At 49.4% G+C, this 57,671-nt stretch carries 53 protein-coding genes and 2 pseudogenes (1 of these 55 running past the window's edge); 44 read left to right on the forward strand and 11 right to left on the reverse strand.

Annotation, left to right across the window (positions count from 1 at the left end):
- Positions 1–7: 7 nt before the first annotated feature.
- Positions 8–1,027 (forward strand): DJ-1/PfpI family protein, encoded by a 1,020-nt coding sequence (locus SNR34_RS14025; RefSeq protein ID WP_486182187.1) that lies wholly within the window; start codon positions 8–10, stop codon positions 1,025–1,027.
- 53 nt (positions 1,028–1,080) lie between these two features.
- On the forward strand, positions 1,081–1,740 hold the full coding sequence (locus tag SNR34_RS14030) for a DUF2306 domain-containing protein (protein WP_486182188.1): 660 nt from the start codon (positions 1,081–1,083) through the stop codon (positions 1,738–1,740).
- A gap of 35 nt (positions 1,741–1,775) precedes the next feature.
- Here SNR34_RS14030 and SNR34_RS14035 read toward each other — a convergent pair whose 3' ends face one another.
- The 3 genes from SNR34_RS14035 to SNR34_RS14045 form a co-directional block, all read right to left on the reverse strand.
- Complete coding sequence (locus SNR34_RS14035) at positions 1,776–2,669, reverse strand: AraC family transcriptional regulator (protein WP_486182189.1); 894 nt, start codon at positions 2,667–2,669, stop codon at positions 1,776–1,778.
- 172 nt (positions 2,670–2,841) lie between these two features.
- On the reverse strand, positions 2,842–3,726 hold the full coding sequence (locus SNR34_RS14040) for a DMT family transporter (RefSeq protein WP_486182190.1): 885 nt from the start codon (positions 3,724–3,726) through the stop codon (positions 2,842–2,844).
- A gap of 233 nt (positions 3,727–3,959) precedes the next feature.
- Positions 3,960–4,832 (reverse strand): SDR family NAD(P)-dependent oxidoreductase, encoded by an 873-nt coding sequence (locus SNR34_RS14045; RefSeq protein WP_343260758.1) that lies wholly within the window; start codon positions 4,830–4,832, stop codon positions 3,960–3,962.
- 173 nt (positions 4,833–5,005) lie between these two features.
- Between SNR34_RS14045 and SNR34_RS14050 the strand changes: the two genes are divergently transcribed.
- The 4 genes from SNR34_RS14050 to SNR34_RS14065 all read left to right on the forward strand — a co-directional run bounded on the left by SNR34_RS14050 (position 5,006) and on the right by SNR34_RS14065 (position 7,387).
- On the forward strand, positions 5,006–5,497 hold the full coding sequence (locus SNR34_RS14050) for a MerR family transcriptional regulator (RefSeq protein ID WP_486182191.1): 492 nt from the start codon (positions 5,006–5,008) through the stop codon (positions 5,495–5,497).
- Positions 5,498–5,531: 34 nt separating this feature from the next.
- Positions 5,532–6,620 (forward strand): DUF1835 domain-containing protein, encoded by a 1,089-nt coding sequence (locus SNR34_RS14055; protein ID WP_486182192.1) that lies wholly within the window; start codon positions 5,532–5,534, stop codon positions 6,618–6,620.
- Between the two features lie 113 nt (positions 6,621–6,733).
- The gene (gene trxA, locus SNR34_RS14060; protein ID WP_236417031.1) at positions 6,734–7,051 is read left to right on the forward strand and encodes a thioredoxin; all 318 of its coding nucleotides are present in this window, start codon (positions 6,734–6,736) and stop codon (positions 7,049–7,051) included.
- 6 nt (positions 7,052–7,057) lie between these two features.
- The gene (locus tag SNR34_RS14065) at positions 7,058–7,387 is read left to right on the forward strand and encodes a thioredoxin family protein (RefSeq protein WP_486182193.1); all 330 of its coding nucleotides are present in this window, start codon (positions 7,058–7,060) and stop codon (positions 7,385–7,387) included.
- A 148-nt stretch (positions 7,388–7,535) separates the two neighbouring features.
- On the opposite strand, the gene SNR34_RS14070 is transcribed toward SNR34_RS14065, so the two are convergent.
- Positions 7,536–8,204 carry an ArsR/SmtB family transcription factor gene (locus SNR34_RS14070; RefSeq protein WP_486182194.1) on the reverse strand — a complete coding sequence of 223 codons (669 nt, stop codon included), beginning with the start codon at positions 8,202–8,204 and terminating at the stop codon, positions 7,536–7,538.
- A gap of 216 nt (positions 8,205–8,420) precedes the next feature.
- On the opposite strand from SNR34_RS14070, the gene SNR34_RS14075 reads away from it, so the two are divergent.
- A complete protein-coding gene (locus SNR34_RS14075) occupies positions 8,421–8,762 on the forward strand; it encodes a thioredoxin family protein (protein WP_343260752.1) in 342 nt (113 codons plus the stop codon).
- 233 nt (positions 8,763–8,995) lie between these two features.
- Here the strand turns inward: SNR34_RS14075 and SNR34_RS14080 are convergent, their stop codons facing one another.
- Positions 8,996–9,373 (reverse strand): MerR family transcriptional regulator, encoded by a 378-nt coding sequence (locus tag SNR34_RS14080; protein ID WP_339278027.1) that lies wholly within the window; start codon positions 9,371–9,373, stop codon positions 8,996–8,998.
- A 144-nt stretch (positions 9,374–9,517) separates the two neighbouring features.
- On the opposite strand from SNR34_RS14080, the gene SNR34_RS14085 reads away from it, so the two are divergent.
- Entirely contained in the window at positions 9,518–10,489 is a 972-nt protein-coding gene (locus tag SNR34_RS14085; RefSeq protein WP_486182195.1) for an aldo/keto reductase family protein, read from the forward strand.
- A gap of 388 nt (positions 10,490–10,877) precedes the next feature.
- A complete protein-coding gene (locus tag SNR34_RS14090; protein WP_486182196.1) occupies positions 10,878–11,210 on the forward strand; it encodes a hypothetical protein in 333 nt (110 codons plus the stop codon).
- Positions 11,211–11,219: 9 nt separating this feature from the next.
- Here the strand turns inward: SNR34_RS14090 and SNR34_RS14095 are convergent, their stop codons facing one another.
- The gene (locus tag SNR34_RS14095; RefSeq protein WP_486182197.1) at positions 11,220–12,572 is read right to left on the reverse strand and encodes an IS4 family transposase; all 1,353 of its coding nucleotides are present in this window, start codon (positions 12,570–12,572) and stop codon (positions 11,220–11,222) included.
- 1,574 nt (positions 12,573–14,146) lie between these two features.
- Here SNR34_RS14095 and SNR34_RS14100 point away from each other — a divergent pair.
- The 5 genes from SNR34_RS14100 (at position 14,147) to SNR34_RS14120 (ending at position 20,171) form a co-directional block, all read left to right on the forward strand.
- Positions 14,147–16,831 (forward strand): ABC transporter permease, encoded by a 2,685-nt coding sequence (locus SNR34_RS14100; protein ID WP_486182198.1) that lies wholly within the window; start codon positions 14,147–14,149, stop codon positions 16,829–16,831.
- Between the two features lie 56 nt (positions 16,832–16,887).
- Positions 16,888–17,310, forward strand: a complete 423-nt coding sequence (locus tag SNR34_RS14105) for a hypothetical protein (RefSeq protein WP_486182199.1) — start codon at positions 16,888–16,890, stop codon at positions 17,308–17,310.
- The gene (locus SNR34_RS14110; RefSeq protein ID WP_486182200.1) at positions 17,303–17,767 is read left to right on the forward strand and encodes a peroxiredoxin family protein; all 465 of its coding nucleotides are present in this window, start codon (positions 17,303–17,305) and stop codon (positions 17,765–17,767) included. Before SNR34_RS14105 ends, SNR34_RS14110 begins: the two co-directional genes overlap by 8 nt.
- Positions 17,764–18,468, forward strand: a complete 705-nt coding sequence (locus SNR34_RS14115) for an ABC transporter ATP-binding protein (protein WP_236421531.1) — start codon at positions 17,764–17,766, stop codon at positions 18,466–18,468. The genes SNR34_RS14110 and SNR34_RS14115 overlap by 4 nt, the downstream gene beginning before the upstream one ends.
- 341 nt (positions 18,469–18,809) lie before the next feature.
- A complete protein-coding gene (locus SNR34_RS14120) occupies positions 18,810–20,171 on the forward strand; it encodes an ATP-binding cassette domain-containing protein (RefSeq protein ID WP_486182201.1) in 1,362 nt (453 codons plus the stop codon).
- 523 nt (positions 20,172–20,694) lie between these two features.
- Here the strand turns inward: SNR34_RS14120 and SNR34_RS14125 are convergent.
- Positions 20,695–22,047, reverse strand: a pseudogene (locus SNR34_RS14125) (IS4 family transposase).
- A gap of 369 nt (positions 22,048–22,416) precedes the next feature.
- On the opposite strand from SNR34_RS14125, the gene SNR34_RS14130 reads away from it, so the two are divergent.
- The 6 genes from SNR34_RS14130 to SNR34_RS14155 all read left to right on the forward strand — a co-directional run bounded on the left by SNR34_RS14130 (position 22,417) and on the right by SNR34_RS14155 (position 27,517).
- Positions 22,417–23,124: a lantibiotic protection ABC transporter ATP-binding protein gene (locus tag SNR34_RS14130; RefSeq protein WP_486182202.1), complete on the forward strand. Its 708-nt coding sequence runs from the start codon at positions 22,417–22,419 to the stop codon at positions 23,122–23,124.
- A gap of 2 nt (positions 23,125–23,126) precedes the next feature.
- Positions 23,127–23,867, forward strand: a complete 741-nt coding sequence (locus SNR34_RS14135; RefSeq protein WP_486182203.1) for a lantibiotic immunity ABC transporter MutE/EpiE family permease subunit — start codon at positions 23,127–23,129, stop codon at positions 23,865–23,867.
- A 1-nt stretch (position 23,868) separates the two neighbouring features.
- On the forward strand, positions 23,869–24,627 hold the full coding sequence (locus SNR34_RS14140; RefSeq protein WP_339278031.1) for a lantibiotic immunity ABC transporter MutG family permease subunit: 759 nt from the start codon (positions 23,869–23,871) through the stop codon (positions 24,625–24,627).
- A gap of 62 nt (positions 24,628–24,689) precedes the next feature.
- Positions 24,690–25,349 carry a response regulator transcription factor gene (locus tag SNR34_RS14145; protein WP_339278032.1) on the forward strand — a complete coding sequence of 220 codons (660 nt, stop codon included), beginning with the start codon at positions 24,690–24,692 and terminating at the stop codon, positions 25,347–25,349.
- Complete coding sequence (locus tag SNR34_RS14150; protein ID WP_486182204.1) at positions 25,340–26,731, forward strand: HAMP domain-containing sensor histidine kinase; 1,392 nt, start codon at positions 25,340–25,342, stop codon at positions 26,729–26,731. The genes SNR34_RS14145 and SNR34_RS14150 overlap by 10 nt, the downstream gene beginning before the upstream one ends.
- A gap of 186 nt (positions 26,732–26,917) precedes the next feature.
- Positions 26,918–27,517 carry a sugar O-acetyltransferase gene (locus SNR34_RS14155; RefSeq protein WP_486182205.1) on the forward strand — a complete coding sequence of 200 codons (600 nt, stop codon included), beginning with the start codon at positions 26,918–26,920 and terminating at the stop codon, positions 27,515–27,517.
- A gap of 293 nt (positions 27,518–27,810) precedes the next feature.
- Here the strand turns inward: SNR34_RS14155 and dapA are convergent, their stop codons facing one another.
- A complete protein-coding gene (gene dapA, locus SNR34_RS14160) occupies positions 27,811–28,698 on the reverse strand; it encodes a 4-hydroxy-tetrahydrodipicolinate synthase (protein WP_343260745.1) in 888 nt (295 codons plus the stop codon).
- Positions 28,699–28,810: 112 nt separating this feature from the next.
- On the opposite strand from dapA, the gene SNR34_RS14165 reads away from it, so the two are divergent.
- A complete protein-coding gene (locus SNR34_RS14165) occupies positions 28,811–29,683 on the forward strand; it encodes a LysR family transcriptional regulator (protein WP_236413779.1) in 873 nt (290 codons plus the stop codon).
- A gap of 39 nt (positions 29,684–29,722) precedes the next feature.
- Here the strand turns inward: SNR34_RS14165 and SNR34_RS14170 are convergent, their stop codons facing one another.
- Positions 29,723–30,151 carry an NUDIX hydrolase gene (locus SNR34_RS14170; RefSeq protein ID WP_486182206.1) on the reverse strand — a complete coding sequence of 143 codons (429 nt, stop codon included), beginning with the start codon at positions 30,149–30,151 and terminating at the stop codon, positions 29,723–29,725.
- Between the two features lie 272 nt (positions 30,152–30,423).
- Here SNR34_RS14170 and SNR34_RS14175 point away from each other — a divergent pair, with 272 nt between their 5' ends.
- From SNR34_RS14175 to SNR34_RS14240, 14 genes and pseudogenes are all read left to right on the forward strand, one after another.
- A complete protein-coding gene (locus SNR34_RS14175) occupies positions 30,424–31,344 on the forward strand; it encodes a PadR family transcriptional regulator (RefSeq protein ID WP_339278036.1) in 921 nt (306 codons plus the stop codon).
- 287 nt (positions 31,345–31,631) lie between these two features.
- The gene (locus SNR34_RS14180) at positions 31,632–32,684 is read left to right on the forward strand and encodes an AraC family transcriptional regulator ligand-binding domain-containing protein (RefSeq protein ID WP_486182207.1); all 1,053 of its coding nucleotides are present in this window, start codon (positions 31,632–31,634) and stop codon (positions 32,682–32,684) included.
- 31 nt (positions 32,685–32,715) lie between these two features.
- On the forward strand, positions 32,716–33,510 hold the full coding sequence (locus tag SNR34_RS14185) for an SDR family NAD(P)-dependent oxidoreductase (RefSeq protein WP_339278038.1): 795 nt from the start codon (positions 32,716–32,718) through the stop codon (positions 33,508–33,510).
- A 205-nt stretch (positions 33,511–33,715) separates the two neighbouring features.
- The gene (locus tag SNR34_RS14190; RefSeq protein ID WP_486182208.1) at positions 33,716–34,726 is read left to right on the forward strand and encodes a phosphotransferase enzyme family protein; all 1,011 of its coding nucleotides are present in this window, start codon (positions 33,716–33,718) and stop codon (positions 34,724–34,726) included.
- Positions 34,727–34,867: 141 nt separating this feature from the next.
- Positions 34,868–34,959, forward strand: a pseudogene (locus SNR34_RS14195) (DNA-binding response regulator); the annotation flags it as partial.
- Positions 34,960–35,240: 281 nt separating this feature from the next.
- Positions 35,241–36,638 carry an outer membrane protein assembly factor BamB family protein gene (locus SNR34_RS14200; protein ID WP_486182209.1) on the forward strand — a complete coding sequence of 466 codons (1,398 nt, stop codon included), beginning with the start codon at positions 35,241–35,243 and terminating at the stop codon, positions 36,636–36,638.
- 164 nt (positions 36,639–36,802) lie between these two features.
- Positions 36,803–37,327, forward strand: a complete 525-nt coding sequence (locus SNR34_RS14205; RefSeq protein ID WP_339278041.1) for an HPP family protein — start codon at positions 36,803–36,805, stop codon at positions 37,325–37,327.
- A 328-nt stretch (positions 37,328–37,655) separates the two neighbouring features.
- Complete coding sequence (locus SNR34_RS14210) at positions 37,656–38,825, forward strand: MFS transporter (RefSeq protein ID WP_343260740.1); 1,170 nt, start codon at positions 37,656–37,658, stop codon at positions 38,823–38,825.
- A gap of 367 nt (positions 38,826–39,192) precedes the next feature.
- Positions 39,193–40,701, forward strand: a complete 1,509-nt coding sequence (locus SNR34_RS14215) for a right-handed parallel beta-helix repeat-containing protein (RefSeq protein WP_486182210.1) — start codon at positions 39,193–39,195, stop codon at positions 40,699–40,701.
- Between the two features lie 113 nt (positions 40,702–40,814).
- On the forward strand, positions 40,815–41,294 hold the full coding sequence (locus tag SNR34_RS14220; protein ID WP_236413792.1) for a DUF6530 family protein: 480 nt from the start codon (positions 40,815–40,817) through the stop codon (positions 41,292–41,294).
- Between the two features lie 216 nt (positions 41,295–41,510).
- On the forward strand, positions 41,511–41,990 hold the full coding sequence (locus tag SNR34_RS14225) for a DUF6530 family protein (protein ID WP_236413793.1): 480 nt from the start codon (positions 41,511–41,513) through the stop codon (positions 41,988–41,990).
- A gap of 1 nt (position 41,991) precedes the next feature.
- Entirely contained in the window at positions 41,992–43,200 is a 1,209-nt protein-coding gene (locus SNR34_RS14230; RefSeq protein WP_236413794.1) for an MFS transporter, read from the forward strand.
- Between the two features lie 18 nt (positions 43,201–43,218).
- Positions 43,219–45,426: an AAA family ATPase gene (locus SNR34_RS14235; protein WP_486182211.1), complete on the forward strand. Its 2,208-nt coding sequence runs from the start codon at positions 43,219–43,221 to the stop codon at positions 45,424–45,426.
- Positions 45,427–45,622: 196 nt separating this feature from the next.
- Entirely contained in the window at positions 45,623–46,021 is a 399-nt protein-coding gene (locus tag SNR34_RS14240) for an RDD family protein (RefSeq protein ID WP_438286815.1), read from the forward strand.
- 126 nt (positions 46,022–46,147) lie between these two features.
- Here the strand turns inward: SNR34_RS14240 and SNR34_RS14245 are convergent, their stop codons facing one another.
- Together SNR34_RS14245 and SNR34_RS14250 are read right to left on the reverse strand one after the other, a co-directional pair.
- On the reverse strand, positions 46,148–47,404 hold the full coding sequence (locus tag SNR34_RS14245; RefSeq protein WP_486182212.1) for an MFS transporter: 1,257 nt from the start codon (positions 47,402–47,404) through the stop codon (positions 46,148–46,150).
- Positions 47,405–47,454: 50 nt separating this feature from the next.
- A complete protein-coding gene (locus SNR34_RS14250; protein WP_339278046.1) occupies positions 47,455–48,363 on the reverse strand; it encodes an ArsR/SmtB family transcription factor in 909 nt (302 codons plus the stop codon).
- A gap of 315 nt (positions 48,364–48,678) precedes the next feature.
- Here SNR34_RS14250 and SNR34_RS14255 point away from each other — a divergent pair, with 315 nt between their 5' ends.
- The 9 genes from SNR34_RS14255 to cntE all read left to right on the forward strand — a co-directional run.
- The gene (locus tag SNR34_RS14255) at positions 48,679–49,563 is read left to right on the forward strand and encodes a histidine racemase CntK family protein (RefSeq protein ID WP_486182213.1); all 885 of its coding nucleotides are present in this window, start codon (positions 48,679–48,681) and stop codon (positions 49,561–49,563) included.
- Positions 49,551–50,348 carry an SAM-dependent methyltransferase gene (locus tag SNR34_RS14260; RefSeq protein WP_486182214.1) on the forward strand — a complete coding sequence of 266 codons (798 nt, stop codon included), beginning with the start codon at positions 49,551–49,553 and terminating at the stop codon, positions 50,346–50,348. Before SNR34_RS14255 ends, SNR34_RS14260 begins: the two co-directional genes overlap by 13 nt.
- 47 nt (positions 50,349–50,395) lie before the next feature.
- Positions 50,396–51,721 (forward strand): opine metallophore biosynthesis dehydrogenase, encoded by a 1,326-nt coding sequence (locus SNR34_RS14265; RefSeq protein WP_486182215.1) that lies wholly within the window; start codon positions 50,396–50,398, stop codon positions 51,719–51,721.
- 54 nt (positions 51,722–51,775) lie between these two features.
- Positions 51,776–53,416: a staphylopine-dependent metal ABC transporter substrate-binding lipoprotein gene (cntA, locus tag SNR34_RS14270; RefSeq protein WP_486182216.1), complete on the forward strand. Its 1,641-nt coding sequence runs from the start codon at positions 51,776–51,778 to the stop codon at positions 53,414–53,416.
- An 11-nt stretch (positions 53,417–53,427) separates the two neighbouring features.
- Positions 53,428–54,363: a nickel/cobalt ABC transporter permease gene (gene opp1B, locus SNR34_RS14275; RefSeq protein WP_486182217.1), complete on the forward strand. Its 936-nt coding sequence runs from the start codon at positions 53,428–53,430 to the stop codon at positions 54,361–54,363.
- A 2-nt stretch (positions 54,364–54,365) separates the two neighbouring features.
- Complete coding sequence (gene cntC / locus SNR34_RS14280) at positions 54,366–55,250, forward strand: staphylopine uptake ABC transporter permease subunit CntC (RefSeq protein WP_486182218.1); 885 nt, start codon at positions 54,366–54,368, stop codon at positions 55,248–55,250.
- Positions 55,231–56,073, forward strand: coding sequence for a staphylopine uptake ABC transporter ATP-binding protein CntD (gene cntD / locus SNR34_RS14285; RefSeq protein WP_486182219.1), 843 nt, complete (start codon positions 55,231–55,233; stop codon positions 56,071–56,073). Before cntC ends, cntD begins: the two co-directional genes overlap by 20 nt.
- On the forward strand, positions 56,039–56,794 hold the full coding sequence (locus tag SNR34_RS14290) for an ABC transporter ATP-binding protein (RefSeq protein WP_339278052.1): 756 nt from the start codon (positions 56,039–56,041) through the stop codon (positions 56,792–56,794). Before cntD ends, SNR34_RS14290 begins: the two co-directional genes overlap by 35 nt.
- 85 nt (positions 56,795–56,879) lie before the next feature.
- Positions 56,880–57,671 carry the 5' portion of a staphylopine family metallophore export MFS transporter CntE gene (gene cntE / locus SNR34_RS14295; RefSeq protein WP_486182220.1) on the forward strand. 384 nt of this gene lie beyond the right edge of the window, so the window shows 792 of its 1,176 coding nt (coding positions 1–792); it begins with the start codon at positions 56,880–56,882; its stop codon lies beyond the right edge, outside the window.

Here is a 57,671-nt window from a genome sequence, read left to right on the forward strand (position 1 = left end):
GTTACTGATGTTACATGTTCAAATCGTGCTGTTCGATGGCTTTGATCTCTTGGATGCCATTGCGCCTTATGAAGTTTTTGCAGCAGCATCCATGTATGCCGAAGATGCGCTGCAAGTCGAGTTGGTTACTGCCGAAGGGCCCAGGCACGTCGCGAGCGGCACACAAGGGTTAAAGATCGAGGCGACCGCGAAACTTGAGCCTGAACGCGGCGGCATCATCCTCGTGCCGGGTGCGTCCGGCAAAGTTTCCGGGGATGGGCCGGATTCCATTCCCGTCATTCTGCATCATGCTGCAAGCACGGATATTTCTGTCCGAATCAGACAAGCATTGGAACGAGAAGACGTCTTGGTTGCCACCGTATGCGGCGGTTCGCTTTTGCTTGCCATGTCAGGTTTGCTTGAAGGCAGACATGCAGTGACACATCATATGGGCATGAAGGTTCTGGAAGCTGCCGGAGCGGTTCCTGTTCAGGCGCGCATCGTGGATGACGGCAACCTGGTGAGTGCGGGCGGTGTGACTTCCGGGCTTGACGTTGCTTTATATTTGGTGGAACGTGCGCTCGGTCCGCGCATCGCGCATGCCGTGGAACAGTTATTTGAATTCGAACGGCGGGGAACGGTATGGAGGATGGAAGGCATGGTGCCAACGGAGGATGCGGACGCGTCCGGGAAAGAAGAGGAAGGAGCGTTCGCGCCAGTTTCTGCCGAGAGCATACTAGACACCTCATCCGCCTATGAAGGAAATTGGGATGTAACCATCGCGACCCCGATCGGGAAACTGGAATCCAGACTTGCGATTCATACGGACAACGGCCGCATTCGGGGGACGGCTGCGCAGGACGGCGAGACTGTGGAGCTCATCGATCCTCGCGCTTGGGAGGGCAAATTGGTATGGGGCCTTCGGGTAAACAAACCGATGAAGCTGCAGCTTCATTTCGAGGTAACTGTGCAAGGGGATGTTATGAGCGGAACCGCCAAGGCCGGTTTTTTGCCAGCATCCAAACTGACAGGCCATCGCTTGGTTTGAGTTGAGCTTCAATAGGGCCGTTAGACGATAACTAGAAACGGAAAGGTTCATATATGAAAAAAACAAACATGGCTTACCGCCTTTTGGCCGGTGTCAGCATCACTTTCATTTTGTATTCGTTGGCTAGGCATTATGTGTTCGATCCGGAAGCCACCGCGTTTCTCAGTCACAAAATGGGGCTGGGGCGCGAGTTGAACCTCCCGGCATGGCTAAAAGTCATGTACATTCACGTCGCCTTTGCCTGTTTGGCGATGGCGGCAGGGCTGATCAATTTTTCGCGCCGCATGCTGGAGAAACAGCGGAAGTTTCACCGGATCAACGGGTACATCTATGTCGTTTCCGTGCTGATGGTCGTGCTGACGTCCGGGTACATGGCGCCGTATTCCACTGGAGGCAGAATCAACAGCATCGCATTTAATATCATTAATCTGATTTGGCCCATCATGACGGTTACGGCCGTCGTGCAGATCAAAAAGAAACGAATCGTAAAGCACCGGAATTGGATGATCCGCAGTTATGCCTTCTGTTTTACGAACATGCTGATTCACCTGATCACGTTGCTGTTCAATGAAGGCCTCGGCATGGCTTATGCGAGCAGTTATACATACGGTGTGTATGGCAGCCTCGTTCTGTTATTGATCATTCCGGAAACGATCATCCGGATTCTGGATAAGACCGGCAGCGAAAAAACCATCGGAACCTACGAATCGTAGGCTTCGATGGTTTTTGTTGTTGAACTCTAGCTGCATCACTTGTCATTGCGATATTGCAGCGGTGATGCCCCCGTCCAGCGCTTGAATTGGCGGCTGAAGTGGGACGCGTTTTTGTAGCCCAGCCGCTTGCTGATCATCTGGATCGACATTTGCGTATCTTTGATGAGCGCCTTGGCTTCTTTCAGCTTTAATTGGGATAAATACTCGCGCGGCGAAATGCCATATACATTTTTGAACACCTCATATCCATAACCGGAACTAAGTCCAATGGAGTGCATCACCTTTTCAATGCGCAGTGTTTCGCTAAGCTCGTAGTATTCGGGTTGAAGGCTCTGTTTTTTGAACGCGGATTTGATCCGTTCGGCAATTTCCTTGGCGTAGAGCGATGCGTTTACATTGGCGCCCGATGCTGCTTCATTGGTTCGGTTCGTGATCGAGTGAAGCATGAGCAGCAGCTCCGAAAGCACGATCTGGATTTGCATTTTGGTGTAAAATCCAGTCTTGCTGCTGCCGGCATCAATGATGCCGATCCACTTCAGCACAATGTCCTGTAACCCTCGATTTTCCGGGGAACCGTTCTTGTAATGGATTTCGCAGTGCTGAATCATGTCCCTGACGAATTCGGGATCGTCAATTTTGAAGTGGGCGCAAAAGTATGTCATGCCATTCTCGTCATCACACGAAATTTCGTGGACGAAGCCTGGAGGAATGATGAGCACGTCGCCAGTCTGCACATGGTACATATCATGATCGAAGGTCGTATATTGACTGCCTGCCAAAACGTAAATGATCTCGAAAGCGGCATGGGAGTCGGGGGGCACGCGCCATCCGGGATCGACCTGTTGGGAGTGGGCGCCAAAAAAATTGAGGTTCCAGTCGAGCACCGGAAGCCGATGGGCCTGCGCCAAAAAATGCTTCGTATTTGACATGTCATCACCTTTGATTGGGGTAAATGTTCCTTTTGGCACTCATCACTTGAAAACATTATACCGTTGATAATGCACAATGTCAGCAGAGCGCTTACATGCGCATGCAGCAAAGCAGCCTCCCAGGAGGCTGCTTTGTGGCCGATGGATGCCGGAATGTTTCCCGCGCAATCGGTTATTTCGTTTTCCTGGTTTCCGTAATGACGAGCAGAGCACCGAACAGGATCAGGACAGCTCCGATCCAGAACATAACACCGATCGTTTCTCCCAATAGAAGCCACCCGAGCAGCGTTCCGACAAGAGGCTGGAAGAAGAAAAACAGGCCTCCGCCCGAAACGTTCAACAACTGTAATCCCCGATTCCAAAGCAGGAATCCGCCTGCGGTCGAAACAATCCCCAAGTACAATATGCCGCCCCATATGGTCGGATGGGCCATTTGGGATACATCCAGCTCATGCAATCGTGGAATGACAAACGGAGTCAGAATAATAATGGCCACCAGTATGGCGTAGGTAATCACCACGATCTGGGAATAATCCGTCGGAACACGTTTCACCAATACGGACATAAGCGCCCAAGTCACAGCCGCAGCGAGCAGGAAAATTCCGCCGAGTTGGCTGGAATACTCCAATGCGCCTACCCCGATAATCAGTATGACTCCAACGGTCGCAAGCAAAATGGACAACCCTTGTCGCAAAGACATGCGTTCTTTCAGGATGAGCCAAGCGAAAATAACCATAAATGCCGGCGTTGATGAGGTGATGATGGCGCCCATTTGGGCCGATGACAGCATTGTGCCGGCTTCTTGAGCCACAATCGAAATGGCATGCCCAATGACTCCAATGGCCATAATGAGCAGGAAATCACGCGGACGAATCCGCCAGTTCTGTTTGGTGGCCACGCCGGCAATGATAAGCGCAACGATTGCTACCAAGTACCGCAGCCAAACCAGTTCAAGCGGTGGCACAATGGATACAACCACTTTGACCACAACGTACATGCCGCCCCAGATGCTGGCAGCCAAAGCCAAATAAATAGAACCCCATAAGGTTTTGTTCATTTCAATTTTCCCTCCGTATGATTAAGGTCTATGAAGGCCTTAACGGAGAGGAGGATCACCTTCGCTCCATTAAGGACGGAAGGATCCTGCAGGCACGTCATTCTCGAACAAAGGAGCTAGAAACATTCGCTTTCACCTCTGGATATAAAATAGTGTGACATCTATAGTAGCAAAGATCACTGCTAATGAACAGCAGCGACGTTGGCATTGCGCGACAAGATCTCTCTGGTACCTTATGCCGTGGGCACACCGAGGTACTCCGTTTCGTAGATTTCCTGCACCCGGTCCAAAACGCTCTGTGCTTGATCTTCGAATTTTAAGTCGGCAATGCGTCCTTTAAGCAAAAATACGCCGCTCTCACCGCGATGTTGGCCCATCGCGCCGTCATAGAGCAAGCCGGCCCCATGGCTTGGCGGCGAGAAAAAGAGCTTCATCAGCGGTTTAACCAATAAAGGCAATCCGGAATCTTTATCTTTTCGGAGCGTGTTGTTGCTTCCGGGATCGACGCTGCGAATGGAAATGCCTTCTTTCGCCAGCTGCGGCGCAATATTCTTGGTCCAAAGGGAAAGAGCCAACTTGGATGCTGCGTATGGACCGAGCAATTTTTTGAACGTTTGCGGCCGCTCCAGAATGTCGACATGGATCGCCTTCACGTATTTTAAGGCGGAAGACGACGTATTGATCACCGTTTTTAAATCCCCGTTCGCCAAAAGCGCTTTGAGCTCCATCATGATGATATACGGAACGACGGTCATTAGCTCATAGTGTTTTTCCCGTCCTTGCGGAGAGTATGCCAGTTCGGGGAAGGAGCCGCCTGCATTGTTGAACAGTACATCGATTCGTTCTTCTTTGGTCTTGATCTCGTTCAACGTCGTTCTTAAGCTGCGATAATCGGACAGATCGGCGGTTTTGTAGATGCGCAGCGATCCGTTTGCGATGGCCTTGTGAAGCTCAGTTTCTTCTTGAGGGATGTTTGAACGGTTTATGGCAATGACTTGCCATTGGTCGGAAATCAGTTTGCGTGCCAACTCCAATCCAATTCCGGCACTTGCGCCGGTAATCAAGGCAATATGTTGTCGGTCTTTAGCGTTTGTCGTTTGTTTCATGTATGTTTCCTCCTAGTGTAGGGATTGCTCCCTCTGATAGCGCCGATTGTATAAGTTGGTGTCGACTCCAAGTCAAGCGTGTGGCAAATTATTTTTTAAAAGGGTTCAAAACTTGACTTGGAGTCAGCTCCAAGATATATAATGCACTCAGGTAAGGATTGGGAGGTAACGGAATGATAACGAGAGAGACATATACGATCAAACAAACGGCGGAGCTAACGGGTATCACGCAAGACACGATCCGATATTATGAAAAAATCGGGCTGCTGCCCCGCGCGGAACGCAAAGAAAACGGGCACCGCGAATACCGGCAGGAGGCCATAAGCACCATCCAGCTTATTTCCTGCCTCAAAAAAACAGGCATGCCGCTCGAAGAAATGAAGCCGTTTTTGACGGTGAACGCTGACGCCGATCCGGCGGACTATCCTGAACTCGTGGAGCGGCTGGTCCAGCACAGGGAAAATATCGTCAGCCAAATGGCGGCGCTGCAGCAGGTCGTCGATTTTATCGACATGAAGCTGGACCAGGGAAAGATGCGGAAGGACTGCACCGCGGTTCAAGGGGATGGCTTTACCGGGGAGTCGGGGGGAGAGAGCGCCGGACCCAAGGTCTCGCCCGCGGAGATGCGTTATTTTACGGGAACGGCCGGGATACCCAAGGTTTAAGCGGATGATATGATGTTTTGGATACGAGATAATTTTGCTGCAAAAAACATTCAATATCCGGGGAGGTTTTTCCGTGGACGAGCTCTACCAAAAAACAAGAAAGTTTAACGTTTCCGACTATCGTTCTCTGTTGCATCGACTGGTGGATGAGGCGCAGCAGCATATGGAACAAGGCAGTACGGAACATAAAGTATTTGGTGAGAAACTATATCGATGCATCGAAGCACAAGTGAATGCGATTGAACAAGAACGACTTCAAGCCGAACAGCTGCAAACGACGGTTCACATCATTTTCAGCCTCTCGGATGCCGGTTCTTTGAAAGTGACGCTGAGCAAGCTGGGAAAACGGCTGGAAAACCGCGTGCTCGCATTCAATGACATGTTTTCCGTGGGCCCCATCAAGGATTTGCATACCCTAAGAGGGCAGCAGGCTCGGCAAGCCTGGATCTCGGAGAATGATTCGGAGCATATTTTCTCAATACGACATAATGCGGGTAACGAAATCGGGGCGATGATGGATACGTTGCGAAATATTCCCGAAAGCAAGAAGGTAATCATTTGGTGCGCGGATAACGCCCATGATCAGACCGGACTCCGTTTTGCATTGTATGTGCTTAGGGAGCGCAAAAACGTAATCCATATCGCGAATGTGACACATGCTTGCAAGGAAATGGGAACGAATTGGGATGAGGAAGCTGCTCCCTATGCGGCGGCACATATCGAACGTGATACATATGTTGAAATGGTGAAAAATTATGGGGAGGGGTACGCTCTGAACCGTGCCGAAAGGAAAGCATTGGAAGCGGAGTGGGAAGAATTGGCCGGTCAGGATCATATCCTGCGTTTATGGAAAAATGGGTCGATCATAGGTTGCGAGGAAGAAGACCTTGATGATGTTATTGTATCTTCCATGCTTGAACTGCAGCGCCACCAGGAAAATTCGGGCGCATTTGTTGAGGCTGCTGATCTGGTCATTCATGTTTTGAATTCGATCCGGCAAAGGGTAACCCTTACGTTCATAACCCATCGAATTTGGAAATTAGTCAGCGAGGGCGTGTTTGTTTTCCGGGGAATGCCAGGACAGCTGCATCAATTTTCATTACGTTTAATGGGAGAGAAGTGAGGAGGGGATACAATAGACACAATATAAGAGGAGGTGTTGACAGAAGTTGCTCTTAATTCTATAATTCAATTAATCAATTGAATATATAATGATGGTTAAGGGGGATTTATTTTATGGGAGCAACAGCGCTGAATAAAGATACGTTTGAACCAACGATCCAGAGCGGGGTAACCCTGGTCGATTTTTGGGCACCTTGGTGCGGACCATGCCAGGTTCAACTGCCGATCGTGCATGAGCTGGCTGACGAATTGGCCGAGCAAGCGACGATGGCTACGGTGAACATTGACGAGGAATTGGATCTGGCCTCCAAATACGGCGTTCGAAGCATTCCCACCTTGCTGTTGTTCAAGGATGGCAAGCTGATGAAAACGATGGTAGGCATTACTTCCAAACAGGTGCTCAAAGACCGAATTAAAGAATTGGGAGCATAATTCAATATGGGCCATGTTCTGGAACTGGGCTCCATTGGTGAAGTGCAGGAATTCGTTCAAAACCACGGTTTGAGCATATTATATGTGACCCAGGAAGATTGCTCGGTGTGCCATGCCATTTACCCGAAACTGTTGAAATTGACCGATGAATTTCCCGAAGCCAAGCTGGGGCGGGTCGATGCTGGCAAAGTAAAGGAGGTTGCGGGGGAATTTTTGATTTTCTCGGCGCCTGCCATATTGGTATTTCTTGATGGGAAAGAGTATATTCGTGAAGGACGTTTTGTTCAATTCGATGGTTTGGCAAGCCGGCTGGAGCTGCTATCCAGCACCGAATAACACGCTTTAGCCGGATGATACACAAAAAGACTTCAAGCTATTCACTGGGATAGTCTTGAAGTCTTTTTATGCTGCGATCGATGAAATTCCCCGGTTTGTTCGTCTGCGCCGCTTGGTTGTAATCTGTTCCCGGGTTAACGTTTCATTTTCAATGTACTTCAAAATGCTCCTGCCATTCATTGAATCCTTCATCCATACGAAAAGCTCTGAAGCCTTCGGATTGCAATTTTTGCGCCGCTAACGCAGAATACACGCACAAAGGTCCGCGGCAATAGGCAACGATCTCCGTATGTTTGGGCAATTCGTTCATTAGAACGTCCAAATTCTCCATAGGCATGGAGATGGCCCCTTGAATATGTCCCATGTCGTACTCTTCTTGAGGACGCAGGTCAACCAGTACAATATCCTCGGATCGCAGTTTCTCCATGACTTCGTCCATCGTCAACGTATGAATGTCGTCGAGATTGTTCAGGAAATCCTCTTTCATCTTCCCGATATCAGGCAGCTGTTTTTCGCTGATTTTCCATAATGAACCGAGAAAATCGATAATTTCGGGATCGGCCAAAGAATAAATGGCGTAGGTTCCTTTTTTCGTGAACTTAACCAGCTTGGCATCAAGCAATATCTGAAGGTGACGGGAAACGTTCGCCATGTTCATGTCCGTGCAGCCAGCCAATTTTTCGACGGTTTTGGGTCCTTGGGACAATACGTTTAACATTTCCAGCCGCTTGTCGCTGGATAAAGCTTTTCCGATTCTGGCCAATTGTTTATAGAGGTCTTCTTTGAAAAGTCGCGCGCATTTCAGCATGTCTTCCATATGATCAGCCTCGATTCTTATCGTATCGTGAACTATGGGGGATGTCCCATAAGTTGATCAATCCATTGATTATTAGAATTTTAAACATGAAACGGAAGAGAGTCAAGCAAAGCGGGGGAGATGCGGATTGACGAATGGTCATTCACATGGTAATATTCAATTATATAATTGAATATTTGATAGATGACGATCATACGAAAACAGGGAGGTATTCCTATGAAAAAAATAAGTTCGAAATCCGAATTCGATACAGCGATCCAGTCGTCCAAACTTACGGTTGCGGTTTTTAAAGCAGACTGGTGCAGTGATTGCAAATTTATCGATCCGTTTATGCCGGAAGTGGAGCAAAAATTCGCCGATGCGCTGAATTTGATCGAGGTGGATGTGGATCAGGTTGGTTCGGTGAGCGAAGAGCAGCGCATTATGGGCATTCCCAGCTTTGTTGCCTATGCAGACGGTGCCGAGTTGAACCGGTTCGTCAACAAGTTGCGCAAATCGCGGGAGGAAATCGAGACGTTTTTGCAAAGCGCGGTGGAGGCAGGGCAAGCTCGTTCCTGAGACAAAGGGGACGGCTCGGCTCGCGGCCTAATTTAATATATCTTGACATGCTTAAACGACCGTTTCTTCGATGAAGGAAACGGTCGTTTCTATATGATGCATTCCATGTAATCCACAAAAAACATCCACACGTTAACGGAGAGATAGAGCCAATCTGTGGATAACGGCGATCGGAAGATGGTACTGCGCTCGCAGTGCCCTGATGGGATTTATTATTACGGTTTATATATGTACTAATTTGTATCGATATGAAAAATGCCAATCTCATTGTAATGCTCCAGCTTATAATCGATTGTGCCAAGACTGCAGTTCAGCATGTCCATTTGCTTCAAAATGTGCAGCCGATGCTGCTCCAGCATCTCCTTTCGCTGTTCGCTGGTGGAGGAACCCTCCAGGCATAACAGCATAAATGCTTTGATGTCCTCCAGAGACATGCCGCTGTCCTTCAGGCAGCGGACCAATTCCAGCCAGCATATATCCATCTCGGAATATTTGCGGGTGCCGTATTCCGTCTTTTTCAATAAAGGCATCAATCCTGCCCGGTCGTAGAAGCGCAATGTGGAAGGCGGCAGTTGGGTGCGTTCCGCGGCTTGTTTGATCGTATATTCCACGCAAATCTTCCTTTCGAAATAAATCGGTTGAATGGGCTTGACTTAAACATAAGTTTAACCACTATCCTAAGATTGTTCAATAGAGCGTTTTCACCAGAAAGAGGCTCTGGACTAACCAAACCATTCAATAGAGGAGTGATTCTGTTGAAATACAGAAGACTGGGCAGAAGCGGACTGAAAGTGAGCGAAATCGGATTGGGGAGCTGGCTGACCTATGGTTCGGCCACATCAGAGGAAGCGGCGCGCGCCTGTATGCATAAGGCATATGAGCTGGGCATCAACTTTTTCGACACATCCAATTCCTATCCGGGAGCCGAGGCGGTTATGGGCAGCACCCTGAAGGAGTATCCGCGCAGCAGTTACGTGTTGGCGACGAAGTTGTTTTTTTCGCAAGGTCCGGGGCCGAACGATCGCGGGTTATCCCGCAAACACATCATGGAGCAGTGCGAGGCGAGCTTAAAGCGACTGGGCACGGATTACATCGATTTGTATCAATGCCATCGTTTTGATGCGGAGACTCCCGTTGACGAGACGCTTCGGGCACTGGATGACCTGCAGGCGCAAGGCAAAATTTTGTATGCAGGCGTCAGCGAATGGACGGCAGCACAGATCGCGGAAGCTTCCGGCATCAGCAGACGCCTGAATCTGCGGCCGCTCATTTCCAATCAGCCCATTTACAACATGTTTGAGCGGTACATCGAAAGAGAGGGTGTTGTTGAACGATGCGAGCAGGAAGGGCTGGGGCTGATCGTGTTTTCTCCGCTGGCGCAAGGCGTGTTGACCGGCAAATACAAACCTGGACAGCAGATTCCCGAGGGCACGCGGGCCGCGAATGATCAAACGAATGGCGTAATCAACAGCTATTTGCGCGACGACGTGCTCCAGTGCACCGCACAGCTTTCCGAACTGGCTGAAGAAATCGGGGCGTCGTTGTCCCAATTCGCTTTGGCATGGATTCTGCGTCAGCCTGCCGTGAGTTCGGCCATCATTGGCTCCAGCAGACCCGCGCAAATCGAAGAGAACATCAAAGCGACGGAGCTGGAGCTAACGCCGGATATCATTTCGCGTACGGAGGAAATTTTGTCCCAAGTCAGTCATTTCGCACCAATGAGATAAGAGAAGTCGATCACAGGTGCCAGCGAGCTTAAGGCTGAAATGTTTCCCCTCAGAAAATTGAGAATTTTGAATTTTTCCACAAGAACCGAAGGGTTGGGCTACCAGCACTTCGGTTTTTGGCATGTAAAGAGAATATTGTTGGCAACAACATTCCCTTCCTATAACTTATAAAGGACAACATAGTGGATTAGTCGTCTTCCTTCTAATTACGGATTCAATCGTATATTTTGAAATTAGTTTTGGATATTTTCAAACAAATGGAAAGAATGAGGTATACTGAATTAAAGGGAATATCAGTAAAATGATATGGACATATCAAATTTATATTTAAGGATGTTAATTCTATGATAATGATACTAAGTGATTAAATGAATAATGGAGGAGAATGATGAAAAATAGGATTATTCTCATGGGAGAGAGCGAACATTGGAGAGGCGAGTTCGATACTACAGTAACAAGTGGAAGAGAAGAAAATGGAGAGTATACTATATTATACACAAAGGATAATTGGGGAGATATTAGAGGATATAAAATTGATATAAATGAAGGGAGAAATAAAAGACAGGAAGAAGGCGGTTTAGCTTCAAATGTTATAAAGTTCCCTATAACGCGAACAAAAGGTTCCCAAGTCAGTAGTAATGAAGACCAAACTATTGTCATCGAGTGGAAAGATCTCAATGGTAACAACTTTGAAGAAAAACTGACTTTAAAAGAAAAATAACTTATTAACTCAACTTTCGCAGCTCAAATCTCCAAACAAACCCTTGATATAGCTGGGTAAACCAGAGATCCATTCTTGTAGTTGACAAAAAATGTCCGTTTTGTTCTGTTTTGTTTTTGCTTGAGACATGTCGAGAAATAAACTCATCAGTTGCAGAAGCGCCGTCTGGAAGTCCAGATCACGAACCTCATCGGCAAAGAGAAAAAAGAGTCCTCCCAGTGTGCGGTCATCACTGGTTTCGCGTCGTTCATATTCCATCGCCAAATAACGGCTGAATACCACCGTCGTGTGGCTAATCAGTTGGTCAAAGGAGCGTCCTTGAAATTCGGTTCCCAGTTTCAAATAGCTCTTCGTAACTTTAAAAAAGGTCTCAATACTCCAACGCATCCCATAGATTCGTACAATTTCAGCGGCGTCCAGCGTAACATCTGTACTCAAAATGGTGAGCCATTCTCGTCTCTTATTTCGGTTGCGCACAAATACAAGCTTCACGGGCAGACCACACGAAGTATGCACAACCACAGAACCTTTGATGTCGTTTGTACTCGATTTGGGCAGGCTTTGAAACACGGCACTCAGTGTCATTCGCTGTCCCTGTACGAGATATCGCTGCTTCATTTCTTTGATCATTCCAATCACAGGCAGACCTCGGTCTGTGAGCTGGCGAAGAAGTGGAGCTTGCGTAAACCAACTGTCCGTGAGCACGTAATCCGCAGTGAAGCCGGCTTTTAAAGCTCGGTCTAACAAGCCTACAACCGCATCAGGCTTACGGAAAAAAGACTCCATTCGGCGTTTGTATCCATGGCTACGCCTCGAGAGATGGGATGCCGTTTCGCAAAAGCGATTGGCTAGTTTGGCGGAAGACAGCATGACAAAATCGAGCGGCGCAAAGCTAAAACCGTCCGACCAACCGAGGGTGAGCATGGTGTAGCCTTTGATGTATTTGCCTGTGGAGTGGTCAAATACACGTGCCAGCAGCTCTGCTTTTTTACTCCGGTTCCGGCTAAGTACTGAATCGTCAACGATAAATACACGTACGCGTTTGGAGGAAATGAGCGATTCAAAATAGCGTACGACCTGAAGACTTAATGTCTGCAAAAATCGCCGCCAGGCAAAGGAAGATTGATTCAAGAATCGATAGACAACATCTTTTCCTGGCAGGTCGGCTCCGCGGTCACTTTCCAGAAGGCGAAACCAATTCTTTCCTTCAAAAACCAACGAGAACACGATTCGAAAAAGGGCTAAACTGGAAAGACCAAATGATTTGGAAATGCCTGCATGCCGCAAGGCTTTCCCGATGTGAAGTGTAGCAAAAAGTTTAGAAAAACGAGACTGTTCAGACAGGGAATGTTGTTGTAACATAGGGTTACACACCTTTCTTGTTGGCATGGTTGGTCGCACTTCCATGATACCAAACAAGCGAGGTGTTTTTTTGTCAATGCGAGTAAATCTACTGAATTATCCTTACGCACTCAATGGTTTAAGCCATTTTTCTAGGTGCGAAAGTTGAGTAAGTTATTAGTGTTCTAAAACTTGAGAAATAGTATGGCTGTTTTTGAGTTTGTAGCACATCTTGGGAACGAATAAGGAAGTTAAAGTTGATTTCAAAATTAACTGTATTTCAAAATAAAATGTGGGATGAATTACTTTGGGGCTTAAATGAAATTTCAGTATTAGAAGACATGTAACAACCAAAATACTAAATTCATTGTAATTATGACTTCGGTCTTGGATGTTTGACTGGCGCTGATTAGCGTGGATCTTCAAATGGTAATTTGTTAACAAGAAATATGAATTAATTACAAAATTTATGTAATTTTGTGTCCTTGGAATTACCAAAAAATTATTTGCTATTAGAGAATTTCGGAAATAATCGGAGTAGAGAAAAGGATAAATATCCTTTATAAAATTTAATTTTTCTATATAGATATAATATAGAATATTGACCGCCGATAATTTTACATTTAAGCTATAGATTGAAATGGGAATGATTACTAAAGTATGGAAATACGTGGTTGAATTGAAACGTGAGAATGCGAACGGCTTCAAGAACTCGATTCCTTCATACGAAAGAGACGTCACGTGGAGCTCGAAGTCGCTACCTCATCCTCAGGCTGGTAGATAAAAGCATTACCAATCTGATGGAGTAGCCCAACGAGTTGGTGTTAGTGACATCGCGATTCATCATACCGAAAAAAGTTAATGTACCTGTGGGTTAGAGACTGCATTACAGGATAAATAACAATTGGAGACCATTATTTACATAAGGAGGGGGAAAATGATTCCTTTACATACAATTTCAACTTTAAAAACAGACGGCGAAAGAGAATTTATATCCAAATTATATACTCAATATTACTCGATAATGAAAAAAAGGGCTTATGAGATTACCTACGATTAAATGGCAAGTTGTCCTTCCGGTTATTATGCACAAGGAAATAGAACTGACCCAGGTTTTTGTAATGGAGAATGGTGTAGTCCAACAAATCCATTTTCTCCTCGTCAATTTGTTAAGCATGTATGGATTCATTGTGTTCGTCCAGATGGTGCTTCCACAGACGTATACGCTTATTCCGAGATTGAATGTTCATGCTAATGATTAATCCATGTTTTGGATGGTCGATGCTTAGGAATGCTCCTTATGTCATTCTTTCTTGAACGATTGTGGTTTGAAAATATTTCAAATCCTGATGATTGCACGCCTATCAAGTAAGTGGTACGTCAGAGTATCGGAATTGCAGCAAAGTCGAATGACCGACTTGCGCTTGAAGCCCTGCCCCCCAATGTTCCTTTCGGTGACGTGTTCGTGTAAATGCAAGCGCCGTCACCGAGTAGGGTGGGGATAAACCATTCAATCCTAACTCGTAAATTTACAATTTGTGTCTGTATTAAGGGGCAAAGGTTATAAGCGCCCGTAAGAGAAAGCTGGTGCTACAATGGGCATATTTTGGAAAATGGGAGCCAGAAATTTCACAGCCCAGATGCGGCAAACGCTACTCACCGTATGCATAGGCTCTATCGGGGTCATCCTGATTTTTTCTTGTTATTTTGTCATCTCTTCTATTACATATAGTAAATCAAATTGGGAAGAAAAACACTTTGGTGTTATTGGTACAGAAATTTATCCGCGTCTTGGACTTGAGTTAACCGAGGCTCAGATTAAAAATATTAAGACGAAACTTCAAACCAAAAATATTGCCAGTCTTCCCTACGTGTCTCAGGTGGTTTCCGTGCACAGCGGGAATAATCATAAAACTGAGGAAGCTAACATCATTGCATTAGGATTTGATTTTCATAATGCCCGGGAACTGGAACCGAAGCAGCCCTTGTGGTTTACTGATTCTCTGACTACAGAAGAAGCGATTGTATCTGCTCCGCTGGCGCGGCAGATGGGACTTAGTGTCGGTGAAACAATGACAATCTCGTTTGATGGACAAGAAGTGCCTGTAACGATTCGCGATATAGCTGAGGAAAGCGGATTAACAGGTTTTCGCGGAACAATGCGTGCACAAGGGACAGTTATTCTCTCAGATAAGCTTGCACATCAGATATTCGGTGTTCCAGAAGCAAACGCGCACAGTATGTTACTGGCGACGGAAAGGATGTATTCATCACTACCAGGCAGTTCCTTCCTTACTGATTTCATTGAGAGACCAATCAAAGAAGAAGCGCTATCTCATATGTCGATGGTGCAAAGTATTTTCACGCCACCATTTTTGTTCTTTGTTGCTGTTTCTTTGTTCGCTGGATTTTTGCTGTTGGCGCAGTTGTTTAATATTTTGAAAGAAAGGCGCAAATATTATCTCGGCGTACTCCGATCGCTTGGACTCAGTAACCGTAAATGCTTTGCTATCTACGTAAGTGAGTGCATGTTACTGTGTGCGGTTATTACCATTTCAGGAGTTGTCCTTGGAAATGTACTGGGTTATGGATTGCTTTCTGTTAATGTATTTTATATCGAACAATTATTGGAACGGTATTCTGCTTACGCCTATCCAATTCATCCCCACGTGGATGTGACATCGACATTGTGGATTGCATTGGCCATGTTTATCGCTTTTGTACTGCTCGCTTGTTTTGTTGGGCGTTTCATTAAGCGCACATCCATTCTGCACCTGATGGGCAAGGAGGATAATCGTGTTACTCCGGCAAAGAATCGTCTGCTCAAAATTTTAGGTTGTCTCCTTGTCGCAGTGGCATTCATTTATTTCAATTATTTCGCCACAGAGGGGCTTTCAGATGCTGATAGGATTAATTCAAGAGTATTCGGTTCAATTATAAGCTGGCTTTTAGGCATTATAGCAACAGCTTATCTTATGTTTCTCACTGTACCTTGGATGAAATCAGTATTATTCATTATTCCACATCGTTGGTTGGATCGTTTGGCTGTTACATTAGGCACGCAGTACCCGAATATGCGATTTAACCGTTCATTTGGCATTATTTTATTATTCACGATATTATCCTGCTGTTTAATCGTGATGACTAGTTTCACTTCCAATGTTGATGATTATTCCGCCAAAAACAAGAGAGATTCTTTTTTGGCTGCCGACGCTTATATGTCTTATGCTGATGAGCGAGAAAAAAGTAAGCTCACAGTTAATATGAATGAAGTGCAAGAAATCGTCCAAAGTGTTGCCTACGTGGATGCATACAGAATATTTGTTTCATCACCCGACAAAGCACTTGATCTAACAGAAGTAATCCCGCCTACAAATGGTAACAAATGGGCATATTCGCAAGTCGTGTGGGGAAAGTGGCTGGGGGAAAGTTACCACTTACCGCTCACCAGCCGTGCGCCGCAATTTCAGAGCGATGCAGAAGTATTTCAGGCTTTGAGGGATCAAGAGTCAATAGTTCTCGTGGATGATAAATTGGAAGGTACGTACCGAGTAGGCGATCAGATTCCGCTTCGCTTGCTGAAAGGTGGGGGCAAAGAAGAGAATCTGATTGGAGAGGAAATGGTCACGATAGCAGGAACGTTCGCTATTGGCGATGATAACCGATTCCATTTCAGGACATTTATAGTGGCTGATGAACTCTACAACAAATATAGTACAAACGGTGCTTATAAGTGGCCTGGGGATCCGAAAGGCTTTGCGCTGTTGCAGTTGGCTGATAGTGATGGGGCGGCAGCAAATTCTATTAAGACACTGAAATATCATTTTACAAAAACAACTGGTGTTACTGTGAGTACGCCTGGTGAGGACCAAGCTATCATTACGATGATTGTTAAAGCTGAATTGACGCTGTTCTCTTACATTATGTCATTTATGATGCTTATGGCTTTACTCGGTATGTATGTGATTCAGACTCGATCCGTACAGGAGCGTATTCCCCATATGGTTATGTTGTGGCAGATGGGGGTAAGTCGAAAGTCGTTGAAACAGGTGTTTATTGTAGAGGGTTGTCTGATGGGTATCATTGGGTTGATTAGCGGTATTATAGTCGGAAGGCTTGGTTCAGAGATGATGCTGCGCTTGGCGTGGATGGGTGTTCAGTTTTCGTTCCCTTATCTTAAAGTGACAGGTCTCATCATCGGATTACTGATTTTTATCTGGTTGTTCAACCTGTTTAGCACTGCCGGGTTAAAACGTATACAGATCAGTCGGAAAGAGTAACAGGGTAGGAGGATGACTTATGGAACATGTAGATTACAGGAAAATTCTTAAAAAAGGTGCAGAAACGTGTTGTTCCCGAGATTGGGGAGTTGCTACCTAATTTTACGGTAGGGACGGGAAAGTTGTATGATTTTTTAAGAAATGGATTGTTAGTGATTGTCGTCTCAACTCGGTGTGCGCCTTGCCAGGATGCACTTGCTGTGTTATACGATTACTTTCAAATGCATGCGGTTAATACGGTCATCCTAGTAGACACACTGGAGGACAATATGCCCTTATTCTATGAAGCGTTTTCTGTGCATGCAGAAGTGTTTTATATGGAGACGGAGGATTGGAAAAAACACTTTGCTGGCGTTCCTTGGGCGACAGCACTAGATAGAAGCGGGGTCATATTGCAATCAGCACCATTCAACTCTTTGTCGACACTAATGCCGGTATTAGACTCTATTGAAAAGGAGATGATTCGCTATGATGTCTAAGATCAACCAGTTGTTCGATTCAGTGCGAGAACTGGAAGGTGATGTGCCTGAAAAATATCATTTGGGTGAAGTGCCGATGTTTGCTGGGCGAGTACACGAACGCGATTCAACTTTGATTGTTATTCTCTCTCTGTATTGTGCAGGATGCATTGAGTTGTTGCCAAAACTCGAAGGAGTTGCCGAAGTGTTTGATGGGGAGATTGTTCTTGTAATTGATGGCGACGTGGAAGAAGCTCAGGTAATTCGGCAGCATTTTGACTTTTCCTTCGACGTTCTATCTGCTTCCGCTGAGGAATTATATTACGTGTATCGCCCGGAATTCACCCCATATGCCTATGTGCTTAACGCTGACCGTACAATTGCCTATATGGGGGATATTGGAGAGGTAGCGACGACGAGAGGAACGATTACCCAATTAGGTCTTATTCCCGTGGTAGAGGTGGCTTCAAGATCATGATTGCAGCCAAAGCTGTTCGCAAGAATTACGGCATGGCAGCTACTCCACAAGCGGTCGCATTATCAGGGGTCGATTTACAGATTCAAAGGGGCGAGATGGTAAGCATTATGGGGCCATCTGGTTGTGGCAAATCTACTTTGCTTTACACGTTGTCAGGTATTGAGTCAGCAGACAGTGGCGAAATTTGGTTCGACAAGCAAGCAATACACGAAATGAGTGAAAAAGATGTCTCCGCGCTCAGGTTGACGTCGATGGGTTTTGTCTATCAACAATACAATCTGATTCCTGTGTTAAATGTTGTCGATAACGTTGCATTGCCGCTTATCAGTCAGGGCGCTAAGACGTCAGTTGCACACAAAGCTGCAAAGGCGGCACTTGAAGATGTCATGCTATCGGATAAGTTGAAAGCTATGCCGCATGAACTGTCTGGAGGACAAGCCCAACGGGTTGCCATTGCCCGCGCTATCGTCCATAATCCTCGTGTCATCTGGGCTGATGAGCCTACTGGGGCTTTAGATACTGTGACATCGGAGGCGATAGTAACCTTGCTGCGCAAAATAAATACAGATAAACAAGTGACCGTAGTTATTGTCACGCATGATCCGTTAGTTGCATCAGCAACAGATCGTGTAATTCGTATGGAAGACGGAAAACTAACTGATTCTGTTGAGCACAGGGAGGGACAAGGAAAAGGTGGGTGATAAGCAATCAGACGAAATACAGGAAGGATTTATCCATTCTTTCTTGGAGTTATTCTGAGCGGGTAGTCTGTTTAATGGTGACCGAAATAGATGGCTTTGTGGATTGGTGGGGAAAGCAAGATGACAAGTCAAGTGAAATGGCGTAGAGTCATTCATACAACCTGTAAAATTATACCGTTATTATGGAAGGTATCACCTAGAGCATTGCTAGTTAGTCATATCATTATGCTTGTTCAGGCGTGTTTACCGCTTGTCCAAATCTATCTGGTTGCTAAAATTGTTGGGACGACTGAGCGGGTGATTACGGGAGAGTTGCCGTATGTAATGCCGTTTTTTGGCTTTTGGGACAAGTTGCCTTAAACTCTGTTACAAGTGTTCTCCTTCTCATAGAGCAACTCAATGAGCGGCGGATGAGTTATCGCGCGGCTAACTTTTTTGAGCATTTAATCATTGATAAAACGTTGCGTCTGTCATTTTTGGAATTTGAAAAGCACGCCTCTTATGACCTGTTACAGTTGACAAGCGGAAGCGGCGAGCGTGGAATACAAATGATTATGACTTTGCGGCAGATTGTTATGAACTCCATTACGATTTCCGGGTACTTGCTTACGTTGTGGTACTTCAGCCCATGGCTTTCCCTTTTTCTTGTTGTTGTCACAATACCTTCGTTTTTAGCTAACGCGAAACTAAGCGGACATCGCTTTCGTTTAACGGTCACTCAATCGCCGCTAATGAGGAAAGCGTCGTATTTACAACAGTTGTTCCGTAACCGAGACACGATAAAAGAAATTCAATTGTTTCGCATGGGTGCGTATTTTAAGAAAAAATGGAATGACGCATATTGGGAACAAGCGGAAGAGAAAATGGCACTAGAGCGAAAAGCCGGCATTGTGAACTATATAATAGAGAACATCGGGCAATTATCAATTGCTGGCACGACGGTTATACTTGTGTTCATTGCTTCTAAGGGTCGTATGACGATTGGAGAGTATGTAGCGCTAACCATCGCAGTGAGTTCCGCATACGCTTTGATGAAAGGTTTGGTTAATTATATTGTACGTTTCGGAGAAGAGGGGATGTACAGCGAGCGTTTATTTAACTATCTGCAATGTCCAGAGAATAAACAACAAGACGCAAAGATGTTGTTCCCTGAAAATCTGATGCCCGGGATTACGGTCAGAGACTTATCCTTTACCTATCCCAATCGACAAGAGCCCTCTCTCAAAAATGTAAATTTGCACATCAAACAGGGAGAGAGAATTGCCATTGTTGGCGACAATGGAGCTGGAAAATCAACATTCATTAAATGTTTGTTGGGGATTTATCCTGTGCAAAATGGGACGATTTATTATGGCGAGACAGACATTTGTGACATTCGTGATGATAGTCTTAAGGAAAGTTGTATCGCCGTATTTCAGGATTCCGTCCGTTATCAGCTAACGGTACGAGAAAACCTTATGGTGGGAAATATGGATCGGGTTACGGATGATAAACGACTGTATGAGGCATTGAAAGTGGTCGGTCTTTCCAGCGAGAATAATTCGTTAAATCTGGATACTGTATTAGGTCATCTGTTTCATGAATCCCAAGACTTATCTGGAGGCCAGTGGCAAAGATTGGCACTGGCAAGGGTGTTCATTCGTGACGCATCGTTTATCGTGTTCGATGAACCGACAGGAGCACACGAGACTGTTTACCTCTGAGATTTCCGTTGTAAGCACGATCGAGGCCAGCTTTCCACCCAGTTCGTTATCCGTAACTTTTGTCGATTCCACAGTTACACCGTTTGCCTTCAGTTCACTATATATAGCGTTCTGGACTGATTCAGAATCGAGCTTTCCTACAATTTTAGATGAGAAGTCTGGTATTCGGGTAATGTCATGAGAAACACCATTGTATATATTTTGGCCATTTTCGCCTGTAATCGTGAGATCAACATTGTTGATTTGTGAGGTTCCATTAGCACCACTTCGTACTTCATTCCGGATTTTTCGGATAGCTTTAATATCCTCTATGGTTGCTTCTTCAGAAGTAGAAGTTGATTTTGTTTCCAATTTTAAATTCCTCTCTTGGGTGGTGATTTTAGAAACAGCCACTCCTTCTTTAACAAGCTGATCTTGGATTAGTTGGGTAGGACTTTCAGCAGAAATAGAGTTCATGTAAAACGCTCCGCTCAGGACGATAACTGCTGCTGCGACAAGAAACCACTTGTTATTTCTCATTATCTCAACTTTCGCAGCTCAAATCTCCAAACAAACCCTTGATATAGCTGGGTAAACCAGAGATCCATTCTTGTCGTTGACAAAAAATGTCCGTTTTGTTCTGTTTTGTTTTTGCTTGAGACATGTCGAGAAATAAACTCATCAGTTGCAGAAGCGCCGTCTGGAAGTCCAGATCACGAAGCCTCATCGGCAAAGAGAAAAAAGAGTCCTCCCAGTGTGCGGTCATCACTGGTTTCGCGCCGTTCATATTCCATCGCCAAATAACGGCTGAATACCACCGTCGTGTGGCTAATCAGTTGGTCAAAGAGCGTCCTTGAAATTCGGTTCCCAGTTTCAAATAGCTCTTCGTAACTTTAAAAAAGGTCTCAATACTCCAACGCATCCCATAGATTCGTACAATTTCAGCGGCATCCAGCGTGACATCTGTACTCAAAATGGTGAGCCATTCTCGTCTCTTATTTCGGTTGCGCACAAATACAAGCTTCACGGGCAGACCACACGAAGTATGCACAACCACAGAACCTTTGATGTCGTTTGTACTCGATTTGGACAGGCTTTGAAACACGGCACTCAGTGTCATTCGCTGTCCCTGTACGAGATATCGCTGCTTCATTTCTTTGATCATTCCAATCACAGGCAGACCTCGGTCTGTGAGCTTGCGAAGAAGTGGAGCTTGCGTAAACCAACTGTCCGTGAGCACGTAATCCGCAGTGAAGCCGGCTTTTAAAGCTCGGTCTAACAAGCCTACAACCGCATCAGGCTTACGGAAAAAAGAGTCCATTCGGCGTTTGTATCCATGGCTACGCCTCGAGAGATGGGAGGCCATTTCGCAAAAACGATTGGCTAGTTTGGCGGAAGACAGCATGACAAAATCAAGCGGCGCAAAGCTAAAACCGTCCGACCAACCGAGGGTGAGCATGGTGTAGCCTTTGATGTATTTGCCTGTGGAGTGGTCAAATACACGTGCCAGCAGCTCTGCTTTTTTACTCCGGTTCCGGCTAAGTACTGAATCGTCAACGATAAATACACGTACGCGTTTGGAGGAAATGAGCGATTCAAAATAGCGTACGACCTGAAGACTTAATGTCTGCAAAAATCGCCGCCAGGCAAAGGAAGATTGATTCAAGAATCGATAGACAACATCTTTTCCTGGCAGGTCGGCTCCGCGGTCACTTTCCAGAAGGCGAAACCAATTCTTTCCTTCAAAAACCAACGAGAACACGATTCGAAAAAGGGCTAAACTGGAAAGACCAAATGATTTGGAAATGCCTGCATGCCGCAAGGCTTTCCCGATGTGAAGTGTAGCAAAAAGTTTAGAAAAACGAGACTGTTCAGACAGGGAATGTTGTTGTAACATAGGGTTACACACCTTTCTTGTTGGCATGGTTGGTCGCACTTCCATGATACCAAACAAGCGAGGTGTTTTTTTGTCAATGCGAGTAAATCTACTGAATTATCCTTACGCACTCAATGGTTTAAGCCATTTTTCTAGGTGCGAAAGTTGAGTTATTAATAAACATCGAAAGCAAGGAAGGAATTCGGCTGTAAAACATGGCATACAATTGAACAGACGTTTTGCATGATGGGGTTAGCCAGTTATTGCTGGCTGGCCTTTTTTGCATGTTTTTGTTTGAAATTTCGATTTCTAATGGGATCCTTATAAAATCCTTAGAATTGTTTTATAACATTCTTTTCAAGGACACATACGAAAAGGATGAAGACGAGAATGGAACCATTTATTTTGCAAACCGAGCATTTAAGCAAGACGTTTAAATCACAAATCGCGGTCAACGATGTATCGCTTGCGATCCGGCGCAACACCGTTTACGGGCTGCTCGGACCGAACGGCGCAGGGAAGTCGACGATGCTCAAAATGTTGACCGGCATGCTGAAACCGACCTCCGGGGAGATCCGTTTCGAAGGCCGGCCCTGGACGCGGGCAGACCTCCATCAGATCGGCGCGTTGATCGAAACGCCGCCCCTGTACGACAATTTGACGGCACGCGAAAACTTGAAGGTCCGGTGCACGCTCTACGGATTGCCTGATTCCCGGATTGACGAAGTGCTTCAACAGGTCGATCTGACAGGAACGGGACGCAAACGTGCAGGCCAATTCTCCCTCGGCATGAAGCAGCGCCTCGGCATTGCGATTGCGTTATTGAATCATCCCAAGCTGCTCATTCTGGACGAACCGACCAATGGCCTCGATCCGATCGGCATTCAGGAGCAGCGCGCATTGATCCGCTCTTTTGCCGAACAAGGCATTACCGTCATCGTTTCCAGCCACATCCTCTCGGAAGTGGAGCAGGTTGCCGACGATATCGGCATTATGGCCGGAGGGGTTCTCGCTTATCAAGAAGCCGTGAAACCCGGACAACAACTGGAGCCGTTGTTCATGCAGATCGCCAGCAAACATCGCAAGGAGGGAGCGTGAGCATGAGCCAATATATTCGTATTCTTCGGGCCGAACATCTCAAGCTCAAACGAACGTTTACGCGCAAATTGATGTTGACGGCCCCGCTGCTTACGTTATTTCTATGTTTCATGTTAATGGGAGGGCGTTTCTTTCAAAGCGGAAGCTTGAACTGGTGGTATACCATGATCTTGCCCGGTGCGCTGACGCTGATGTGCAGCGGCGTGCTTCGCAAGGATGGAGGAAAGCTCCGATATCGTCCGATCCTTTCGCTGCCGATACCTGCATCGCTGAGTTGGCTGGGCAAAATCGGCGAAGTGGTCATTCTGTTTTTCGGAGCGTCGATGTGTTTGTGGGTCGCTTTACTCGCTGTAGGATTGCTCTTGCCTGGTACCATCTCAGCCATGGACAGTCTGCTGGGGACGCTGGCCATTTTCGTCACGTTCCTCTGGCAAATTCCATTTTGCCTCTTTCTGGCAGACCGTGTCGGCACCTTCGTTACGCTGATCATAAGCATGATCGGCAACTTCGGAGCAGGCGTTATTTTTCTCCCGACGTCGGATCTATGGTGGATTCCTTACGGCATTCCCAGCCGGTTGATGTGCGCCATCATTCAAGTGCTGCCGAACGGGCTTCCGGTGCCTGCCGGCGATCCGCTTCTGGATCAATCGGTCATTCTGCCGGGATTGCTTATCAACATCGGATGGTTCGTGCTGCTGTCCTTCATAACGGCCAAAGCATTCCAGGGCAAGGAGTCGAAGTAAAATGAGCATGTTCATTCGTTATATGCGTGCCGACGTGATCAAGCTGCGCAGACAATCGCTGCCATGGATTCACCTGGCGATCCCGTTCATCGGCATCGTGCTGTTTCTTTCGTATTATGCATTCACACCGTATTCCGATGCCTCCAAAATCGATGGATACCTGCAGGCCGTTGCCATTGCACTGCCTGCAATCATCGGCATCGTATGTGCAATTGCCGCGGAACAGGAGTATAATGCAGGAGGCTTTCAACATTTGCTGACATCACCGGTCAAGGTGATTCCTTTTCTTAGCAAGCTCAGCCTTCTCCTGGTGTTTGGTTTGGCAAGCATCCTAACGGCGGCCGTAGGATTCGGCGTTGGAAATGTATTCATTTTGCAAAATGAAATGCAGGATATATCTTTTTACATACTGGCGGGACTGATCTTGTTCGGCAGCAGCATATTCCTTTACGTATTTCATTTTATCGTTAGTTTGAGATGGGGAAGAGGTGCTTCCATGGGACTGGGCATCGCGGGGAGTCTGGTGTCTGCGCTGCTGTTGACCGGACTGGGGGACGCCAATTGGGTTTACGTTCCGTTTGCCTGGCCATCCCGATTGATCACCTTGTGGTCAAGGTTTGCAGGCGAGGCTGCAAGCTCCGTACCTGCGCATTCGATGTTGGGCATGGGAATCGCCTGTCTGGCGGCGGGGACCCTCTTGATGATTGCAATATCAGTTGCATGGGTATGGCGTTGGGAAGGAAAGCATGCGCTTGAATAGGATCAGCGGGTTGGATTGCCCATGGATATCATGAAGTGAAAAAGAAGGAGGGTGGTCCGAACATGGCACGACTATTGGCCGTTGACGACGAACCTGCCGTGCTCGCGCTGCTATCGAACATTCTGCAAAAGGACGGTCATCTGGTGACGGCCGTTTCCGACCCGTCCACCGTGCAGGATCAACAGCTTGGAACCTTCGATTTGATCATGCTCGATGTGATGATGCCCGGGATCGACGGTTTCCAATTATGCCGGCAAATTCGGGACAAGGTCGATTGTCCCATTCTGTTCCTTACCGCCAAATCGATGGAAGGGGATATCATGTCCGGCCTTGCCGAAGGAGCGGACGATTACATCGTCAAGCCGTTTGGCGCCGGAGAGCTGAGAGCAAGAATCCAGGCCCATTTAAGGCGCGAAAATCGCGAAAAGCGTAACGTGCTGTGCATCGGCGACATGCATTTCAATTTGTCCGGAAAGGAAATACGGGTTCGGGGTCAGGACGTTCCTTTAACCAAAAGCGAATACGCCATCTGTGAATTTCTCGCGATGAAGCGGGGACAGGTGTTTTCCCGGGAACAAATCTATGAATCGGTGTTCGGGTATGAAGGGGAAAGCGATTCTTCCACGATCGTGGAGCACGTCAAAAACATTCGCGCCAAGCTGAATCGGGTTGGCGAAGCGCCGATCGAGACCGTGTGGGGGATCGGTTACCGATGGAAATGACGACACGACCGAAGAATCGGAAACCGACCAGGCTGCGTTCCTTGTTTATGAAATACCTCATGTTTTTCTGCTCAGGGATCATCGTGCTCGGATTGCTGTTGGGAGGCCTCTTCATTGCCATGCTGTCCTGGGGAGCCATTCTTCCTGCCAATTACGCGGAAAAGCAAGCGGCGGCTGCCGCCGCTTCATTCGAGCAGGAAGGAACCGTCCCTTCTTCTGATGACGCGTTGTTCCGATATGCTTTGTTGTCATCCGATGGGGAATGGGCAGCGGGAACGTTATCCCCAAGGGATGCTTCACAAGCTTGGACCGAGCTTAAGGAACGGATGGTCAACACAAGCCTTACCCATGTTTACGTGAAAGCCGTTCATCATGATCAGGTGATGCTGTTCCGTTACTCCGTCTCGGCGCAATTCGAGCCTTTATGGCTGCGAAACGTTATACCGAGCGCAGAAATTGCTTTCTTTGCTGCCTTTCTCGGCCTGCTGATCGCCGGCGTTCTGTGGCTTGCATCGGCTTTTGGGCGGACGTTGTCGCTCAAGCTGAGGGGGCTCAGGCAGGCGGCAGAGCATGTGCAGAACCAGGACTTGGACTTTGAGATTCGAATGAGCGGCGTAAGCGAGATCGATCAGATTCTGGACTCGATGCATCAGATGAAGGAAGCGCTTCGCAGCTCACTTCAGCAGCAGTGGAAGCTGGAACAGAGCCGCCGCGAGCAAATTTCCGCCTTGGCCCATGACGTCAAAACGCCGCTGACCATTGTACGGGGAAACGTCGAACTGTTGTCGGAAACCGGGCAATCGGCAGAGCAGCAGGAATATACCGCTTATATCACCGATAGCGTCCGCCAGATGGAGCAATACATTCGAACCTTGATCGATATAGCGAATACCGAAACATCCATGTCTTTGAACAGGAGAGAGGTAGATGCGCATCAATTCGTTGAACGGGTAAAAGGACAGATCCACGCCTTGGTTGCAGTCAAAAAACAGCATGCGGTTTGGGCGGCTTCTTCGTTCCCTCCAAGGTTTTATGCCGATGAAGACTTGCTGGAGCGAGCGTTGATGAACGTGGTCCATAACGCTTCAGACCATATGGCAGAACATCAACAAATGACGATTCGAATGGAGGCGGCGGGACAAGGCGTGCGATGGACGATCATCGACGAAGGCCCTGGTTTTTCGGCCGAGGCGCTCAAATATGCCACCGATCAATTCTATATGGGAGATGCCTCCAGAAGCTCCACCGGCCACTATGGAATGGGGCTTTACATCTCGCAGCACATCATGCAAATGCACGGGGGAATGCTTCGTCTCGGCAATTCGGATGAAACCGGAGGGGCCCAAGTGACGCTGGAAATCCCCGTCGGTGCCAAACGATAACTGAATAGCGGCAGCTCTTGGTTTGGCCCTGAACCATGGCTGCCGCTATTTGGTATGCATGGATTGGATTTATGACGATTTTCGCGTCAGAGAAATGAAGGATTTTTTAGGGTAGACAACCCGTTTAAATTCATATATGTTAATACTTATTAAAAGTATAATATGAAGTGAAGGCGGGTAAGCGGAATGAAGACAGAGAAACAAAAAATGCTGGATGGAGAACTTTATAAAGCCTGGGACCCGGAATTGACGCGTGATCGGACCCATGCCAGAAAACTGACCCGAATGTACAATCAGACCACCGAAGCGGATGAGGAGAAGCGTATGCAGATTCTGAAAGAACTGTTTGGTTCGACTGGCGAGAACCTGAGCATGGAACCGAATGTGCGGGTGGATTATGGATACAATGTGCACGTCGGCGATCATTTTTACGCGAATTTCGATTGCACTATTCTGGATGTATGTGAAGTACGGATCGGGCATCACTGCTTGTTCGGACCGGGCGTTCACGTGTACACTGCGACTCATCCCGTTGACCCGTACGAAAGAAGCCAAGGACCGGAATACGGTAAACCGGTAACGATCGGTAACCATGTCTGGGTCGGCGGGCGCTCTGTTATCAATCCGGGCGTGACCATTGGCAACAATGTCGTCATCGCTTCGGGCTCGGTGGTCACCAAGGATGTACCCGACAACGTGATCGTCGGTGGAAATCCTGCAAGAGTGATTCGAAAGATCGAGGAAACCTCGATGAATCGGAATGACAACGAAATGGATAAAGGCTAAGCTGGGCGTTAACCCGAATTCATTTTGATGGGGCACGATCCCATACAAGACACTTTATGATGTACAAGCTTTTGCGTGTGCCACTCCTTCGCTGCGGACATTCAGTTTATGGAAACGGCGAACCGATGCCGTCTTATCCCGAGATCGTGCTGACGCAAACATTTCAGCAGGATTTCGAGACGGGACTGCGTTTGCTGGCAATGGACGCATTACACCCTTCAATGCAAGATAGTATACACATTAAAAAACGAGCGCCTCCGCCAGGAGACGCTCGTTTGCGTTAAAAGAACAACTTATGCATAAGAAACGATGGTATTCATGAGGTTTTGCTTGAGCTGATCCGATGCGGGCATGAGCGGCAGCCGCAATTGTCCGGTCGCGATGATCTCTTGCTGGGACAGCCACCATTTGATGGCTGCGGGAGCAGGTTCCGAGAAGACCTGGCGAATCAACGATTCCACCTCTTTGAAGCTGTCTCGGGCGCCTGTAACGTCGCCGCTTGCAAAGCGCTGGTAGATGTCCACGTATTTCGGCAAGTTCAGGTGCGCGGATGCAAGCATGCCGCCGGCTGCCCCTTGGCAGAGCATCGCGTGGAAATAGGAATCCTCCCCGCACAGAATCGGTTTCGTATCATGCTTCGTCAACTGGAGGAGCAGGTCCAGTCCGCCGGAGCTGTCTTTCAGGCCGATCACGCCATCCAGGTCAAGCACGGTGCGAATCGTGTCGAGCGTCATCCGACTGCCGGTACGTGCCGGAATTTCGTATACCAGAACAGGTAAGCCGGTGCCGGATGCGGCGCGAAAATGCTCTACAATGCCTTCTTGCGTAGGACGGTTGTAATATGGAGTGACCACCATGGCTGCGTCCGCGCCGATTTCAGCAGCCATTTCCGTGCGGCGTACCGTAGAGTACGTATCATTGGTTCCCGTGCCGACGACGATTGGAATGGTTTTGTTCAGCTCTTTGAGCACATCCTGCGTCGTTTGTACCAGTTGCGCAACTTCGTCCCAGGATACGGTCGGCGATTCGCCCGTCGTGCCGTTTACGACAAGGCCTTGAATGTCGTGCTCTGCCAAATAAGTGACGTAATTCCGGTAAGACTCGATGTCCAGCTTATGATCGCTCGTAAAAGGTGTAATCACCGGTATGAAAATCCCATGAATATGTTTTTCGTTCATCATGATCAGTTATCCCTTCCCGTTGGATTGATTCTAATGTAACATAGGAGTGGATATCAGAGTTATCTATAATAAACGATGATTCTAATCAATTTTTTCGATGAGGTGACCCGGATTGGATTTCATCTACCTTCAAACGTTTCGCGAAGTGGCCATACGCGAAAGCTTTACAAGAGCCGCAGAAGTGCTCGGCTACGCGCAATCCAGCGTGACGACCCAAATTCAGAAGCTCGAAAAGGCTTATGACGTCAAGCTCTTCGAACGATACAGCAACAATAAAATTCGCTTGACCTCCGCAGGGGAGGAACTGTTCAAGCTCGCGGGGCAAATGCTGGAATTGTTTGAGCAGTCCAAGGAGAAAATGGCCAAGCAAGGCGGAGGTTCCATGACGATCGGCACGATGGATTCGATTGCATCCTATTATCTGCCAACTTATATGCAGGCGACCCGCAAGGAGTATCCCGAACTGAACATTCGTTTGCATACGGATTCGGAAGAATTGATCTTGCATCAGGTGAAGGAAGGGGAAGCCGACGTTGGGCTGATTCTTGCGGACGATTCCAGCGATCCTGCTTTGCAGTGGATAAGGATCAGGGAGGAACCCCTAGTGCTCATCGTTCACCCCGGCCATCCTCTGCTCAGCAAGGAAGAAATTGTTCTGGACGACCTGAACGATGCGGAATGGATCATGCCCGAGCATACGTGCAACTACCGGCAGCTGCTGGAACGCGTGCTTCGCGCGAACGGCATTCCGTATCGGGTAGGGTTGGAACTGGGCAATCCCGAGGCAATCAAGCGCAGCATCAAAACCGGGGAAGGCATATCCATCTTGCCGCAGATGGCAGCCATGGAGGAGATCGAACGCGGGGAACTGATGACACTGCCTTTCGATCATCCCGAGCTGAAGCTGGAGATTCAGCTGGTTCTGCATCCCAAGAAGTGGGTGTCCAACGCCTTGCGGCATTTTATGGATATATTGAAAGTATAGCTTGTGCCTTTAACCATGCGAATGTGGACGGAAGACAAATTAGGCGGTGAATTCCTCAACCTCAAAAAGATGTTTGTTCATCTTCACTTGTTCTATCATATGTCCAATATTGCCTTCGCCTGCAAAAAGGGTCATGTCGAAAAAATTTGGATTCAAATCAGACCAGAATAATTCATTTTCGTCACCGGAAACCTCAACAATACCTTTTAATCGCCCAGCATAAACTTCAACATAGCAATGTTGCAAATAGTATTTGAAATCCATGAGGTGATGCAGGACGATGTGATCTTTCGAGATGTTTGTCTCTTCCCAAAGCTCTCGATACGCCGCATCAATCCCTGCTTCGCCCATCTCGATTTTACCGCCGACCAAGTTGTACAGCCCTTTGTAAGGATCTTTAAGTCGTTTGCACATAAGCAGACGGTCCATATCTTTGTTAAATACCATAATTACATTATATCCTTTCATGTTAGTGCTCCTTTATTTTCATGAAGTAGAGGTGTACCCAAATATTCGAAACCACTTCTTCAAAATCCTGCACTTGAAAACAAATGTGACAAATAGTTTCCAATAAAATAAACCCATATCTTAATAGCCGTTTTCCGATTGATGATCGGGGAGCGGTTGTTTTTTTCATAAAAGTGATCCAATTAACTTTATCGGATATTTACTATACGAGTAACCTATGTTACAGTTAACACAAGTTTCAAATAACATAAGAATGGGGAGAAGAGGATACGATGTCCATCCAATATGCCATACTCGGGCTGCTGAGCTGGAAACCGGCTTCGGGCTATGAGCTGAAAAAAGTCATCGAGCAGTCCCCGACCATGCATTGGTCCGGCAACAACAATCAAATTTACCGCTCCCTTGTCCAATTGCTGGACAAAGGCTACGTGACCAATGAAGTTCAGCACCAGGAGAGCTCCCCATCCAAAAAAGTGTACAGCATCACGGATGCAGGATGGTCCAGATTGAAAGAATGGGTCCTTACCGAACCGGAGCTTCCCGAGTTCAAAAACACGTTCCTGATTCAATTGGCATGGTCTGAAGCGTTGAGTGACGAGGAATTGCTTGAGTTGTTGTCGCAGTATGAGAGCAGAATCCAGGCAGAGCTTCTGTACCAACAGGAAAAACTGAACCGGGGCGTCCCGGCACCTCATCGGAGCGAACGCGAAACGTTCATATGGAACAAAATCTCCGAAAATCTGTTGTCGTCCTATCACCATGAATTGGAATGGCTCCAAAGCGTCCGCGAAGAACTTCACCAAACCAAAACAAGCAAGGAGATGACCCGAATGAATCATACCATTGTTGAACAAGACGGACGAAAGTATATCGAAGTATTATCCGCCGAAACGCCCCTTGGCACGGAACAGGATGCGCTTGACCTGATCGGGTTGTGCATGGAAAAAGAGATTAGCTTGCTTATGCTGCATGGCGAGGCTCTTTCCGACGATTTCTTCAAGCTGAGAACAGGGGTGGCCGGCAAAATGATTCAAAAATGGATCAACTACCGCGTCAAAACGGCTGCTGTCATCCCGGCGGAATTGGCCCAACAAGGACGTTTTAAAGAAATGGCCGCTGAATCCAGCGGCAGCAGCGCATTTCGCATATTTGAACATAAACACGACGCGCAGCAGTGGCTGTTGAAAGATTAAACACTAAAGACACGCAATCTTGATCGATTGTCATTCCAAAGTTCAATGCCATCGCCTAAAAAAGCCGCATAAGATGCGGTTTTTTTAGGCGATGGCATGTTCGTTCTCTCCCATTTTCTACATGTGCAGGCTCAACAGGCAATTGGATAGTCGGCGCGATTAGCAAGCATGCTGTCGTGCTTTGCTAGTTACATGGCATTACGGAAAGGATATGATAAGTACCGTAGGCTCATAAGCAAGCTGCTTTACATCCGAATGTGTCAGTCCGCAGAAGGAGGCGCAAACAAATGACAACCGATTCCTTTGATCGCATCAAAATGCCGCCGGGTTTCTGGGAAGGGCTGCGTCAATTGGGGATTGCTCCGCAGGACGTGGCCCGTAAAGCCGGATTGCCGCTCACGATCATTTCCGAACCAGCCGCAAACACCGCCCAATATTACGCAATTTGGCAGGCGTATTCCGACCTGGCAGGCGATATTGCCCAAGGCATGATCAAACTTGCCACGATTTATGAAACAGCGAAATATCCGCCAACCGTGCTAGCGACATACCATGCCCGGGATTATCGGGATGCCTTGCAGCGGATGGTCCGATATAAACAGCTCTGTCCTCCCGAAAGCTTGCGCATGAGCGAGAACGGCGAGGAATGTGCCATTACATTGGAGTGGCTCGTTGCCGACCAATCTTGCCCGCCATTGCTTGTAGGCATCACACTGGCATTCCTGCTTGAATTGGGACGGCGGGGCACAGGCCAGCCTTTGACGGCGCGCGCCGTGGAATTCACGCAGCCGATGGGGGATATGCATGCGCTCGAAGCATACTTTGGATGCCAAGTCCGGACAGATGCCGATCACAATCGGTTGACGCTGCACCGGAACGATCTGGATCGTCCTTTTTTGACCTACAATGAACAACTTTTGGAGATTCTGACCCCTGCATTGGACCGCACGCTGGATGAACACCAGGGAAGCCGCTCCGTGTCGGACATGGCCAAATGGATCATGAAGCGCAGCCTATCCGGGGGGCGTCCAGATATTCGGACGGTTGCCAAGGAATTAGGCATGAGCGACCGTACGCTGCAGCGCCGGCTAACCGATGAAAACACAAGTTTCAATCATTTGCTTACGCAAGCAAGACATGAACAGGCACGGATGTATTTGGCAGACGCATCGCTCGATATCAAGGAAGTAGCCTTTTTAATCGGATATGAAGACCAGAACTCGTTTTACCGCGCATTTCGCGCCTGGGAAGGCGATACGCCCGCTCATTGGCGCAGCGCGCATGCAGTTACGCATGACGAAGACGCATCCACGCCTGCAGATCGACCGGATTTCCATTAAACGACGAGAACAGAAAAGGGAGAAATGCACTATGGATATGGGATTGAACCACAAAACCGCGTTAGTAACAGGATCGACGAAAGGAATCGGCAAAGCTATTGCCATTGAATTGGCCAAAGAAGGCGTTAACGTACTCATCAATGGACGAAATTCTGAAGAGGTAGAACGCGTAGTCGGCGAAATCAAGTCTGCCTATCCGAATACGTCCCCACAAAATGCGGCAGCCGATATCGTGAATGCCGCCGGGCGCGAAGCCTTGTTCGAAAAGTTCCCTCAGATAGATATTTTAGTGAACAACGCCGGCATTTATGAGATCATGTCATACGATGATGCGGACGAGGCCGTGTGGGAAAAATATATTCAGACCAACGTGCTTGCCGCAAACGCGCTGACCAAATTGTATATGCCCCGCATGCTGAACAACGGCTTTGGGCGGGTCATCTTTATTGCGAGCGAAGAAGCGGTGATGCCGTCCGGACAGATGCCGCAATATGCGATAACCAAATCCATGCTGCTCTCCTTGTCGAAGAGCTTGTCCAAATTGACGGCAGGCACGGAGGTAACGGTCAACACGATCATGCCTGGACCGACGCTCTCCGAGAACGTGCAGCAGATCATCGAGAGCATCATTCAGGACGAGAACATGACGTTCGAAGAAAAAGAAAAAACCTTCATGGCCGCCAATCTTCCGCAATCGGAATTGCAGCGGTTCATCAGACCGAACGAGATCGGCAGGCTTGCGGCATTTGTATGCAGTCCCTACGCGACCCCGTTCAAAGGTTCCCCGATTCGCATGGATGGAGGAATGGTGCCGACGATTTTCTAATCGTTCGCGTTATTCCCGACATGAAACGATTGACACTGTTCCAACATTTGGATAACATGAACTCATGAACTCATGAATTTCATGCATGTCCATTCGATCCATACGCCCAACCGGCAGACAGGGAAATTGGTGTCTGTGGTTTGGGCTGTTTTGTTATACAGGCCTTCATCTCATGCAAAAATCCAATCATACGGAGGTCGTTGATATGAACAAGAAACAGCAAGAGAATCAGGCGATGGTGGAACAAGCATTGCGACGGTATACGACGGGGAGTTTGCCTCAGTTTACATTTTTGGGGGGATCGCAGAATCAGGCCTATGAGTACAAACAGGACGATAGAAATCTCATCTTGAGATTGACGCCAATCGCCAATCGTTCGGAGTTGATGGTACAAGGTGAGTTGGATTGGCTCCTTTTTTTAGCGGACAAAGGCATTTCGTTGTCCAAACCCATACCTTCGATTCAGGGGAAACGAACGGAAGTGGTTTACTCCATGGAAGGTGGGGCGATCTGTGTTGTATTTGAAAAAGCACAGGGAAGAAAAGTGGAGTATCCGGAATGTCTGGAGGATAACGCTTTATATGAACGGTTGGGCCGGTTAACGGGAAAAATGCATGCGTTGTCGAGGGAATATGTGCCGGCCAAACACCAGCTCAAAAGGCATGAGTGGCATCAAAACTGGTACCTGCAGCATCTCGATTTGCTGCCGCAATCACATGTTAAGGCGCGTCGCCAATGCAGCACATTGATCCGCGAAATCGGTTCATTACCGAAAGATGCCCATTCGTATGGACTGATCCACGGCGACATCAATGTGGGCAACTTCAGGGTAAGCGAGCAAGACGAGATTACGCTGTTCGATTTTGATGAAGCGCAGTACAGCTGGTATGTGGAGGACATCGCGGTACAACTGTATTATTTGGTGTATGTCTATGGCGGGGAACAAGGGGCAGAACTACGTGCACAGCAGGCACGGCGATTCATGGATCCTTTTATGAAGGGCTATCGGGAGGAACATCATCTGGACGAATACTGGCTGCGGAAGCTTCCGCTGTTTCTGAAATTACGGGAGATCATCGTATATATCGGTTCATTTCGAAACTGGGACGGGGACGAAACCTTCAGCAGTTCGAATAACCAGTGGTTCAAGGACTGGATAACAGAAAGCAGGGCAAGAATCGAAAACGGCATTTCGATCGTCGACATATGGAGTTAGGAGAACCACATGGATATCTAACAGATAGCAGCTCCGGCTCAATTATCGTGCTATAACACGATGGAGCGACATTTGTTGTATGATTTATCGTAGTTGAACGATTCATGCACTGGAATTTTACAGCAGGGGAAGAGGGATGGCATGGCTGCGACACTTGTTGCCGACGACGACGCGAACATTCGCGAGCTCGTTTGTTTGTTTTTTGCAACAACGGATTCGAAACGCTTGAAGCTGCCATGAGGAGCAAGCCGAACAATTCGCACTGGGCAAATGCATCCCGATGGAAGGCTCGCATTACCTGCACCATACGAAATACAAAGAAATTGCCCGGGAATTTAAGGCGTACATGCAGCAAAATCAATAATATGCGTTCAACGGAATGGAACTGCGGCGCCGTACTCGGTGCCGTGGTTTTTCGCTATGAGCACTTGCATGCAACTTTTCAGATGTTGGGAGCGTTGGTTAATGAAGAGAGAGGTTTACCATTAAAAGATTTCAATACGGAGGTCTGATCATGTCCAATACCGAAACCAAACGGGGCTTTAAAGGGTCCAATAGAAGAATAGTTCGGCGTACAGCGTCAGGCATCATTGCGGCAGTGCTTATGGCCGGCGGGATTGCCGCCATGGGGCCGTCCCATGCATACGCCGAAAAAGCCGATGTGTCCATAAGCCATTGGTACGGATATCCTCAATTGCAGGTACCTGAGCTGAAACCTGTCTGGGAAGCGAAAGTCGACAACTATTTGAAAAATGAAGCTTATTACGGACAGCAGGCGATTGCGGAGGACGGAAAGGTATTTGTTTTCTCCGGCAAAAAACTCATTGCGCTCGATGCAAAAACAGGCAAACGCTTGTGGGCCTATGGCAAAGAATTGACTCCGATTGTAGCTTACAGGAATGGCGTCGTATACGGCTTGACGGCTGACCATAAACCATATGCGGTGGATGCCAAAACGGGCAAAGCCAAATGGGTATCCGGCTCGTCCACGTGGATTGAAGCTCGTTTGCGGACCGAGAAGCTGGTCCCGACTGCGTATACGCTGTATATGATCAACGGCAGCACGACGTTTGCCTTCGACAATCAAACAGGAAAACTGCGCTGGAAGGCCGATGAAGCGCTCGCGGAAGGAAACGGCACCGAATATTTGGAGATCGCGGACGGCGTCGTGCTTCGGACATTCATGGTTCAGGGGGCGCTCACATCGGTTCAGCTGAACGCTTACGACCAAAAAACGGGCAAAAAATTATGGGACGAGTTCGGGCAGGGGGAAGCGCTGCATATCAAAAACGGCCTTGTCTATACTGCCGATTATTATTCTTCGAGATTAACCGATTACGAATCATCGCCTGATCGCGCGATGAAGATCAATGCGTACAACCTGAAGACAGGGGCTTTAAAAGGCACTCGTGAATATCGCTGGAAAATGGAAGGCGAACCACCGTACACGTACGGGTACGGAGCCGTGCTGGCCAGCGGGGACAAATTGTACATGGAGCAGGGCAACAAGGTGGCTGAGTATCCGCTGGATACGTTCAAAGAAGGGGAGAAGCCTTTGCGGACATTCCAACGCCCCTATGGGGAGGGCTGGGAACTGCTCACCGTTGCGCAGGACCGGCTAATTTTCAGATCGGGAGACGGGGAGTTGGCAGGCATCAAGTTGGCGAATGGGCAGGCAGTGCAATGGAACGGGGATGCACCGATATCTAACGTTAACGTGTACGGCAAGGGCATGTACCGGGCAGAACGGAACGGGACGCTGCTGGCGATCAACATGCTGACGAATCAGCCTGTGTTCCGCGTGAAAACCGGGGCGGACCTGCATGAATCCACTTTGAAAACAAACGGAATGATCATCATTCAGGCGGAAGGCCGGCTGCTCGGCGTGAAACTTCCGGCATCATTGAAATAACGCACATACTTACAGTTTGACGAACAATTGGCCGCTGCACTTCTTTAAAGAAGTGCAGCGGTTTTTCTTTTGTAATGACAAAATTGTCATAATAATATTGACAAAAGTCACTGACAAACTTATAACTAAAATATTATGTAAACATGATTCTCGGAGGGCAGTGAATGAATTACAACGATGAAGCAGGCTTTTTTGCCAAAATGAAAGCACCGGGGAGGAGTACGCTGAAAGTACATCCGCGAAGCGCAATTCTAGCAGGCATCGGAGGTTTTGTGACGATCGGCATCTTGTCTTTCCTGACAAGCTGGACCTCCAGCGAGTGGCTCATGGCTCCGTTCGGTGCGAGCTGCGTATTGGCTTTTGGCTTGTGGGATGCGCCATTATCCCAACCGAGAAACATTATCGGCGGACATTTTATTTCCACGTTAACAGGACTGATCATGTATCACTTGTTCGGCAACAGCAACTGGGTCATCGCCGCAAGTGTGGGCTTATCGATTCTTGTCATGATGCTCACCAAAACGACCCATCCGCCTGCAGGCGCCAATCCGCTGGCCATCATGCTGGGCGGAACCGGCTGGTCGTTCCTGTTCATGCCGGTGTTAACGGGTTCGATTCTGATCGTGCTGGTCGCGCTGGTGATCAACAATCTTGATAAATCGCGCAGATATCCAACCTTTTGGTATTGATGCTCGGAGCATCTGGAATTTAACTTGAACCGATACAGAACGGGCAAAGAAAGAGGACTTCCATCCGTGAAGTTCTCTTTTTTGCTTTACTGCACTCGCAGTGCCCTAGTGTGATTGATTCGTATAGTTTCTAGGGTGAGGACGGATATACATACTTGAGCGTTCATCTTTGTACACATATCAAAATAGTGATAATATACGTCAAAATATAGAGAGATTGCAACAGAAAATATCAATATCATTACATTTATAGTTATAACAATAGAATCACGCCCGGGTGACAGGACTGTTAACAGCGATCACGATACAGATGGAGGAAAGAATTGAAATGGCTACATTATTGCTCATCTTGATTTACCTTGCATTCATCGGACTCGGACTTCCGGATGCGCTGCTTGGCAGCGCATGGTCCGTCATGAAGCAGGATATCGGCGCCACGACGGAAATGGCGGGTTACATCTCATTAACCGTTTCCTTCTGTACCGTCATCTCCAGTTTGTTTGCAAGCAGATTGTTGCACAGGCTGGGCACGGGAAAAGTTACGCTCATCAGCATTTTGTTCACAACGATGGCGCTGCTTGGCTTTGCGGCATCCAGCGAATTTGTGTTTTTGATCCTCTTGGCCATTCCGTTGGGACTTGGCGCTGGGTGCGTAGATGCGGCATTGAGCAATTACGTCGCATTGCATTTCAAAGCAAAGCATATGAGCTGGCTGCATTGTTTTTGGGGAATTGGGGCCATGACGGGTCCGTTTGTCATGTCCTTTTGGCTGACCCATGGAAACAACTGGCGTGCAGGATATTTCACAGTCGGCATGCTTCTGCTGGTCATCGTCATCGCACTGCTGGCATCGTTGCCGTTATGGCGGATTTACGAAAAAGGCAACATCGAAGAGGGCAGTGCGCAAAAGCTGGTCAGCAACAGGGAAGCCGTGCGCATTCGCGGCGTGAAATCGTCCATGCTGGCCATGCTTTGTTACAACGGGTCAGAGACCGCTGCCGGATTGTGGATCGCCTCCTTTTTGATCGCGAGCAAAGGGCTTGATCCCGCTAAGGCTGCTGCCTATACGTCCCTTTTCTATATCGGGATCATTATCGGTCGTGTCTTTTCGGGATTTCTTTCGACGAGCGTTTCGAGCAAAAACCTGATACGATATGGCGGGCTTATCGGTTGCTTCGGCCTCCTTGTCCTTGTTTTGCCTGTCCCGCATTGGGGTGCGGCAGGCGCTTTGTTCATTGTCGGCATGGGCGGTGCGCCGATCTATCCAAGCATCGTCCATGCTACGCCGGAGCGGTTTGGAGAAAAGGCTTCATCCAGCGTGATTGGACTGCAGATGGCCAGCGCATACACGGGTTCCACGCTTATTCCGTTAATGACGGGCATGGTGGCCGGCCGATTCGGGATGTCCTGGGTACCCGTCATTCTGCTCGCGCTCTTCGGCATCATGTTTGTTGCTACTGAAACGGCGAACAGAGCTCTTAAGATGGGGATCCGCTGACGGCTGTTCATTCGGAAACACGGGTTATCCACGATTTAATGTGTTCCATCTCTGGCAGACCATGCAAAAGATAAAAAGCAGTTGAACGGCCTTGGTCCTGAAATCATTCGGACGGAGGCCGTTTATTTTTTTCATCGCTCCAACGTTGATGGGTAGCAACGGCGCACATGCGTACGCCTCAGCCAGTCAAGACGAACCGAGCATTTACAAACCCAAAGATAGCGATTCGTAGCCTTCCGGCGGGCGGTTTTTTCGAGTTTTCTCGTAAAAATCGGTATAATGGAGGGATTACATATAACTATATGTTGCAGGCAAGGAGTTGAGGAAACGAATGGAATGGATCCAATGTTTATTGCTCTTATTGGGCATGGCTGCGGACATGGGAACGGAATCGGGAAATAAACCTGCTGCATCGGCAGGCTCGGCCGATTCGACGTATTATGTTTCCAAAGAAGGCAGCGATGCCAACCCGGGAACGAGCAGCAAGCCGTGGAAAACGCTGCAGCGCGCAGCGGATACGGTTCCCGCAGGCGGTACGGTGCATGTACGGGGAGGAGTGTATAACGAAAAACTGAAAATGACGCGCTCCGGTTCGGCATCGAAAGGCCCCATTGCTTTTGTGAGCGACGGATCGGACAAGGCGATCATTGACGGATCAGGGCTTTCGGTCACAGGCAGCGAAGGTCTTGTCGAACTGAGCGATGTAGAGTATGTGACCATCCAGGGATTCGAAATTCGAAATTATTCGACGGCATCGAGGGATGTGGTGCCGATGGGGATTTACGTACATGGTTCCGGCAGTTTCATCCAGTTAGTGAACAACGACATTCACGACATTCATAACACGGCCAGTCCTGCGGGTGACGATCTGCATGGGCGGGATGCGCATGGAATCGCCGTTTACGGTACAAAAGCACCGGAATCAATTCGTGATATTACCATCGCGAACAACGAGCTGCATCATCTCGTGCTTGGTTCCAGCGAATCGCTGGTGTTGAACGGCAACGTGGACCATTTTGTCGTATCGGGCAACCGAATCCACGATAACGACAATATCGGCATCGACCTGATCGGTTTTGAAGGCATAGCACCAGATGCTGAGTATGACCAGGTACGGAACGGCGTGGTGAAGGAGAATTATGTGTACAACATTTCAGCGAACAACAATCCTTCCTACGGAAAGGAGCTGCCCAACGGCAGTTTTTCTGCGGGAGGCATCTACGTCGATGGCGGCAAAGAAAGCGTGATCGAACGAAATTACAGCTATGATAACGATATCGGGATCGAGATTGCCTCAGAACATGCTGGACGAACGACAGACCATATTACGGTTCGCAGCAATCTGGTTTATAACAACCGTCTTGCCGGGATCGCCATCGGCGGATATGACGACGAGCGGGGCTCGACGTCCCATGCGAAGATCGTGAACAACACGTTGTACAACAACGATACGTTGGAAGAGGGAAGTGGACAGCTTTTCGTCCAGTATGATACCCGGAACAATGTCATCCAAAATAATATTTTCGTGGCAAGCGCCTCCGGTGTGCTGATTTCTAACGATTACACCGAAAATGCCGGGAATGTGGTGGATCATAATTTGTATTTTGCCAAGGGAGGCCCGGAGGACGCAGAGTGGACATGGATGACCAAAGGGTACAACGGATTCGCGGCGTACCAAGCTGGAAGCGGGAACGATGCACACTCCCGGTTCATGGATCCCCAATTCATGCATGCAGGCAAGGGCGATTTCCGTCTGCGGGCTGCGTCCCCGGCGATGGATACGGGAAAAGCGCTTGGGGACATGCTCGGGACCTTCGATCTGGATGGCAATCCAAGAGTCGGCGGGTCCGGCGTGAACATGGGGGCTTACGAATAGCCCCTGTATTCAGGGAGCAAGCTTTGTGGCTGAATTGACTTGTCCAATAATTCAAGATAGAATAATTTGATTTAGTAAATTAGTGGATTAGTAAAGGAGAAGTGGGGAGAAGCATGAAAATTCCAACTACTTTGAAACATAAACCGGTCGTTGTAGCCGAAAATTATGAGCGCGTGGATGGCCGGCTTGGTCCAGACAGCGATGCTAAAGGCCTTTCCCTTGGACTGGCCCAATGGAATGATCGCGGGAAGGTTGATATTTCCGCCAAAGTATGGAGATACACGGGAGAGAAATGGTCGCGGCAATCCGAGGAGCTGCCGCTTCATCGTGTGCTGGATTTGTCCATTTTGATCTGCCGTTCATTGGAGCATTTCCGGGAAGCTTACCAGTATGAACACCTGTATGACGAGAACAACCCGGTTATTGATCGCGTCGGGCTGCAAGGCGACGCCTTGAATGTAGCCGTCTGCACGGATAACGAGAAAATCAACGACGATATCAAGCTGTTTAGCCAAGCACTGAGCGACAACGACGAGATGATCGGGGAACGCCTGCGCACCTTGTCCAAAATTCTTCGCGACATGGGGTACTAAGCCCATTTTTGCGTGTTCACGGAGTACCATTTCATGATAAAAAAAGAAGCCGAAATTCCTTTTAGAAAAAGGGGATTTCGGCTTCTTTTCGTTTTGGGCTGCTCTGGAAAAACGAGAAATGAGGTTGACTTGCATGGTAAAGCAAGATAAACTGATGCAGTAATTTAGTAAATTACTAAGTTAGTAAATTAGTAAATGTGAAAGAAGGGAAGAACTATGAAATCACCCACGCAGCTCCATCATCAACCCGTCATTGCTTCGGATCGTTATGAGCAGGTGGATGGTGTAAGGGCAGGCAATAAAGCAAGCAAACGTCTCACATTGGGCGTCAGTCGGGAAGCCGGCACGGGTAGGGAAGAAATTTCCGCGATATTATGGAGCCAGCTTGGTGGAGATGCTGCAGAGTCATCCGAGCCGATGCTGATGCATCGGGTGCTTGACCTGTCGATCCTGATTTGCCAATCGTTGGAGTACTTTCAGGAAGCCTACAGGTACGAGCATTTGTACGATCCCGCACAACCGGTGATCCAAAAAATTGGTCTGCAAGGCAGTGCCATGACGGTGGCGGTCTGCACCGAAAATGACAGCATTCGCGAGGATATTCAGGCGTTCAGCCGGATTTTGAATGACAACGGCGAAATGATCGGCGAACGGCTGCGTACGTTGTCGGCCATTTTGAAGGAAATGGGGTATTGACATGTTTTCCAATCGATACGTTCGGACCGTCATCCTTTCCCGAGTGCTGCTGCAATTGGGCATATGGATTCGGAACTACGCGGTTTTGCTGTTCGTGACGCAATGGACGAACAACAACCCCGTTTACGTTTCCCTGATTTCGGTCGCGGAATTTGCCCCGATCTTTCTGTTCGGACTGATTGGAGGCACGTTTGCCGACCGCTGGAAGCCGAAACGAACGATGGTGTGGAGCGATCTATGGTCTGCACTGTCGGTGGTGGCCGTATTGTTGACCGTGATGAACGGGGGATGGATCGCGCTTCTCATCGGATCATTCGTTTCCGCCAGCCTGTCCCAGTTTTCGCAGCCTTCTGCGATGAAACTGTACAAACGCCATGTTCCGGCAGAACAAATTCAGGGCGTGATGGCCATGTCGCAAACGCTGGTGGCCACATTCATGGTGCTTGGTCCGGTGATCGGGACGTTTATTTTCATCCGGTTCGGCATTGAAGTGTCCCTTGTTTTGACGGCAGTTCTATTTCTGGGATCTGCGCTGATCCTGTCCTCACTGCCTCGCGACGAAGAAGAAAACCATTCCGGTCAAACGGGCAAATTCATGGCGGAATTGGCTGCCGGACTGAAGTACATTGGTGCCAACCGATCGTTAAGGACGCTTAGTTTGACGTTTGCCGCCGTCGGATTGGCCTCGGGATTAACGCAGCCGCTACAAATTTTTCTCGTGATCGAGCAATTAAGGCTGGACGTGTCCTATTTGCAATGGTTCGTTATGGCGAACGGGGCGGCGATGCTGATCGGCGGTGCCGTTATCATTTCCCAGGCCAGGAAGATGAGTCCGCAAACGATGCTTATGGCAGGTCTGCTCGTCTCTTCCGTTTGCACGATCGGCATCGGAGCCTCCACTTTGATCTGGCTCACGGTTCTGCTGCTTGTCGTTAGCGGTTTGGTCTACCCATGCATTCAAGGCGGTATCCAAACATTAATCGTAGGAAACAGCGAAGCGGCTTACATCGGGCGGGTATCCGGGACCATTACGCCTGTGTTTATGGGCATGATGGTCGTCGGCATGCTTGTATCCGGATATATGAAGGATTCGTTTTCGCTGCTGGCCGTCTATGCGGTGAGCGGAGGTTTGATTATCGTCGGGGCACTATTGCTTGTTCCGATCCTTCCCCGCAAGAAGGAGAAACAGGCCAGGATTCAACAGTTGTAATAAGGAAGGTGAGTTTACATGAACAATCAAGGAGCTTACGTGCTGTCACCGGAAAGGAGATGGACGGAAGCGGAGCAAAAACTGATATGGCATAAACCGGATTCCCATAAAACGAGTCAGGAGGAACTGCGGATCACCGAAGAAATCAAACGCAATTGGCATCGCGGAGAGATGAAGATCGCCAATATTTTGCTGGAAGGCGATGCCGGATCAGGCAAAACGCAATTGGCGAAGGCGCTGTCGGCCAACTTGGGGCTGCCGTATACGAAGGTCACCTGTTTTGCCGATATGGATAAGTCGGATATCATTGGCGCTATTCTTCCCGTCATCGGGCCGGAACAGATGGAACAGCTCGATTCCTCGGATCAAAAAGCGCTTCAGGCTTTGTACGAGAGCGATGGGTTCCGAAGTATCGCCGAAGTGCTGACAGAGGCATGGGGAGTGACGCAGGAGCAGGCTTCAGCCCGAATGAAACGGTTGTTACAGCAGGTTAAAGATCACGCCAAACGTGAAACGGTCGAATACCGCTTCTATCCCTCCGAGATCGTCAGAGCTTATCGAAACGGTTACCTTCTGGAAATTCAGGAGCCTAACGTCATTCGCGATGCCGCGGTGCTGATGGCACTAAACTCGGCGCTGGAGCTGGACGGAAGCATCAATCTCCCGACAGAGATCATCCGCAGACATCCGGATTTTGTCGCGGTGATTACCGCGAACCGCAGCTATGCGGGCGCCAGACCGCTGAACGAAGCATTGCGAGACAGGGTGCAGCATTCGGAGAAAATGGATTTGCCGACCAAAGAGGTCATGGTGGAACGGGCGAGGGCGAAAGTTGGATTCCACGATGAAGCGGTATTGAGCGTGCTCTCGGAAATCATTATTTTGCTGGATCAGACGGCTCGGGCCAATGCTATCAAAGGCGTTGCCGGCATGCGCTCATTCTTTTACTGGACCGATGCCGTAGCCCGAGGGGCTTCTGCCCGGGAATCGATGTACTATAAAGTGATATACAAAATGACGACAGATGCCGAAGAAATCAGGCTATTGGAAGAAGCGCTCGAAAAACGCGGGCTGCTCGCGGAACTGGATGACGTTTTCGAAAAAAAAAAACGGAATTTGAGCGAAGCGGCGGATATTCAGTTGGAGGGAGATATTTTTCAGCAAAGCAATGAACTTGAACAACTCTCCGGGGAGCAAGGCGCTTCGTTCAAAACGTCGGCAGACCACGAAGGGAGAAGCACTGAAGTCCCGGATGACGCGGCTTACACCGAGCGATCGGAAACCGAGGGCGAAGCAGAACCGCAGTATCATCAGGTCGATCATAGGCAAGCACTGGAGGAGGCCAAACAGCAAGAGCGGGATTTTCGCAAAAGACTGAACCGGGATGCACGGCAGACCGCTGCCGATTCGGTCCACCGAGGGATCCGGCTTATCGTCCATCGTCCCGACTACAGTGTCCAGGATCAGGAAGCGTATCTTCGCATGAGCAAAGAGCTGTTCCCGATCATTAGGGAAATCGCCAGACAGGCGCTCCCGCTGCTCCAGCATGAAGAGTCACCTGACTTTTCAAAGAATCGCTATTATGGCAGCAGGTTTCAAGCGGACCACGTGGCCTATGGGGATTATCGATATTTTGCCCAAAAACGTCCGCCTTCCGAATCGCCATCCCTGGTCGTTGGACTCAGGGTTGATGAATCGGCCTCCATGTCTGCGTTCGGAAGGCTGGAAGCCGCTAAGCGCGCAGTCCTCGCAGTGTATGAATTTTGTCGCATGTGCGATGTGCCTGTGCTGATCTACGGGGATACGGCGGATGTATCCAGGCTGGAGCAAATGTCCGTTTTTGCGTACGCAGATGGTGACAGAACAGATGATAACGACCGCTTTCGGTTGATGACCATCGCGGCCAGAAGCAACAATCGGGATGGCCTTGCGTTGCGGATCATTTCCGAACGACTGGTGGCTTCCACGCAGCAAACCAAGCTGCTCATCAGCATTAGCGACGGTCAACCGAAAGCGATGGAGAACTACACGGGCAGCTATGCGATGGGAGACATGCGGCAAACCATCGAAGAGTATGAACGAAAAGGCATTACGTTTCTGGCTGCCGCCATTGGGCATGATAAAGAGCTCATCGGCGACATTTATGGCCAAGAACGATTTTTGGACATTACGGATCTGAAGGAATTCCCGGCCAAGTTGGTGCGTACGATTGCGCGTTACCTTTAGATGCTGCGGATGAAGCTGAAGTGCTGTGCAGAAAACAATCGTTTTGGGGCCGTCGATGTTTGATTTTGCAAAATGGGTGTTATTGATATACATTCCTCGGAATACAAATTTATACTATGATTAGGGCGTACCTGAAACTTGCCTGTAAGATGAGTTTTCAGGTAAGCCTTAGTACTTCAAGTTTGGAGGAATCCCATTGTATAACGCAGGTTTTTGGGTCAGACTCGCTGCAAGCATTCTGGATAGCATCATCATCACGCTGCCTTTGGCCGTCATTGCAGGCATCCTTACGGGAGATTATGACAGCAACAACCCGGTGGCGAACCTTCTTAGCGGGCTGTATTCGATGCTGCTGCCGGTATTTTGGCAGGGCCGGACGATTGGAAAGCGCATATGCGGAATTCGAATTCGGAAATACGGCTCGCATGAGCCGCCGACCATCGGCACGATGCTGCTGCGCGTCCTCGTCGCCGGGATCGTTTATGCCATTACGTTTGGAATCGGAATCATTGTGAGTGCCTTTATGGTAGGTTTACGCGAGGATAAACGTGCCATTCACGATTTTATCGCAGGCACGGAAGTGGTCTGGGATTAGGGGAAAGACCGAAGCACCAAAAACGTCGTTCCTGCATGCGAACGGCGTTTTTGTCGTTGATCCTTTTTATGAAAGGGAAGGGGATGACTTTGCGGTATAAGACAGAACAAGAAGATTTGATTTGTATTAACTCCTTGTTATATGCACCTTGTCATCTGTGACAATCCGTAGGTTAGTTAAGTCTCCATCCAGTTTTTTCAGACTCGGCAGCCATATCGCTAAAGTTGCGCATACCAAAGGAAGAAGTCCAAAGGCGATGAACAAAAAAGGCAAACCATAACGCTCGGCTATTGCTGCGCCTGCCAGGGCACCAATAGGCTGCAATCCTCCGCCAATCAAAAAACGGATGGAGTTGACGCGCCCTTGCAGCTGCCGGGGGACGAGCGTACCGTGCAGCGATGAGCTAAGCGATCCGAAGAAAGGGATGGCCACACCCGTTGCAAATAGAAGAACAAGCGCAGAGGGATACGTCGGGAACAGCCCAAGCAAAACATGGAACAAACCGATCGCAGCCAAACTGCCAAGCATAACGGTCCTCCTTTTTTGAACATCGCCCATCCAAGAGATGATGGTCAGCCCTGCCAATGTGCCGATGGCTGAAGCTGTACTCAGCGTTCCAAGGGTGGCGGCGTCACGGTGCAGCACCTCCCGGACAAAAGGAACCATCATGGTCGAAATGGCAATGGAAGACATGTTGCTGACGGCTACCATCCCCATGATGGATAACATGGCAGGAAAGCGCAGATAAAACGTGAAGCCTTCTCCAATGTCTTTGATATACGACCGCAGCGAGAAGGATTTATCTGTTATTGTGTTTGGTTTCTGCATGGCAGGCAGACATAACAAGAAGCCAATAGCCATCATGTAACAAACGGCATTGATGCCCAGCGTCGGCAATGCCCCAGCGGCAGCGGTGGCAGCCCCTGCCAAAGAAGGCCCCAACAATGCTGCCGCATTACGGCAGCCATCGATCACGGCGAATGCCCGTACAAGTTTGCGTTCTTGCGCCACTCCAGGGACGACTGCCATGGCTGTAGGCATAAACAATGCGGAACAAGCACCGCTTAATACGGCAGCAAGAAATAACTGCCATAATTGCAATTGTCCTGCAAGGCCCAAGCCGAGAGGAAGAAGCAGGGCAAACAATCGTACAGCAGCCAGTCCGGCCATGAATCGGCCACGGTGCAAACGATCGGATAGGGGGGAGCCGATCAGCCGAAAAACCAGTTCGGGAATGCCGTAACAGAGTGCCAAGGCACCCATAGCCAGTTTGGATGCCGTCAATTCGTACACAAGCCATTCCATGGCCAAGAGGCCGAATGCATCACCGAACGAACTAAGAGTAATGGTGGCCAGAAGGCCGTAATAACTTCGCTTGAGCATGCGGGTTCCTCCAGTTGGTTGTATTGCACAGAAAGGGGCGGGATGTTTTCCTATTTGCCTTGAATGTATGAACCGATTTGCTGCGGGAGATCATGCAGTGCTTCAAGGCGCAGACTGTACGCGGTATTTTTTTGGTCGTAATGAACGATGACCAGTCCTGCTGCCCGCAGAGCGATAAGATGGTAGTGTATCGTGCTTTTGGACAATTTAACGTCACGAACGATCTCGGTAAAGGTCAGCTGTTGTCCAGCCAGCAGGCGCAGGATATACAATCTGGTTTCGTCGGACAATGCACGCGTCAGACGTAAAAGGGCATCTGTCGGCCGTCCCGGTTCGGGTGGCATAATATCGCAAGAATAGCTGCTGAAAATCACTTCATCATAGAACGCCGAAATAACAAAGGGACGGGCATGATATTGAGGAATCAGGACCACTTGTTTCAGTGCATCACTAGGATACAATCTCATGCCCGCGGTAACCTGTTCGTAAACCTCAAGGCCATTGCTTCCGTTCAATGTGGAACGTCTCGTTTCTGCTTCCCGCGCAAGTCCTTCCAAAATGGCAGGGTCAATCTGCGAAAAATATTGCCGGTCCCATTCCCGTACGGCTTCAGCCGTCCGACTGCGCAGCTCCGGCAGATTGGAAGGGACGGTTAACTGGAGCTTTGCAGCGATATCGTACAGTTGCCCTGTGGACAAATCCTCCAACCAATTCAAAAAGCCATCTACCGATCGATCTCCCGGGCAGCTCCAGATATAAGGCGCAAGACTGAAATCGTCGGTGGCCTTCATGATTTCCCGCATTTGCTGCAGTTTTGTCGGTGCAAATCGGTCTTGCACATCACGCACCCATTGTTTTCCTAGATCGAGAACCCCATGATTTTGTTTGTTCATAAAAGCGGTCATGCTGCTGACACATTCATAAATCGGTGCAAAGTCAAACTCGACGTTGTCGTTCATGCGAATGGTTGCCCTCTCTTTCATTGGTTCTATATTTATAGAACAAATTATTAGTTTTATTATATACGAACTATAAGAGGAGTATCAACTACCATTTCAAGAATAGGATGAATTAAGGGGTATTCATTCGTATTGCCAATGCCCTTGAATAAGCCCTGCATCTCATTGATATAGGCCAAGAGAGGAACAACATGCTGCCTTGAGGGGATAAGAAGAATATATGGAAATTTATGTTGACGGGCTGCTGCCGCTATGCTATATTACAACCAGTTAATAGTAATAATTACGATTAAGCGCAGGGAGAATCGAGGTCATATGGTGAACAAAATAGTCGATTTTGTCAAATTTAATCCAACGCAAAATATGACGATTCTTGTAACAACGAGTTATGAAGACGATCTTGAACGACTGCAAACGGCCAAAGAACTTATGGCATATGGCCATCTTCATGCCGAACAGGTCGGATTCATCGAGAAACCCCGCATCATTTCGGCTAGCGCGGCTCTTCGAATGGCCGGCGGCGAGTTTTGCGGAAATGCCTGTATGGCCTTGGCGGCATGGCTGTGGTCCGGTAACAACGATGACCGGCCGAATGAAGGTGATCTGATGCTGGAAGTTTCGGGAACCGATCGCTTGGTGGCTTGCCGGGTCAGAAGGGAGGGCGAGAATTACCGCTGCCGGGTTGAAATGCCTGTTCCTGTCGGCTTTGAAGCCTTCCACGTTTCGTATGGCGGCAGGATATGGCACATGGTCAAGCTCAACTATAGCGATGCCATCCATATCATTATGGAGATCCAATCTTTCAATGAGGCAATCCGGTCCCAAGCGGAAGAGTTGGCTCGTTTGCTGGGCAAAACGACGGGTCAATCGCTTGTCGGGATCATGCTGTATCAAGCCGACATTAGGCAAATGGCCCCGTTGATCTATGTCAGAACGCTCGACAGCCTGGTCTGGGAACGGGGATGCGGCTCCGGGACGGCTTCCATAGGAGCGTACCTGGCATGGAAGCTTCGGAGTCATGTCAGCGTGCAAGTCAAGCAGCCTGGCGGCATCATTGAAGCGGAGGCTTCGTACACGGACGGTGAGGTCACATCCGTCCGCATCGAAGGCAGCGTAGGTATCGTTGCACAAGGGAAAGCATATATTCATGTCGGCGAAACAGCAGAAAAGGAGGAGGTCGGTATCGCATGGCAACGATGATCGATTTTCAGCGCGAGCTGCATTCCTTCATGGAATCATTCACCGATTTGGCCCGCGAATTCGATGGATGCGCTGGGCATGGAGTACGGTTGGAGCACATCATCAATGAATATTCGGGCTTTATTACCAATGAAAGAAATGAAGCTTTGTGGACCAGGCTGCTGTATGAGAAGCCGGCCACGTCAAGAAGACTGGGGGCAGAGCTCAGGCAAATTTCCGCACGCTGCGTGAGCATGATGGAAAAGTATCGGGCTTGGAAGCTGGAGCGTGGGGAGATGCGGATCGACGACTACTTCCAAAACATCGAAGCTTGCATCGAAAAGGAGTTCGGCAGTTTTCGCCTGACGTCCGAATCTAGAGTGCTCATGGTCGGTTCGGGCGCATTTCCTATGACCCCGTTGATGATTGCGAGACGAACCGGAGCCGAGGTCGTCGGCATCGATATCGATGAAGATGCGCTTGCGCTTGGCCAAAATGTCATCCATACCCTTGGACCGGAGCTGAACGTCTCCTTCTCGTCATCGCCCTTGGATGACCTGGCCGGTATGGACCGGATTACGCATATTATTTTCAGTTCCACCGTGCCCGAGAAATACGAAATGCTCCATCGGCTCCACCCGCTGACTTCTTCGGAAATCGTGGTTGCAATGCGCTATGGAGACGGGCTGAAGTCCCTGTTTAATTATCCGATGCAGGAAGTGGATGAACGGGCGTGGAGGCTCGAAGGCTGCATTTTGCAACCCCGCGATGTGTTCGATGTCGCCTTGTATCGAAAGGTTCCGTAACGTTAAGGAAGAAAAAATAGACCAAGAAAGGATGGATGAGGTTTCGAATGAATCCATTTGAACGTGTGTTGATCGCTGGAACGGGTCCTGCCGCCATTCAGCTGGCTGTAACCATGAACCAGCAAGGCAGCTGCGCCGTTGCACTGGCAGGCAGGGAGTCTGCAGGCTCGTCGATCCTGTTCGCGGCGTTGGCGGAGAGTCGTGGGACCGTCCGAGCGGAAACACAGAACGAATCGCATCGCCGAATGCAAGGAGAGTGCAGGCTTGACCGGGTGTATCCGCGCTATGCGGACATTGATGAACCGTGGGATGTGCTCGTTCTAGCCGTTACGACAGATGCCTACTGCGAAGTACTTGAGCAGATGGATTCTTCTGTTCTGCGCCAGCTTCGGTGCGTCATTCTGGTGTCGCCCACATTCGGTTCGGGCAGTTTGGTCAGTCATTATATGCGTAACAGGGGCCATGATCAAGTGGAGATCATCAGTTTTTCCACGTATTTCGGGGATACGCGATGGAAGGAAGGCCCCCCTTCATTCCAGGTTCTGACGGCAGGCATCAAGAAAAAGGTATACGTCGGCTCGACTGCCCCGGCATCGCCTAACGTGGCACGCTTGACCGAGCTGTTTTCGCGGCTCGGCATTCAATTGCAAGATGCTGGGACGCCGCTTGCGGCCGAGACGCGCAACATTTCGCTGTACGTTCATCCGCCGCTGTTTATGAACGATGTCGCTTTGGAAGCCGTATTTCACGCATCCGCTCCAAGGCGATACGTCTACAAGCTTTTTCCGGAAGGACCGATCACCATGCGGTTGATTGAAGAAATGCTGGACTATTGGAAAGAAATCATGGACATCACGAAGCGTTTATCGCTTCCAAAATTGAATCTGCTCGCGTGCATGAACGAGGACAGCTATCCTGTCCGTCCGGAGAGCTTGGCGCGGGAAGATATCGAACGTTTTACGGAGCTGGAGCCGATCCATCAGCAATATCTACTGTACGTCCGTTATGCCTCATTGCTGATCGATCCGTTTTCCGATCCCGATCCCGAGGGGAAATACTTTGATTTCTCGGCCGTGCCGATTCGCAAGACTTACGTAAACAAGGAAGGACAGCTGGATATTCCCCGAATGCCGAAGGAGGATTACTATCGCATCAAAATCATTCGCGGCATGGCCCGACGCCTCGGCGCAGCCAGTCCGGTGATGGACCGTTTGATCGCAAGGTACGAATCTGCCTTGGAACGCGCTGCAGCCATTCATGCCCCGTTCCCGTTATCCCGAGCCTTTGCTGCGTGCAGCTTCGATGATCACGTCGACATGATCTGCAGCGATCCGATGATCAGAAAGAACGATGGTTCCGCGCAATCCATATAGCTGCCGGTCACGGCAGCCATGACCTATCATGAAATCGAATCAGGAGGAATCAAGGTGTTATCAATCAGGCATATCCCCAAATTAGCAGCATTGCTGCTCATCGCATCGCTATTTCTTGCAGGGTGCGGTACAACTTCAGGACAAGGAGAGACGGTCAACCAAACGGCAAGTTCGCCGGAGGATGCCGCACGGCCATTCGAATTGGTCTACGCGACTGCCAAGGATATCCAGGACATGAACCCTCACCTGTACACCGGGTCGATGTCGGCGCAGGGCATGGTGTATGAATCTCTCGTGGAGAATACCTCCGAGGGCATCAAGCCGCTGCTGGCGGAGTCCTGGGACATCACGGAGGACGGCTTGACCTATACGTTCCATTTGAGAAAAGGGGTTCAATTCCATGACGGCACGCCGTTCACCGCAGACGCCGCAAAGCAAAACATGGATGCGGTGCAGGCCAACGCCGAGAAGCACAGCTGGATCAAATTATCCACCAAAATTCAAACCATCGAAGCGGTAGACGAACACACGCTCAAGATTAAATTGAGCGAACCGTATTACCCGGCATTGGCCGAACTGTCCATGACGCGTCCATACGTGTTTTTGTCGCCCAACGATTTCAAGGACGGCGAGACGAAAGATGGCGTAAACGGATTTCATGGAACAGGCCCTTACCGGATCACAGAGCATAAACCGGATGAATATGCCGTGTTCGAAGCCAACGAAAATTATTGGGGCGACGCGCCGCAAATCCCAAAAATTACGGCAAAGGTGCTTCCGGCGGGAGAGACCACGTTTCTTGCCCTTCAAAAGGGCGAAGTCAATTTTGTTTTTACCGACGATCGGGGAGCGGATAGTTTGGACGTGCAGGCGATGGATCAGCTGATCCAGTCTGGAACGTACCAGATCGTTCGCAGCGAGCCGATGAACACGCGCATGATCGTGGCCAACACGGGAAAATCGGGCAGCCCTGCCGCGGAAACGGCCGTGCGTCAAGCCATCTGGCTGTCCATCGACCGCGAAGCGATCAGTTCGGGGCTGACCGAAGGGACCGAGCTGCCTGCCAATACGCTGTTCTCCCCCAATGTCAACGATGCGGACGTGGAGTTGGAGGCAAGAAGCTTCGATCAAGCGAAAGCGGCGGAATTGCTGGACCAAGCGGGATGGAAAGCCGATGCGAACGGCACGATCCGCACGAAGCAAGGTGCGCCGCTGACGATGAATTTGTATTATGACAGCAATGCGCCGGCCCAGAAAGCGATGTCCGAGTTCATCCAGCATAGTCTTAAAAGCGTGGGTATGGAACTGAAACTCGTGGGCGAGGAGTCATCGTCCATTGCAAGCCGCAGGGCAAGCGGCGATTATGATTTGTTGTTCAACCAGACTTGGGGCCTCGCGTATGATCCGCAGAGCACGATCTCGGCATTCACGTCGGCGTCTGCGTACCGACATGCCACCAGCGGCATCGCGGAAGCGCAACAGCTATATCAGAAGATCGACGATGTGATGGTGTCCACGGAGGAAGGGAAGCGGAAATCGCTATACGCCGACATTCTCGGCATCGTGCACGACGAGGCCGTATTCATTCCGCTGACCTATGGCCGCGTAAGCATCGTTGCCCCAAGCGAGCTTCAAGGCATTGCTTTCAAACAGTCCCAATACGAGCTGCCTTTTGAGCAGATGTTCGTACGATAGGCCGCAGGCGTATGGGGAGTTATATGATTAAACGATTGGCGCTCACCGTGCCGCTGTTGGTTGTCATCTCTTTGCTTGCGTTTCTGCTCGTGAACCTCTCGCCCATGGACCCGGCGGAAATGGTGCTGCTGGCGCAAGAAGTTCCGGAAATTACGGAACCGCTGCTGGAACAGACGCGCGAACGCTTGGGGATGGATCAGCCGTTGTTGGTCAGGTATGCGCAGTGGCTGGGTGACGGCTTGCGGCTCAACTTCGGAGAATCCTACGTGTCCGGGCAGCCGGTCTGGTCCATGCTGGGACCAGCGCTGTGGAATACGGTCAAGCTGACGTTAATATCGTGCCTGCTCATCATCCTGCTGTCGGTGTTCTTTGGTGTCGTTTGCGCGCTGAATGAAGGACGAACGCTGGACCTTTCCGTGAGGGGAGTGACGTTTCTGCTGACGGCGATGCCTTCGTACTGGCTTGCTTCGCTGTGCATCTGGTATTTCTCCGTGAAGCTGGATTTGCTGCCGACGAGCGGCATGGATTCGTATCTTGGCTACATACTGCCCGTGTTTGTCATTGCCTCGGGGTACGTCGGCTTGTATTTTCGCAACGTCCGCAGCGCTATGCTTGCCAACCTGCATGAAGGTTACGTTCGGTATGGCCGTGCTTGCGGATGGTCCGAAGGCACGATTCTGAAACATGTTCTTCGCAATTCGCTGCAGGTGGCCGTATCGATCTTCTGCATGTCCGTTCCCATCATCCTTGGCGGCACCGTGGTCATCGAAAACGTGTTTGCCTGGCCGGGAGCGGGCAGACTGGCCGTCAAAGCCATATTGGGCAGGGACTTGCCCGTGATTCAGGCCTACGTGCTCGTGTTGGCAGTCACTTTTGTCGCGTTTAACGCACTGTCCGATCTGATCCATGCCGCTCTCAATCCGCGGTGGCGGAAGGAGGCATCATAAACATGAACATCGTTCGCCGTTTGAGCCAAGACAAGCTTGCCTGCATCTGTTTGTCATGGTTGGGCCTGGTCATGCTGGCGGGACTGCTCGCTCCGTGGGTATCGCCGCATGCGCCGGATGCCGTCGACATGAGCCTGCGTTACGCGCCGCCTTCCTGGGCATATCCGCTCGGCAACGATCATCTGGGCCGATGCGTGCTGTCGCGGCTTATCTATGGGATTCGGCCGAGTTTGCTCGGGGTCCTGGCCACGCTGGGCATATCGCTTGGCATCGGAACGTTCGCGGGTCTGGCCGCCGGTTATTTCAAGGGAAGGATCGACAGCATCGTGATGCGGGCATGCGATGTCATGCTTTCCTTTCCGGGTTATGTCACGACGCTGGCGGTGGTGGGGCTGCTCGGGCCTGGCCTGGAAAACATTTTGCTCGCCTTTGTCATTTCAAAATGGGCTTGGTTCGCACGGGTAATTCGGACATCCGTCATGCAGCATTCGGAAGCGGGATACGTAAAGTTCGCCAAGGCTGCGGGGATCGGGCATTTCCGCATTCTACGCAAACATATGCTGCCGATGGCGCTGGCCGACATCGCCGTGGTCGCCAGCAGTTCGATGTGCTCCATGATTTTGCAAGTGTCGGGCCTGTCGTTTCTCGGGCTCGGCGTACAGGCGCCGACGGCGGAATGGGGGATGATGCTGGGTGAAGCAAGGGATGTTATGTTTTCGAAGCCCGAATTGATGGTTGCTCCGGGACTTGCGATCATTCTCGTCGTCTGTGCGTTCAATTTTGCGGCAGATGGATTACAGGCGTCTTTGGATCCCAAATTGGCTTCCTCCCGGCAAAGGAAAGAAGTAAAAAAGGAGCGTGGAACGTATGAATATGCTGGAAGTTGATCGTTTGCGCGTATGGGACGCGAAGAGCGGACACGTCATCGTGCACGACAGTTCTTTCCGGCTGGCCGCCGGAGAATGCCTGGCCATTGTGGGCGAGAGCGGCAGCGGCAAGTCGATGACCTGCCGCTCGATCCTGAGGCTCCATGATCCGTCCATTCGGCAATCCGGCGAGATCCGTTTTCAAGGCGAATGCTTGTCTGACCTGCCGGAGAGGGACATGAGAGAGCGAAGGGGGAAACGCATCAGCCTGGTCATGCAGAATGGCATGAATGCCTTCGATCCGTCCTGCAAAGTTCGCGTTCATTTCAGGGAAACGCTGGGGCGGCACATGGGCTGGACGCGCAGGCAAGTCGATGAACGGGCGGAAATCGCCCTGGCGCAGGTCCAACTGCGGCCTGCCAAGGACGTTCTGAATAAATACCCTCATGAGCTTTCGGGAGGCATGCTGCAGCGTCTGATGATTGCGCTATCCCTGCTGCTGGAACCGGAGTTGATCATCGCGGACGAACCGACAACCGCGCTGGACGCCCTTTCCCAATACGAGGTGCTGGTGCAGCTCCGACAATTGAAGGCGCGCATCGGCTGCGCGATGCTGCTGATCTCGCATGATCTGGGTGTGGTGCGCATGATGGCTGACCGGATTTTGGTGATGAGACAAGGAAGAATCGTGGAGGAAGGGGATGCCGGGAATGTCTTGTCTCATCCGCGCCATCCTTATACGCAGCATCTGATTCATACCCGGCGCCAGCTCACGGAACCGTTCAAAACGATGTTGGAGGAGGGCGGATATGCTGAGCATGAACGGTGTCGAAAAGTATTATAGTGCTGGGGGAATGTTATTCAGAAAGCGTCAGCACATCTTAAGGGACATCCATCTATCCGTTGCACCAGGCGAGTGCTTGGGAATAATCGGGGAGAGCGGCAGCGGCAAATCCACGATCGGACGCCTGCTCTTGGGCATCGAACGCCCCGATTCGGGCAAGGTGCTGCTGGAGGGACTCCCCGTCTCCCGCAGGTCCGTGCGTGCGGGCAGGGTCAGCGCCGTTTTTCAGGACTACACGTCGTCGATCCATCCTTTTTATACGGTGGAACAAGCGTTATGCGAACCGGTCGCCGCCCTTCCACGGTCAAGCGCATATCGCCAGGAGCTGCCGGAACGTCTGGACTTCTGGCTTGAACAGGTGGGGTTAAGTCCGGCATACCGCAAAAAATATGCGCATGAACTGTCCGGCGGCGAGGCCCAACGCGTCTGTATCGCCCGGGCGGTATTGACCCGGCCGCAATTCGTTGTCATGGATGAAGCGATCAGTTCGCTGGACGTATCCGTTCAGGCACAGGTGCTCGAGCTGTTGAAACAACTGAAGGAAACGTATGGCATGGGTTATGTTTTCATCACACATGACATTCAGGCGGCGGCCTATCTGTGCGAGCGGCTTGTGATACTCAAGTCGGGACGGATCGAAGAAACGGTAGACGTGTCGAAGCTGGGACAGGTTCGGTCCGATTACGCCCGGCGGCTGTTGGCATCCTCGATCGTATTATGAGCGGGGCCGCAGGGGATTTCCTTCGAGTTTTGCGCATAGTCGCAATGACGCAATCACAGTCAACCATTTTGAAGGAGGAACATGGGTGAATGGAGCTTTAGCTTGGCCTTTCATGCGCCTGTATCTGCTCACGCTGCTCTATTTCAGTGCCAATGCGGTGCTGAACGTCATCATTCCGCTCCAAGGCGCCGCATGGGACGCAAGCAGCGCGACGGTTGGCCTGATCATGGGCGCGTACATGCTGACCACGATGTTTTTTCGCCCGTGGGCAGGCCGCATCATTCAGAGGCACGGGGCCGTCAAAATACTTCGTATGATTCTGCTGCTCAACGGAGCAGCTTTGATTTTGTATACATTTACGGGCATTGGCGGCTATATAGCTGCCCGTTCGTTACAGGGCGTGTGCACGGCCTTTTTTTCCATGGCCCTGCAAATCGGCATCATCGAAGCCTTGCCTGACAACGATCGCGCGCAAGGCATCTCGATGTATTCCCTGTTCAGTTACATTCCCGGCATCATGGTTCCCTTTCTGGCTATTGCCTTGTGGCAAAGCGGAGGTATGCCGTCTTTTTCGGTGCTTCTGATCGTGATTGCCGTGGCGACGGCGATATTCGGATATACGATTCGCTCGGACCAACAGGAGCACCCTGACAAGAATAGCAAAGCGTTTGGCGGAAAGATGGCACAGCGGAGCATGTGGGGCATGTTCGCTCAGCTGGTGAAGCAGCCTGCACTGCGAACTTGCGGCATGCTGATGTTGTCGGCATCCGTCGTGTTCGGGGCGGTCACGGCTTTTATGCCGTTATACGCGCAAGAGGTGGACGGGGCCAATGCGGGTGGGTACCTCGGCATACAGGCTGCGGTCGTCGTTGCCGCC

The sequence above is a fragment of the Paenibacillus sp. XP01 genome (genome assembly GCF_057364885.1).

Bases quoted from the DNA above. Each gene is read 5' to 3' on its own strand.
- SNR34_RS14045 (WP_343260758.1), bottom strand. From the start codon at position 4,832: ATGAAACAAACGACAAACGCTAAAGACCGACAACATATTGCCTTGATT.
- SNR34_RS14200 (WP_486182209.1), top strand. From the start codon at position 35,241: ATGTCCAATACCGAAACCAAACGGGGCTTTAAAGGGTCCAATAGAAGA.
- SNR34_RS14115 (WP_236421531.1), top strand. From the start codon at position 17,764: ATGATTGCAGCCAAAGCTGTTCGCAAGAATTACGGCATGGCAGCTACT.
- SNR34_RS14095 (WP_486182197.1), bottom strand. From the start codon at position 12,572: ATGTTACAACAACATTCCCTGTCTGAACAGTCTCGTTTTTCTAAACTT.
- SNR34_RS14225 (WP_236413793.1), top strand. From the start codon at position 41,511: ATGAAATCACCCACGCAGCTCCATCATCAACCCGTCATTGCTTCGGAT.
- SNR34_RS14145 (WP_339278032.1), top strand. From the start codon at position 24,690: ATGGCACGACTATTGGCCGTTGACGACGAACCTGCCGTGCTCGCGCTG.
- SNR34_RS14250 (WP_339278046.1), bottom strand. From the start codon at position 48,363: ATGAACGACAACGTCGAGTTTGACTTTGCACCGATTTATGAATGTGTC.
- SNR34_RS14035 (WP_486182189.1), bottom strand. From the start codon at position 2,669: ATGTCAAATACGAAGCATTTTTTGGCGCAGGCCCATCGGCTTCCGGTG.
- SNR34_RS14255 (WP_486182213.1), top strand. From the start codon at position 48,679: ATGGTGAACAAAATAGTCGATTTTGTCAAATTTAATCCAACGCAAAAT.
- SNR34_RS14185 (WP_339278038.1), top strand. From the start codon at position 32,716: ATGGATATGGGATTGAACCACAAAACCGCGTTAGTAACAGGATCGACG.
- SNR34_RS14205 (WP_339278041.1), top strand. From the start codon at position 36,803: ATGAATTACAACGATGAAGCAGGCTTTTTTGCCAAAATGAAAGCACCG.
- SNR34_RS14220 (WP_236413792.1), top strand. From the start codon at position 40,815: ATGAAAATTCCAACTACTTTGAAACATAAACCGGTCGTTGTAGCCGAA.
- SNR34_RS14110 (WP_486182200.1), top strand. From the start codon at position 17,303: ATGTCTAAGATCAACCAGTTGTTCGATTCAGTGCGAGAACTGGAAGGT.
- SNR34_RS14230 (WP_236413794.1), top strand. From the start codon at position 41,992: ATGTTTTCCAATCGATACGTTCGGACCGTCATCCTTTCCCGAGTGCTG.
- SNR34_RS14210 (WP_343260740.1), top strand. From the start codon at position 37,656: ATGGCTACATTATTGCTCATCTTGATTTACCTTGCATTCATCGGACTC.
- SNR34_RS14190 (WP_486182208.1), top strand. From the start codon at position 33,716: ATGAACAAGAAACAGCAAGAGAATCAGGCGATGGTGGAACAAGCATTG.
- SNR34_RS14135 (WP_486182203.1), top strand. From the start codon at position 23,127: ATGAGCCAATATATTCGTATTCTTCGGGCCGAACATCTCAAGCTCAAA.
- SNR34_RS14100 (WP_486182198.1), top strand. From the start codon at position 14,147: ATGGGCATATTTTGGAAAATGGGAGCCAGAAATTTCACAGCCCAGATG.
- SNR34_RS14025 (WP_486182187.1), top strand. From the start codon at position 8: ATGTTACATGTTCAAATCGTGCTGTTCGATGGCTTTGATCTCTTGGAT.
- SNR34_RS14050 (WP_486182191.1), top strand. From the start codon at position 5,006: ATGATAACGAGAGAGACATATACGATCAAACAAACGGCGGAGCTAACG.
- SNR34_RS14175 (WP_339278036.1), top strand. From the start codon at position 30,424: ATGTCCATCCAATATGCCATACTCGGGCTGCTGAGCTGGAAACCGGCT.
- SNR34_RS14180 (WP_486182207.1), top strand. From the start codon at position 31,632: ATGACAACCGATTCCTTTGATCGCATCAAAATGCCGCCGGGTTTCTGG.
- SNR34_RS14155 (WP_486182205.1), top strand. From the start codon at position 26,918: ATGAAGACAGAGAAACAAAAAATGCTGGATGGAGAACTTTATAAAGCC.
- SNR34_RS14290 (WP_339278052.1), top strand. From the start codon at position 56,039: ATGCTGAGCATGAACGGTGTCGAAAAGTATTATAGTGCTGGGGGAATG.
- SNR34_RS14075 (WP_343260752.1), top strand. From the start codon at position 8,421: ATGAAAAAAATAAGTTCGAAATCCGAATTCGATACAGCGATCCAGTCG.
- SNR34_RS14170 (WP_486182206.1), bottom strand. From the start codon at position 30,151: ATGAAAGGATATAATGTAATTATGGTATTTAACAAAGATATGGACCGT.
- opp1B (WP_486182217.1), top strand. From the start codon at position 53,428: ATGGGGAGTTATATGATTAAACGATTGGCGCTCACCGTGCCGCTGTTG.
- SNR34_RS14030 (WP_486182188.1), top strand. From the start codon at position 1,081: ATGAAAAAAACAAACATGGCTTACCGCCTTTTGGCCGGTGTCAGCATC.
- SNR34_RS14090 (WP_486182196.1), top strand. From the start codon at position 10,878: ATGAAAAATAGGATTATTCTCATGGGAGAGAGCGAACATTGGAGAGGC.
- dapA (WP_343260745.1), bottom strand. From the start codon at position 28,698: ATGATGAACGAAAAACATATTCATGGGATTTTCATACCGGTGATTACA.
- SNR34_RS14070 (WP_486182194.1), bottom strand. From the start codon at position 8,204: ATGGAAGACATGCTGAAATGCGCGCGACTTTTCAAAGAAGACCTCTAT.
- SNR34_RS14260 (WP_486182214.1), top strand. From the start codon at position 49,551: ATGGCAACGATGATCGATTTTCAGCGCGAGCTGCATTCCTTCATGGAA.
- SNR34_RS14040 (WP_486182190.1), bottom strand. From the start codon at position 3,726: ATGAACAAAACCTTATGGGGTTCTATTTATTTGGCTTTGGCTGCCAGC.
- trxA (WP_236417031.1), top strand. From the start codon at position 6,734: ATGGGAGCAACAGCGCTGAATAAAGATACGTTTGAACCAACGATCCAG.
- SNR34_RS14235 (WP_486182211.1), top strand. From the start codon at position 43,219: ATGAACAATCAAGGAGCTTACGTGCTGTCACCGGAAAGGAGATGGACG.
- SNR34_RS14245 (WP_486182212.1), bottom strand. From the start codon at position 47,404: ATGCTCAAGCGAAGTTATTACGGCCTTCTGGCCACCATTACTCTTAGT.
- SNR34_RS14150 (WP_486182204.1), top strand. From the start codon at position 25,340: ATGGAAATGACGACACGACCGAAGAATCGGAAACCGACCAGGCTGCGT.
- SNR34_RS14140 (WP_339278031.1), top strand. From the start codon at position 23,869: ATGAGCATGTTCATTCGTTATATGCGTGCCGACGTGATCAAGCTGCGC.
- SNR34_RS14130 (WP_486182202.1), top strand. From the start codon at position 22,417: ATGGAACCATTTATTTTGCAAACCGAGCATTTAAGCAAGACGTTTAAA.
- SNR34_RS14215 (WP_486182210.1), top strand. From the start codon at position 39,193: ATGGCTGCGGACATGGGAACGGAATCGGGAAATAAACCTGCTGCATCG.
- cntC (WP_486182218.1), top strand. From the start codon at position 54,366: ATGAACATCGTTCGCCGTTTGAGCCAAGACAAGCTTGCCTGCATCTGT.
- cntD (WP_486182219.1), top strand. From the start codon at position 55,231: ATGAATATGCTGGAAGTTGATCGTTTGCGCGTATGGGACGCGAAGAGC.
- SNR34_RS14065 (WP_486182193.1), top strand. From the start codon at position 7,058: ATGGGCCATGTTCTGGAACTGGGCTCCATTGGTGAAGTGCAGGAATTC.
- SNR34_RS14265 (WP_486182215.1), top strand. From the start codon at position 50,396: ATGAATCCATTTGAACGTGTGTTGATCGCTGGAACGGGTCCTGCCGCC.